General features: G+C 45.2%; 54 protein-coding genes (2 of these 54 cut by a window edge). 27 read left to right on the forward strand and 27 right to left on the reverse strand.

Annotated elements, in window-relative coordinates:
• From ACGTNI_RS11665 to ACGTNI_RS11685, 5 genes are all read right to left on the reverse strand, one after another.
• Nucleotides 1-331, reverse strand: the 5' end (the start) of a protein-coding gene (locus ACGTNI_RS11665) for a glutamate synthase subunit beta (RefSeq protein ID WP_085506489.1). 1,157 nt of this gene lie to the left of the window's left edge; 331 of the gene's 1,488 nt are visible here — the first part of the coding sequence; the start codon lies at nucleotides 329-331; its stop codon lies beyond the left edge, outside the window.
• Between the two features lie 18 nt (nucleotides 332-349).
• Nucleotides 350-4,939, reverse strand: coding sequence for a glutamate synthase large subunit (gene gltB / locus ACGTNI_RS11670; RefSeq protein WP_394462566.1), 4,590 nt, complete (start codon nucleotides 4,937-4,939; stop codon nucleotides 350-352).
• 624 nt (nucleotides 4,940-5,563) lie between these two features.
• Nucleotides 5,564-5,725 (reverse strand): hypothetical protein, encoded by a 162-nt coding sequence (locus tag ACGTNI_RS11675; RefSeq protein WP_176223950.1) that lies wholly within the window; start codon nucleotides 5,723-5,725, stop codon nucleotides 5,564-5,566.
• Nucleotides 5,726-5,907: 182 nt separating this feature from the next.
• On the reverse strand, nucleotides 5,908-7,236 hold the full coding sequence (locus ACGTNI_RS11680) for a S8 family peptidase (RefSeq protein ID WP_394462568.1): 1,329 nt from the start codon (nucleotides 7,234-7,236) through the stop codon (nucleotides 5,908-5,910).
• Nucleotides 7,237-7,650: 414 nt separating this feature from the next.
• Nucleotides 7,651-8,373 carry a 3-ketoacyl-ACP reductase gene (locus tag ACGTNI_RS11685; RefSeq protein ID WP_394462570.1) on the reverse strand — a complete coding sequence of 241 codons (723 nt, stop codon included), beginning with the start codon at nucleotides 8,371-8,373 and terminating at the stop codon, nucleotides 7,651-7,653.
• Nucleotides 8,374-8,494: 121 nt separating this feature from the next.
• Between ACGTNI_RS11685 and ACGTNI_RS11690 the strand changes: the two genes are divergently transcribed.
• The gene (locus ACGTNI_RS11690) at nucleotides 8,495-8,953 is read left to right on the forward strand and encodes a DinB family protein (RefSeq protein ID WP_394462571.1); all 459 of its coding nucleotides are present in this window, start codon (nucleotides 8,495-8,497) and stop codon (nucleotides 8,951-8,953) included.
• An 82-nt stretch (nucleotides 8,954-9,035) separates the two neighbouring features.
• On the opposite strand, the gene ACGTNI_RS11695 is transcribed toward ACGTNI_RS11690, so the two are convergent.
• The 3 genes from ACGTNI_RS11695 to cypC all read right to left on the reverse strand — a co-directional run bounded on the left by ACGTNI_RS11695 (nucleotide 9,036) and on the right by cypC (nucleotide 12,734).
• Nucleotides 9,036-10,526 carry a Na+/H+ antiporter NhaC family protein gene (locus ACGTNI_RS11695; RefSeq protein WP_394462573.1) on the reverse strand — a complete coding sequence of 497 codons (1,491 nt, stop codon included), beginning with the start codon at nucleotides 10,524-10,526 and terminating at the stop codon, nucleotides 9,036-9,038.
• A gap of 285 nt (nucleotides 10,527-10,811) precedes the next feature.
• Nucleotides 10,812-11,252 (reverse strand): cell wall hydrolase, encoded by a 441-nt coding sequence (locus ACGTNI_RS11700; protein WP_394462575.1) that lies wholly within the window; start codon nucleotides 11,250-11,252, stop codon nucleotides 10,812-10,814.
• Nucleotides 11,253-11,477: 225 nt separating this feature from the next.
• On the reverse strand, nucleotides 11,478-12,734 hold the full coding sequence (cypC, locus tag ACGTNI_RS11705; RefSeq protein ID WP_394462577.1) for a CYP152 family fatty-acid peroxygenase CypC: 1,257 nt from the start codon (nucleotides 12,732-12,734) through the stop codon (nucleotides 11,478-11,480).
• 138 nt (nucleotides 12,735-12,872) lie between these two features.
• Here cypC and ACGTNI_RS11710 point away from each other — a divergent pair, with 138 nt between their 5' ends.
• The gene (locus ACGTNI_RS11710; RefSeq protein ID WP_394462579.1) at nucleotides 12,873-13,262 is read left to right on the forward strand and encodes a DUF1259 domain-containing protein; all 390 of its coding nucleotides are present in this window, start codon (nucleotides 12,873-12,875) and stop codon (nucleotides 13,260-13,262) included.
• 36 nt (nucleotides 13,263-13,298) lie between these two features.
• Here the strand turns inward: ACGTNI_RS11710 and ACGTNI_RS11715 are convergent, their stop codons facing one another.
• On the reverse strand, nucleotides 13,299-14,660 hold the full coding sequence (locus ACGTNI_RS11715; RefSeq protein WP_394462581.1) for a YfcC family protein: 1,362 nt from the start codon (nucleotides 14,658-14,660) through the stop codon (nucleotides 13,299-13,301).
• A 249-nt stretch (nucleotides 14,661-14,909) separates the two neighbouring features.
• Between ACGTNI_RS11715 and ACGTNI_RS11720 the strand changes: the two genes are divergently transcribed.
• Nucleotides 14,910-16,115, forward strand: coding sequence for a M20 metallopeptidase family protein (locus ACGTNI_RS11720; protein ID WP_394462583.1), 1,206 nt, complete (start codon nucleotides 14,910-14,912; stop codon nucleotides 16,113-16,115).
• Nucleotides 16,116-16,154: 39 nt separating this feature from the next.
• Here the strand turns inward: ACGTNI_RS11720 and ACGTNI_RS11725 are convergent, their stop codons facing one another.
• Nucleotides 16,155-18,029, reverse strand: a complete 1,875-nt coding sequence (locus tag ACGTNI_RS11725; protein ID WP_394462585.1) for a Xaa-Pro dipeptidyl-peptidase — start codon at nucleotides 18,027-18,029, stop codon at nucleotides 16,155-16,157.
• 564 nt (nucleotides 18,030-18,593) lie between these two features.
• On the opposite strand from ACGTNI_RS11725, the gene ACGTNI_RS11730 reads away from it, so the two are divergent.
• The 3 genes from ACGTNI_RS11730 (at nucleotide 18,594) to ACGTNI_RS11740 (ending at nucleotide 21,237) form a co-directional block, all read left to right on the forward strand.
• Nucleotides 18,594-19,973: an alkaline phosphatase gene (locus ACGTNI_RS11730; RefSeq protein ID WP_394462587.1), complete on the forward strand. Its 1,380-nt coding sequence runs from the start codon at nucleotides 18,594-18,596 to the stop codon at nucleotides 19,971-19,973.
• Between the two features lie 67 nt (nucleotides 19,974-20,040).
• Nucleotides 20,041-20,700 carry a hypothetical protein gene (locus tag ACGTNI_RS11735; protein WP_394462589.1) on the forward strand — a complete coding sequence of 220 codons (660 nt, stop codon included), beginning with the start codon at nucleotides 20,041-20,043 and terminating at the stop codon, nucleotides 20,698-20,700.
• Nucleotides 20,701-20,841: 141 nt separating this feature from the next.
• Complete coding sequence (locus ACGTNI_RS11740; protein ID WP_394462591.1) at nucleotides 20,842-21,237, forward strand: hypothetical protein; 396 nt, start codon at nucleotides 20,842-20,844, stop codon at nucleotides 21,235-21,237.
• A gap of 19 nt (nucleotides 21,238-21,256) precedes the next feature.
• On the opposite strand, the gene ACGTNI_RS11745 is transcribed toward ACGTNI_RS11740, so the two are convergent.
• A complete protein-coding gene (locus ACGTNI_RS11745; RefSeq protein WP_394462593.1) occupies nucleotides 21,257-21,442 on the reverse strand; it encodes a hypothetical protein in 186 nt (61 codons plus the stop codon).
• A 13-nt stretch (nucleotides 21,443-21,455) separates the two neighbouring features.
• Complete coding sequence (locus tag ACGTNI_RS11750; RefSeq protein WP_394462595.1) at nucleotides 21,456-22,655, reverse strand: CynX/NimT family MFS transporter; 1,200 nt, start codon at nucleotides 22,653-22,655, stop codon at nucleotides 21,456-21,458.
• A gap of 156 nt (nucleotides 22,656-22,811) precedes the next feature.
• Between ACGTNI_RS11750 and ACGTNI_RS11755 the strand changes: the two genes are divergently transcribed.
• A complete protein-coding gene (locus ACGTNI_RS11755) occupies nucleotides 22,812-24,980 on the forward strand; it encodes an FUSC family protein (protein WP_394462597.1) in 2,169 nt (722 codons plus the stop codon).
• A 31-nt stretch (nucleotides 24,981-25,011) separates the two neighbouring features.
• On the opposite strand, the gene ACGTNI_RS11760 is transcribed toward ACGTNI_RS11755, so the two are convergent.
• From ACGTNI_RS11760 to ACGTNI_RS11775, 4 genes are all read right to left on the reverse strand, one after another.
• Nucleotides 25,012-25,665, reverse strand: coding sequence for a superoxide dismutase family protein (locus ACGTNI_RS11760; protein ID WP_394462599.1), 654 nt, complete (start codon nucleotides 25,663-25,665; stop codon nucleotides 25,012-25,014).
• Between the two features lie 235 nt (nucleotides 25,666-25,900).
• The gene (locus ACGTNI_RS11765) at nucleotides 25,901-26,860 is read right to left on the reverse strand and encodes a hypothetical protein (protein WP_394462601.1); all 960 of its coding nucleotides are present in this window, start codon (nucleotides 26,858-26,860) and stop codon (nucleotides 25,901-25,903) included.
• Nucleotides 26,861-26,917: 57 nt separating this feature from the next.
• Complete coding sequence (locus tag ACGTNI_RS11770; protein ID WP_394462603.1) at nucleotides 26,918-27,871, reverse strand: hypothetical protein; 954 nt, start codon at nucleotides 27,869-27,871, stop codon at nucleotides 26,918-26,920.
• A 124-nt stretch (nucleotides 27,872-27,995) separates the two neighbouring features.
• Nucleotides 27,996-29,213 (reverse strand): dicarboxylate/amino acid:cation symporter, encoded by a 1,218-nt coding sequence (locus tag ACGTNI_RS11775; RefSeq protein WP_394462677.1) that lies wholly within the window; start codon nucleotides 29,211-29,213, stop codon nucleotides 27,996-27,998.
• A 183-nt stretch (nucleotides 29,214-29,396) separates the two neighbouring features.
• On the opposite strand from ACGTNI_RS11775, the gene ACGTNI_RS11780 reads away from it, so the two are divergent.
• Nucleotides 29,397-29,576, forward strand: coding sequence for a small acid-soluble spore protein H (locus ACGTNI_RS11780; protein WP_394462679.1), 180 nt, complete (start codon nucleotides 29,397-29,399; stop codon nucleotides 29,574-29,576).
• A 41-nt stretch (nucleotides 29,577-29,617) separates the two neighbouring features.
• Here the strand turns inward: ACGTNI_RS11780 and ACGTNI_RS11785 are convergent, their stop codons facing one another.
• Nucleotides 29,618-29,854: a hypothetical protein gene (locus tag ACGTNI_RS11785; protein WP_394462605.1), complete on the reverse strand. Its 237-nt coding sequence runs from the start codon at nucleotides 29,852-29,854 to the stop codon at nucleotides 29,618-29,620.
• A 151-nt stretch (nucleotides 29,855-30,005) separates the two neighbouring features.
• Between ACGTNI_RS11785 and dcuS the strand changes: the two genes are divergently transcribed.
• The 6 genes from dcuS to ACGTNI_RS11815 all read left to right on the forward strand — a co-directional run bounded on the left by dcuS (nucleotide 30,006) and on the right by ACGTNI_RS11815 (nucleotide 36,517).
• On the forward strand, nucleotides 30,006-31,616 hold the full coding sequence (gene dcuS / locus ACGTNI_RS11790; RefSeq protein WP_394462607.1) for a DcuS/MalK family sensor histidine kinase: 1,611 nt from the start codon (nucleotides 30,006-30,008) through the stop codon (nucleotides 31,614-31,616).
• Nucleotides 31,609-32,325 carry a response regulator gene (locus tag ACGTNI_RS11795; RefSeq protein WP_394462609.1) on the forward strand — a complete coding sequence of 239 codons (717 nt, stop codon included), beginning with the start codon at nucleotides 31,609-31,611 and terminating at the stop codon, nucleotides 32,323-32,325. Before dcuS ends, ACGTNI_RS11795 begins: the two co-directional genes overlap by 8 nt.
• Nucleotides 32,326-32,605: 280 nt before the next feature.
• On the forward strand, nucleotides 32,606-33,934 hold the full coding sequence (locus ACGTNI_RS11800; protein ID WP_394462611.1) for a 2-hydroxycarboxylate transporter family protein: 1,329 nt from the start codon (nucleotides 32,606-32,608) through the stop codon (nucleotides 33,932-33,934).
• 112 nt (nucleotides 33,935-34,046) lie between these two features.
• Nucleotides 34,047-34,961: an AEC family transporter gene (locus ACGTNI_RS11805; protein WP_394462613.1), complete on the forward strand. Its 915-nt coding sequence runs from the start codon at nucleotides 34,047-34,049 to the stop codon at nucleotides 34,959-34,961.
• 47 nt (nucleotides 34,962-35,008) lie between these two features.
• Nucleotides 35,009-35,488, forward strand: a complete 480-nt coding sequence (locus ACGTNI_RS11810) for a PaaI family thioesterase (protein WP_394462615.1) — start codon at nucleotides 35,009-35,011, stop codon at nucleotides 35,486-35,488.
• A 222-nt stretch (nucleotides 35,489-35,710) separates the two neighbouring features.
• On the forward strand, nucleotides 35,711-36,517 hold the full coding sequence (locus ACGTNI_RS11815) for a C40 family peptidase (RefSeq protein ID WP_394462617.1): 807 nt from the start codon (nucleotides 35,711-35,713) through the stop codon (nucleotides 36,515-36,517).
• A gap of 67 nt (nucleotides 36,518-36,584) precedes the next feature.
• Here the strand turns inward: ACGTNI_RS11815 and ACGTNI_RS11820 are convergent, their stop codons facing one another.
• From ACGTNI_RS11820 to ACGTNI_RS11830, 3 genes are all read right to left on the reverse strand, one after another.
• Complete coding sequence (locus ACGTNI_RS11820) at nucleotides 36,585-37,127, reverse strand: GNAT family N-acetyltransferase (RefSeq protein ID WP_394462619.1); 543 nt, start codon at nucleotides 37,125-37,127, stop codon at nucleotides 36,585-36,587.
• A gap of 111 nt (nucleotides 37,128-37,238) precedes the next feature.
• On the reverse strand, nucleotides 37,239-38,333 hold the full coding sequence (locus ACGTNI_RS11825; RefSeq protein ID WP_394462621.1) for an NAD(P)-dependent alcohol dehydrogenase: 1,095 nt from the start codon (nucleotides 38,331-38,333) through the stop codon (nucleotides 37,239-37,241).
• Nucleotides 38,334-38,450: 117 nt separating this feature from the next.
• Complete coding sequence (locus ACGTNI_RS11830) at nucleotides 38,451-39,194, reverse strand: SDR family oxidoreductase (protein ID WP_394462623.1); 744 nt, start codon at nucleotides 39,192-39,194, stop codon at nucleotides 38,451-38,453.
• 183 nt (nucleotides 39,195-39,377) lie between these two features.
• On the opposite strand from ACGTNI_RS11830, the gene ACGTNI_RS11835 reads away from it, so the two are divergent.
• On the forward strand, nucleotides 39,378-39,962 hold the full coding sequence (locus ACGTNI_RS11835; RefSeq protein WP_394462625.1) for an LOG family protein: 585 nt from the start codon (nucleotides 39,378-39,380) through the stop codon (nucleotides 39,960-39,962).
• A gap of 49 nt (nucleotides 39,963-40,011) precedes the next feature.
• Here ACGTNI_RS11835 and ACGTNI_RS11840 read toward each other — a convergent pair whose 3' ends face one another.
• Nucleotides 40,012-41,223 (reverse strand): M14 family zinc carboxypeptidase, encoded by a 1,212-nt coding sequence (locus ACGTNI_RS11840; protein ID WP_394462627.1) that lies wholly within the window; start codon nucleotides 41,221-41,223, stop codon nucleotides 40,012-40,014.
• A gap of 192 nt (nucleotides 41,224-41,415) precedes the next feature.
• On the opposite strand from ACGTNI_RS11840, the gene ACGTNI_RS11845 reads away from it, so the two are divergent.
• Both ACGTNI_RS11845 and ACGTNI_RS11850 read left to right on the forward strand, forming a co-directional pair.
• Nucleotides 41,416-42,075: an NAD(P)-binding domain-containing protein gene (locus ACGTNI_RS11845; RefSeq protein ID WP_394462629.1), complete on the forward strand. Its 660-nt coding sequence runs from the start codon at nucleotides 41,416-41,418 to the stop codon at nucleotides 42,073-42,075.
• Between the two features lie 86 nt (nucleotides 42,076-42,161).
• On the forward strand, nucleotides 42,162-42,365 hold the full coding sequence (locus ACGTNI_RS11850; RefSeq protein ID WP_394462631.1) for a hypothetical protein: 204 nt from the start codon (nucleotides 42,162-42,164) through the stop codon (nucleotides 42,363-42,365).
• Between the two features lie 45 nt (nucleotides 42,366-42,410).
• On the opposite strand, the gene ACGTNI_RS11855 is transcribed toward ACGTNI_RS11850, so the two are convergent.
• From ACGTNI_RS11855 to ACGTNI_RS11865, 3 genes are read right to left on the reverse strand one after another with little or no spacing between them, the layout of a single operon-like run.
• Nucleotides 42,411-42,587 (reverse strand): hypothetical protein, encoded by a 177-nt coding sequence (locus ACGTNI_RS11855; RefSeq protein ID WP_394462633.1) that lies wholly within the window; start codon nucleotides 42,585-42,587, stop codon nucleotides 42,411-42,413.
• Between the two features lie 31 nt (nucleotides 42,588-42,618).
• Complete coding sequence (locus ACGTNI_RS11860; RefSeq protein ID WP_394462635.1) at nucleotides 42,619-43,572, reverse strand: endonuclease I family protein; 954 nt, start codon at nucleotides 43,570-43,572, stop codon at nucleotides 42,619-42,621.
• A 1-nt stretch (nucleotide 43,573) separates the two neighbouring features.
• Nucleotides 43,574-44,824, reverse strand: a complete 1,251-nt coding sequence (locus tag ACGTNI_RS11865; RefSeq protein ID WP_394462637.1) for a vWA domain-containing protein — start codon at nucleotides 44,822-44,824, stop codon at nucleotides 43,574-43,576.
• Between the two features lie 245 nt (nucleotides 44,825-45,069).
• Between ACGTNI_RS11865 and desA the strand changes: the two genes are divergently transcribed.
• The 4 genes from desA (at nucleotide 45,070) to ACGTNI_RS11885 (ending at nucleotide 49,505) form a co-directional block, all read left to right on the forward strand.
• Nucleotides 45,070-46,122: a Delta(5) desaturase DesA gene (desA, locus tag ACGTNI_RS11870; RefSeq protein WP_394462639.1), complete on the forward strand. Its 1,053-nt coding sequence runs from the start codon at nucleotides 45,070-45,072 to the stop codon at nucleotides 46,120-46,122.
• Between the two features lie 80 nt (nucleotides 46,123-46,202).
• The gene (locus ACGTNI_RS11875) at nucleotides 46,203-47,345 is read left to right on the forward strand and encodes a sensor histidine kinase (RefSeq protein WP_394462641.1); all 1,143 of its coding nucleotides are present in this window, start codon (nucleotides 46,203-46,205) and stop codon (nucleotides 47,343-47,345) included.
• The gene (locus ACGTNI_RS11880; RefSeq protein WP_394462643.1) at nucleotides 47,342-47,941 is read left to right on the forward strand and encodes a response regulator; all 600 of its coding nucleotides are present in this window, start codon (nucleotides 47,342-47,344) and stop codon (nucleotides 47,939-47,941) included. Before ACGTNI_RS11875 ends, ACGTNI_RS11880 begins: the two co-directional genes overlap by 4 nt.
• Nucleotides 47,942-48,293: 352 nt before the next feature.
• Nucleotides 48,294-49,505 (forward strand): C45 family autoproteolytic acyltransferase/hydrolase, encoded by a 1,212-nt coding sequence (locus tag ACGTNI_RS11885; RefSeq protein ID WP_394462645.1) that lies wholly within the window; start codon nucleotides 48,294-48,296, stop codon nucleotides 49,503-49,505.
• A 55-nt stretch (nucleotides 49,506-49,560) separates the two neighbouring features.
• Here ACGTNI_RS11885 and ACGTNI_RS11890 read toward each other — a convergent pair whose 3' ends face one another.
• From ACGTNI_RS11890 to ACGTNI_RS11900, 3 genes are all read right to left on the reverse strand, one after another.
• Nucleotides 49,561-50,313 (reverse strand): Rv1352/Rv1906c domain-containing protein, encoded by a 753-nt coding sequence (locus ACGTNI_RS11890; protein ID WP_394462647.1) that lies wholly within the window; start codon nucleotides 50,311-50,313, stop codon nucleotides 49,561-49,563.
• 139 nt (nucleotides 50,314-50,452) lie between these two features.
• Complete coding sequence (locus ACGTNI_RS11895; RefSeq protein ID WP_394462649.1) at nucleotides 50,453-51,451, reverse strand: helix-turn-helix transcriptional regulator; 999 nt, start codon at nucleotides 51,449-51,451, stop codon at nucleotides 50,453-50,455.
• Between the two features lie 96 nt (nucleotides 51,452-51,547).
• Nucleotides 51,548-51,730 (reverse strand): YjzC family protein, encoded by a 183-nt coding sequence (locus tag ACGTNI_RS11900; protein WP_394462651.1) that lies wholly within the window; start codon nucleotides 51,728-51,730, stop codon nucleotides 51,548-51,550.
• Between the two features lie 247 nt (nucleotides 51,731-51,977).
• On the opposite strand from ACGTNI_RS11900, the gene ACGTNI_RS11905 reads away from it, so the two are divergent.
• The 6 genes from ACGTNI_RS11905 to ACGTNI_RS11930 all read left to right on the forward strand — a co-directional run.
• Complete coding sequence (locus ACGTNI_RS11905) at nucleotides 51,978-52,715, forward strand: YqjF family protein (RefSeq protein WP_394462653.1); 738 nt, start codon at nucleotides 51,978-51,980, stop codon at nucleotides 52,713-52,715.
• 141 nt (nucleotides 52,716-52,856) lie between these two features.
• Nucleotides 52,857-54,440: a spore germination protein gene (locus tag ACGTNI_RS11910; RefSeq protein WP_394462655.1), complete on the forward strand. Its 1,584-nt coding sequence runs from the start codon at nucleotides 52,857-52,859 to the stop codon at nucleotides 54,438-54,440.
• Complete coding sequence (locus ACGTNI_RS11915; protein WP_394462657.1) at nucleotides 54,437-55,645, forward strand: Ger(x)C family spore germination protein; 1,209 nt, start codon at nucleotides 54,437-54,439, stop codon at nucleotides 55,643-55,645. Before ACGTNI_RS11910 ends, ACGTNI_RS11915 begins: the two co-directional genes overlap by 4 nt.
• 5 nt (nucleotides 55,646-55,650) lie before the next feature.
• Complete coding sequence (locus tag ACGTNI_RS11920) at nucleotides 55,651-55,878, forward strand: hypothetical protein (RefSeq protein WP_394462659.1); 228 nt, start codon at nucleotides 55,651-55,653, stop codon at nucleotides 55,876-55,878.
• An 18-nt stretch (nucleotides 55,879-55,896) separates the two neighbouring features.
• A complete protein-coding gene (locus ACGTNI_RS11925) occupies nucleotides 55,897-57,006 on the forward strand; it encodes a GerAB/ArcD/ProY family transporter (protein ID WP_394462661.1) in 1,110 nt (369 codons plus the stop codon).
• A gap of 16 nt (nucleotides 57,007-57,022) precedes the next feature.
• Nucleotides 57,023-57,671, forward strand: the 5' portion of a protein-coding gene (locus ACGTNI_RS11930; protein WP_394462663.1) for a GerAB/ArcD/ProY family transporter. The gene runs 452 nt beyond the window's last position; 649 of the gene's 1,101 nt are visible here — the first part of the coding sequence; the start codon lies at nucleotides 57,023-57,025; its stop codon lies beyond the right edge, outside the window.

Below are 57,671 nucleotides of genomic sequence, written 5' to 3' on the forward strand. Positions count from 1 at the left end.
CACAAGGTGCCGGGCAGGCGATCCCGGTGAACTCAGGGAAATTGTTGCGCTCATGCTCTTTTTTCAGTGCTTCCTGCCATTGACCACGGTATACGAGGTCATTCCATTCCGGAATCAGGTGGTTGACCGGACAGCCTGTTGTCTGTCCTTGAATTTCTGTGCCTGTATGACAGGTGGGAACGCCGCAGTCCATGCAGCGCGCCCCTTGAATTTGGACCTCTTCATCTTTCATCGGAGCTGTATAGTCCGACCAGTCTTTCGTACGTTCAGAAGGGTCACGCTCACGTTGTGATTGACGTTCGTATTCCATAAATCCTGTTGCCTTCCCCATCGTATCCCCCTCCTCTTATTATTTTACAAGCTCTTTGCTTCGTTTACTTTCTTCAAATGCTGTCATTTCAGCATCGAACTTACTCATACCAGTATCGAGCAGGCTCTTGATACGGTCTTCCATTTCACGATAAGCCGTAGGGATGACACGTACGAATTTAGGTGCGTAGGTATCCCAGTCATTCAAGATGCGATGTCCTTTGGGACTGTTGGTATATTCCACGTGCTTCGCGATCATCTTGTATAGCTCCGTGATTTCCTGCTGATCAGTCAAGCGCTCGAGATCTACAAGTTCCTGGTTGCATTTACTGTCAAACAGTCCTTGTTCCTCTTCCAGGATATAAGCGACACCGCCGGACATACCTGCTGCGAAGTTACGACCGGTTGCACCTAGAACGACGACTTTTCCGCCAGTCATATATTCGCAGCCATGATCACCGATTCCTTCGACAACGACATTTGCTCCACTATTACGGACACAGAAACGCTCTCCGGCGAGTCCGTTGATATACGCTTCCCCGGCAGTGGCGCCATAGAAAGAAACGTTTCCGACAATCGTGTTGTCTTCCGGAACAAATGTAGAGTCCTGGGAAGGATGGACGATGATTTTCCCGCCGGATAAACCTTTACCGACATAGTCATTGGCATCGCCAATCAAGGTCATCGTCATGCCTTTAGGAATAAACGCACCGAAACTCTGTCCGGCTGATCCTTTCAGGTTCAGGCGAATGGTGTCTTCCGGCAAGCCCTCCGCACCATGGCGACGGGTAATCTCGCTTCCAAGTATCGTACCGGTTACCCGGTTGATATTACGGATAGAATGGTTTACTTCTACCGGTTCTTTCGTTTCAATCGCTTTTTTACATAGTGGCATCAATTCTTGCATGTCCAGTTTCGAACCCAGTTCGTGATCCTGCTGTTGAACCTGGTAAGTTCCGCCGCCTACCGGTACCGCCGGCTGATAAAGAAGCGAAGTAAAGTCGATGCTTTTCGCTTTCCAATGATCGATCTCTTCTTTCGGTTCTAATACATCGGAACGACCGACCATTTCATTAATGGTGCGGAAGCCAAGCTCCGCCATTAATTCGCGTGCTTCCTGCGCAATAAAACGCATGAAGTTGGCAACATGGTCAGCATCCCCGGTGAATTTCTTACGGAGTTCCGGGTTTTGGGTCGCGACGCCGACTGGACAAGTATCCAGGTGACAGACACGCATCATGACACAGCCCAATACGACGAGCGGTGCCGTAGAGAAGCCGTATTCTTCTGCCCCTAACAAGGTAGCGTAGATAATATCGCGTCCAGTCATCATCTTACCGTCTGCTTCAACAGCAATACGGTCGCGCAGATTATTCAGAACGAGTGTCTGGTGAGTTTCGGCAAGTCCGATTTCCCAAGGCATACCAGCGTGCTTAATACTGGTCCGCGGAGCTGCACCGGTCCCTCCATCATATCCACTGATCAATACATGGTCGGCTCTACCTTTTGCTACACCGGCAGCGATCGTACCTACCCCATCGGCAGAAACAAGCTTGACGCTGATACGGGCTCTTGGGTTAGCGTTTTTCAAGTTGTGAATCAATTCAGCCAGGTCTTCGATGGAATAGATATCATGGTGCGGTGGTGGTGAAATCAATTCAACACCTGTGGTGGAACCACGCACTTCCGCAATCCACGGGTACACTTTCTTGCCAGGCAAGTGACCGCCTTCTCCAGGCTTGGCCCCTTGAGAAACTTTAATCTGCAGCTCATCAGCGTTCACCAGGTAATGACTGTTGACACCGAATCGTCCGGATGCAATCTGCTTGATGGCACTGCGGCGCAGGTCCCCATTTTCGTCCGGAGTGAATCGCTCAGGGTTTTCCCCGCCTTCCCCGGAGTTACTTCTTCCACCGATCTTGTTCATGGCAATCGCAAGTGCCTCATGGGCCTCTTGACTGATGGCACCAAATGACATGGCACCTGTTTTAAACCTTTTACAAATATCATCGACCGATTCGACTTCTTCGATTGGAATCGAACGCCGATTTTTAAACTTCAGCAAGCCACGGAGTGATTGCAGGTTGTTCCGCTCATCCGTAAGCAGCTGGGAATATTCTTTGAACAATTCATAGTTATTGGAACGGCATGCATGCTGCAATAAATGGATCGTGTGAGGATTATATTGATGATCCTCTCCATTTTCACGGTATTGGAACTCATCCCCCGCTTCCAATTGCTTAGAAGCTACACGATTATCACCATAGGCACGCTCATGACGCATCAATACTTCTTTTTCAATGACATCAAGACCAATCCCGCCAAGACGGGTAGACGTCCATGTGAAGTGCTTGTTTACAACTTCACTGCTGATACCGACGGCTTCAAAAATTTGAGCACCGCGGTAACTTTGGATTGTCGAGATCCCCATTTTCGAGAGTACTTTGACAACTCCATCGGTAACCGATTTGACATAGGAGTCAACTGCTTCATCAAACGTGATGCCCTGCAGGTCGCCTCGTTCAATCAAGTCATTGAGGGAATCGAACGCCAGGTAAGCGTTAATACCTTCTGCACCATAACCAAGCAATGTAGCAAAGTGATGAACTTCACGAGGCTCAGCCGACTCGATCAGCAGACTCACTTTGGTGCGTGTTCCCTGGCGGATTAAATGATGATGCAAGCCTGATACTGCAAGTAAGGCAGGAATAGCAGCTTTGTCACGGTTTACTCCGCGGTCCGATAAGATGATTAACGTGGTGCCATTTTCTACTTCCTTATCCGCTTTGGCAAACAGCTCCTCTAAAGCGGCTTCCATCGCTCCTTCTCCTTTTGCATCGAATAGGATGGACAACGTTGCTGCCTGGAATCCATCGACGTTCTGCTGACGAAGCGTCTCCAATTGACGGTTGGTCAAGGCAAACGTATCAAGACGGATATGTTTGCAGCTATTCGGCTTAGGATCGACCAGGTTTCCTTCTGCCCCAATCGTCGTACCTACTGCCGTTACGATTTCTTCACGGATCGCATCAATCGCAGGGTTGGTTACCTGGGCAAAAAGCTGTTTGAAATAGTTATAAAGAAGCTGAGGCTTTTTTGATAACACAGCGAGCGGGGAGTCGTACCCCATGGAACCGACCGGGTCCTTTCCGCCGGAAACCATCGGCTTCAGAATCTTACTCAATTCTTCAGTCGTATAACCGAAGGCGAGCTGGTGATCCAGCAGCTTTTCATCTTTTGTCAGCGGAGCTTCTTCCACCGGTTGTGGAAGATCATCGAGATCAAGCATATGCTTGTTGATCCACTCATCATATGGCTGCTCTTTGACTACCTGCCCTTTGATCTCCTCATCTGGAATGATTTTTCCTTTTTCCAAGTCGACAAGAAGCATCTTGCTTGGCTGTAAGCGATCTTTATATTCAATTTCATCGTCAAAGATATCCAGAGCGCCTACCTCCGAACCAAGGACGATCATGCCATTTTTCGTAACATAATATCTTGCTGGACGAAGGCCATTACGGTCAAGGCATGCCCCGATCTGGCTGCCGTTAGTGAAAACAAGCGCTGCCGGTCCATCCCACGGCTCCATAAGCGTGCTGTGGTACTCGTAGAAATCACGCTTATCTTTTTCAATGGACGTGTTATTCGGCCAAGGCTCCGGTACCATCATCATGGCTGTATGGGCCAGTGAACGTCCGGATAAATGCAAGAATTCAAAAGCATTATCGAACATAGACGAGTCACTGCCATTATCGTCAATGACCGGCAGGATTTTCTCTAAATCCTCTTCATTAAAGTATTCCGATTGGCATAACGTTTGACGCGCCCGCATCCAATTGACATTTCCTCGTATTGTATTGAATTCACCGTTATGAATGGTATAGCGGTTTGGATGGGATCTTTTCCAGCTTGGGAAAGTGTTCGTACTGAAGCGGGAGTGTACTAATGCCAATGCGGATATAAAATCAGGGTGGTTCAAGTCAATATAAAAAGAGTCTAACTGTTCAGGGATGAGCATCCCTTTATAAACGATCGTGCTTGTTGATAAGCTGCTGATATAAAAATCATCACAAGCTTCCATCTTGCCAATTTCATTTTCTGCACGTTTACGAATGATATATAGGCGTCGTTCAAATTCCATCCTGTCTGTGATTTGTTCCGATTGTGCTACAAACACCTGACGGATGAACGGCTTCGTTTTCTTGGCACTGTCACCGACAAAGGAATCGTTGACAGGCACCGTACGCCAGCCTAACAGTCCTTGGCCTTCCTCACGGATGATATCTTCGACAATTTCAATACATTGCAATCGTTTGTACTCATCTTGAGGAAGGAATATCATACCTACGCCATATTCCCCTTCTCCGGGAAGATCGATACTTTCCTTCTTACATTGTTTTAAAAAGAAACGGTGGGGTATCTGTGTTAGTATACCGGCTCCATCCCCCGAGTTGACGTCGGCTGACTGACCGCCGCGGTGTTCCAGGTTACACAGAATGGTAACCGCGTTTTGAACGATATCATGGGATTTTCTTCCGTTGATATTCGCGATCATACCGATTCCACAAGCCTCATGCTCATTGGCAGGATTGTAAAGACCTTGTGGAACTGGGTATCCGTGTTTTTCCATGATCATTCCTCCTCTATATAGTAGAAAAACCTGGTTTGTCACCAAGTGCTGGTGGCAAAAGCATTAGTCTTTCTTATAATTTATCCCTTTAACCAAGAAGAACTTGTTTAAAGGATTTAAAATTGTAGTGTTAATGAAAAAATTCAGTCTTTTCGAGTATGAAAATTAGTATACCATGAAATTGTCAGTCAATTACAGCGTTATACAATAACTGCAACTTTAGACCTATGCAATGTTACGAAAAAGACAACGCTTTCATGCGTTTCTTTTTGCTTATAAACCCTTTAATGACAAGGGTTTTCCGAGTTTTCATTCTTCGAAAAAATTTTTTTGTGTAAGTTATCCTAAAAAGTGTTAATTTTTACTCTGTATAAAAATAAGATAATCATAGTATTTATACAAAAAACTGTATATTTCAAGTAGATGGACAGCCTATTTATTAGAAATTGAGAATTTCCTTTACATACATAATCCCCTTGCATCCAGCAGCCGGGGATTATTTTCGTAAATAGGGATAGCGAGTCTTTTGCTCCACACTTTTTTTATATGGAAATACCATTAAAAAAGCAGTACCCCCCTTATATAGGAAGGTACTGCTTTTAAAGAATCTATATAATGAGCAGCTTACTGTTGTCCAAACTCCAGTACAGGCTGCTGATGGATAGGTTCCGTTTGTGGTGTTATGCGCTTGCGTTTCTTGATACGTGTAACCAAGGAATCAAACGCTGCATAAACAGAGAAAAAGCCAAAAACAGTAAGAGACAAAATTGATAGAGAGGTTACCATACTCGCTATCCCCTTTCATTAATCTTTATATATTAGTATTTACACCTATATAATATCAAATTTTATTATAAAGTAAATACATTTACGCAAATTCTTAAAAATACTGTCGTATTCTTGGCTATATTGTGAATAACTTTAAATTTACAGAAAAATCGCACCCCCGTTTCCGGGGAATGCAAGTGTTAATTTATGGCTTTTTCTCCATTGATATAGCCTGCCCCATATATATTTGGGTTCTTGTCCTTCCATAATAGATCAGCATTGCGCATCAAGCGGCCTTTGATCTCTTTTGGAGAATCTTCCGGGTGTCTCTGTTTCACCAGAGCGACGATACCAGCGCATATTGGTGTAGCCATCGATGTTCCGGAAAGCATAAAGTAGTGGTCCTCCACTCTGGCTGTTTTCTGTGCTTTATCCAGATAAGAACCAGGTGATCGTAACGAGACAATGTTAACTCCTGGTGCTAATATGTCCGGCTTTGTTACATCATAGATGGTTGGTCCTCTGCTGGAAAATTTCGCTACTTCATCGTCACTTCTAGTATCTGCTGTATTTTTATCGTCTAGGGCACCGACAGTGATTACCTGATCGCTTACTCCTGGGCTTGCAATCGTTTTTGGTTCAGGACCTTCATTTCCTGCTGCTACACAAACCACAATTCCTGCACCCCAGGCCGCCTCTACGATTTTCACCATGGGATCTTGATTTTCTGAACCGAAATTCTGTGCGGCTGCCCCTAAGGACATGCTGATGATATCGATCCGGTTATTCGGGTGTTCTTCGTTATACTTGATACACCATTCGACACCTTGCATGACTGTTTCCAGTGAGCCCGAACCGATTTTATCCAATACTTTGACACCGATAACGTCAGCTTCAGGGGCTGGTCCCCGATATTTACCATTAGAGGCTGCTCCATCACCGGCAGCGTCCCCTGCACAATGGGTACCATGGCCGTTGTCATCATATGGCTCGCTACGGTCGTTGATAAAGTCGACAAACCCTGTAATTCTACCGTTTAAATCTTGATGTGGATGAATTCCTGTATCAACAATCGCAATCGTTACACCCTTCCCTGTCAAACTTGCTCTATTACGTACGATGTTATGCGCGTTGGCTGCGGGGACAGCTACGTCAAGCAGTGCATTGACTTCGTGGTTAAGATATACTTTTTTAATATGATTACACTGGGTTAACAGGTCTTCCAGTCCTGACGGGGTAACTTGAGCGCTGCAGCACGATATTCTGCCAAAATCATGCTTAAACTTACAGCCCCTATGGCGTTCGAGTACTTCGTGGAGCTTGATACAGTCTGCTTCATAATAGTTTTCTTCAAACTCGACAACCAGGGAAAGCTTCTTTCTTTTCTTCACATAACCTTCAAACATACGGTGCAAAAAGCACGGTGTCCATTTGAATGGACGGTAGCCATTCAGGATTTCTTCCCGGAGTGGCTTTTCCAGTTTATCCGCATGCGTTCTTACCATTTGAACCATCGAATAACCAAACATTTTCCTTTTCCCTACCTTTCGTTGGAGTTCTTATAACCTATGAAGATAGGGAAGAAAGGGAAAGGTGATTGTCCATGATTCTAGTAAATTGGCTAATAACCTGTAATATGTAGATGTCACGAAACATTCCAGCAGTTGATTGGGGCGGAATCTGATCGCTTTCCGCGGACGAACTTGCGAGCCTCCTCGTTCGTACCTCACTGTGGGGTCTCGCCCGCTCGTTTTTCCGCAGGAGTCTCTCAGATTCCGTCCCAATCAACATCATTGCTAGATACTTTATAGATGTTTCAAGATGGACTTCATCCATAAAATGTTCCGTTTTTTCTATTTTATATTCCTGATGCCATAGCAACGGAAATCTTAAAAGTCACAAAAACCCCCTGAGATGGTAAGTCTCAGGGGGAAGTTGTGTGATTAGAATGGGTTGGTTGCCCATTGGGCGGATGTTTTGATAAAAATACGTGGATGGAGCTTCAACTGAGCGATAATATATTCAGCGATGTCTTCTGGCTGCATGAATTTTTGTTTTTCTTCTTCGGTAATATCGCCTTTACCAGTAAGTTCTGTAGCCACCATGCTAGGTGTCATGGCAAATACACGGATGTTATGTGGTCTTACCTCTTGCATCAAGGCTTCGCTCATACCCAGCAGACCGAACTTGGAAGCACTGTAAGCGGTCGATCCAGCGGTCCCCTTCAAGCCGGACATGGACGAAATGTTGACGATGTCTCCACCCTGTTTTTCAATCAGTTGCGGTAAAACGTTTCGGGTAACATGGTAGACACCATACAAATTGACATCAATGGTTTGCTTCCAGTCTTCCGGGTCCATTTCCAGGAAGTTCCCTTTTTTCATGATTGCTGCATTGTTGATAAGGATATCAAAAGTACCTAGTTGATCTGTCAAACTTTCTACCGCTTTTTCAACTTCTTCTTCTGAAGAAACATCGGTGACAGCATAGGCTGCTTGTACACCAAGTGTTTCTGCTTCGGCTGCTACTTCTTTCAATGCCGCTTCCGTTCGTGCAATCAACCCGACATTGGCGCCTTCTTTTGCTAAGGCAAGGGCAGTCTCTTTACCGATCCCTCTTCCTGCCCCAGTGACCAGAGCTACTTTACCTGTTAGTGATTGTGCCATCATTCATTCTCCTTTCTATAATTCTATCCATTCTAAGCGTATCAGAAAAAAGCATATCTGTTTATTTAGACGCCTCCCTTCTTATAAACTGAAAAAGTAATACCAATAGGGAGGAATCAAAATGGGAAAGAACGAACAGTTTAAGCAATACTTTTTATCTCACCGCATTGTGACGAATGAATTGATCGGAAAAATCAGTACAGAGCATGTCGATTATCAGCCAACCCCTACTTCTATGCCTGCACGCACATTAGCGCATCATATGCTGAAAAGTTTTTATCAGTTCACTTCTGCCGCCGCTCAGCAACAACCTAAAGAGCTATTTGAAAATGAAGAGGAAATTTCCTTGAACGAATTGGCAGAAGTGTATACAAAAGAATCGGAGAAACTAATCAAATCCATGTCAGATGAAGATTTTTCTGCCACCATTGACTTGACGGAAATGATTGGCACTAAGCTTCCAGCAGAGCAAGTATTGAACTTGGCTATGGATCATGAAATCCATCATAAAGGAAACTTATTCGTCTATGTCCGCGAAATGGGCCATACCAATCTTCCTATGTTTGTCAAACAAGGGTAAGGCCCATAGTATATTTACATAAAAGTAAACCCGAGCAATGAATGATCCACTGCTCGGGTTTCTTTTTGTCTTAGCCTCACGTTTATCTCGATTCTTCATAGTCTTTCGGCTTGATTTCTTCACCATTTTTTCCGCTATAACGTAAACCCCAGCCTGTCCATGCCGCAATCAGCATGACAAGCAAAAGTCCCCAGCCTTGGAAGACAAATGGAAACACTTCGGTAGGACTTACAACTGGAAGGAAATCATATTCCTGCGCAGCACCCTGGATGGTTGCCCAGGCAAGCAGCACACCACCACTCCAAGGGAATATATAGCCAAGGGACGAGGTCACGGTATCAAGAAAGTTCGCTCTTCTGTATGCATGGATGTTCATTTCTTTACCGATTTTTCTTACAAATGGCGCGGCAGCAATTTCTGCTGCGGTATTGATAGTGATAAAAACATTTAAGAAGGCGACGATTGCGAACATGGAAAGCTCCGCTCTGCGGACAACATTCTTAATGATATTCAAGAAAAAGTTTTTGATTACTTCCATGGTACCGGCCACTTCCATCAAGTGAGCGGCTGCCAAAATAAACAGTATCAGGATCGCCATATTAAAGTAACCACCGATCCCGCTCATCAGTGCCCCTTCAATGACTGCATCTCCCGACTCATCGCGATAGACATGGAGCACTTTAGTCAGGCTTGTCCCTGTCAGAAAAATGAACCCTATGGATGCAACAATTCCCCATGTCAGAGATGTCAGTAAGTGGTGGCCCGATAAGGCAAGATAAAGGACGAGAATAAATGGCAAAAGCATCAATAACCCGTTCGGGCCGACCTGACTTTGGAACTCCTGAAGAGCTGCCGCGCTTTCAGCTGAACCTCCGCCACCAAAAGTGACAAATAAAAGCAATGCCGGTATTGCAGCTGCAATCGAGTATTTGAACCTGGATCGGACTACGCCAGGTACGTCGGCGTCCTGCGTTGTTGCCGATACAATCGTCGTATCGGATACAGGCGCCAGGTTATCTCCAAACACGGCACCACTCAAAATCGCCGCTAATAAGATAACCGGATCAGCTCCAAGGATGACACCTGCCGGATACATTAAAATACCAAAAGTAGCCACAGTCCCATAACCCGTCCCGACTGCTGTCGCAAACAGAGCGGCAAGCAGGAACGTCAATCCGACGAACATACCGCCTTCTACACCAGTTTGAAACCCAAACCAGATCAGTCCATCGACTAACCCGCCGGCAGAAAGCAATGTCGCAAACATTCCAGCCCAGAACCAGGCAATGACCGCGATGACCCCGATCGGCTGCGCCATACCTGAGAACAGACTTTGAGCGTAATCCGACCATTTCGATTTTGTAAAAAATAGTCCGAGCGCAATCCCGATAACCATACCAAGGACCAGCGCTTCTTCCGTGACGAGCTTCGCCACGCTGAGCGAGATCGCCCAGATGATGAAAAACACCAATGGAATCGTCGCAGCAAAAACACCGCCGCGGAATTCCAGCTTCTTGATCGATTTTTCACCGACCGCTTCATTAATAGCTTCATCGTGTTGTTTTTTTCCCATAAAACACCCTCCAAGAAAAATTTTCACTGCATCAGTGTATCATATCTACGATTTTTGTAAACGTTTACAACAGGATGCAGAGCTCGGGGACAGGCTCCCATTTATACTTTCGAACCATACCTGGATTTTCTGGCAAGGGAAGGGCAATTATTATTAAATAAGTTTGCGGGAGGGCAGGGATTTCGATCATAAGAAACTTAAATAAACCCGGATTTATGATCCGGGCTTATCTTTATGCTTTTCATTCTGTTTTTCCAGAGCAAATTAAATATGCTCTGAGGAACCCTAACCCATATACACACTATCACACGTATTAGCCTGTGGTTCATAATAACAATGATTTTTAAATTGACCAGCAAAAGGCTGGCCGTACCAGGTTGGCGGGCACGGAGCATATGGATTGAAATACCAAAGAGAAAATTTCGCCGGGTGTTGCCTCCAATAATCTAAATTCTTTTTTGCTAATCGTTTCTCAACTGACCTCGCTCGGTTATAAAATACATTGCCCTTTTGGACAGCTTCAAAAGAATAATTTCCACCTTGCACCTGAAAAATGACATCATTAATGTTTCTTACATCTTTAAAATCTAAGCAATCCGCTATTGCGCGATTAACAATGACATTGCCGACGTACAACATTCCCTGCTTTCCTTCCCCTTCGGCTTCCGCTCTCATCATCCTTGCCATTAAGGCAACATCTGAATCTCTGTACTTCACTCTTGGCATTTTCTCACCCCAAAGATATTGTATGAAAAAAGCCAGTATTCAATGAGAGTTAATTTCAGATGAGCTGTTTCTCTGTATTTAAGGGCTGTTAAACCAGTTTCCCTGCTCCTTCTGGTCTGGTTTTTAACGAACCGATAAAGACTGTCTGCTCACGGTTTTCTTTTCCACTGGTCAAAAAAAATCGAGTGTAAAACCTTCCTGATTTCACACTCGATGTTATGCCATTTATTTTCTTTTGATTTCGCTTAAAATTATTCCTGACTCGGGGACAGATGGCATTCTTACCGTACTGTAGGTCAAATCCTGTTCGGGAACTTGATAGATGATGTCTTTTGTCAGAAAATCGAGGCTAGCCTTCATAACGCGTAATGTTGCCCATTCTCCCGGACAGCGATGGTTTTTGTAATAGTCGCCTCCTCCTTGCGGGATCAGGTCGAACAGGCCTCCATTCCATTCATGGAATCGTTCCGGGTAGAACTTATACGGTTCTTCCCAGAGACGCGGATCATGGTTGGTTCCGTAAATATCAAGCAATACGAGCCGGCCTTTTTCGAATTTTATATCATTCCAGATAAAACCCCTGCGCACCCGTGCTCCTAAAAACGGTCCGAACGGATAGTAACGGCGTACTTCCTGGGAAAACATCTCCAAAAAAGCATCATCCGCTTCTTGCAGTTTCCTGCGATATTCCGGGTGTTCATGCAACGCTAATGCGCTGAAAGCTATAAAGTTTGTAATCGCGACGATAGGACGCAGCACATTAATTAATTCGATGGCTGCCATTTGCGAGTCAAGATGCTCGCCGTCCAAATCACGGTGGAAGGCCATGGCATAAAGCGCTGTATCCTTTTCTGCTTCCAACTCGCCATCACGTACTTCATGGATTATCTTCTTAATCCACGCTTCGCCTCGTCTTCTGGCTTTTCTTCCTTGCCGGTGTCTCGGTCCGACCGCTCCGAAGGCATCAACCATATCCCAAAAGTCATCTGCCCGCTCTTTTACTTCTTCCTCTTCTAACGGAACGCCGGCCCAGCGGCAAGCAACACGGCAGAGCACTTCTTTCGCTTCCTGAAAAAGGACGGTTTCCTCTTCCTTTTCCCACAGGGAAAGTCTGGCCCACCATTCTTCTGTTGTCAGATCCGAAAGCTTCTGCAGCCTGTCCTCTGTCATCAGGGACATGAATAATTGTTTCCGGTGTTCATGGGCTTTTCCATCCATCCCTTGGATAGCATTCTCTCCAAACAGTGTCTTTTGAATCCGTTTTGGCGCGGCGTTTTTTCGGGTGAATTTATCTTTGTTATAAAAAAGTTCGGCGGCTTCTTCTCCACTCATACAGATCACTTTTTCTCCTAACAATCGTGTTTCAAAAACATCCGATCCATAGGTTTCACATCTGTTCTGAATGAAATGGTACCCTTCTTTTAGTAAAGCAAGGCTATTATCCAGTGTTTTTTCACGTGGGACTGGAGTTACTGCATTCATCGGAATAGATCGCTCCTTTTCCATCTTAAAATAGTTTTGTACTTATGTTCCCCAGAAACCTCTCAGCAAACCCGTTGCATATCGGAGGGATACCGAGAAGTTCAGCTACATATGTTGAAAAGTAAGGAGTTGATCACTATGAATAGTAAACAACTATGCCAACAGTTCGGAAGGATATTGGGAGGAGAAGCGAAGTTTGAGCATGGGGTTTGTTCGGTAGAGCTTGAACGCGACTTAAAGGTGAAGATTCAAGGTCGGCCAAGTAAAGCGGAGCTTCATGCTGAAATGATGTTTGAATCCCTTGACCAGAATGGCTGGGCGTTGAATATGGGGGAGACGGTGATTTTAGAAGAGGAGGTCTATCCATTTATTTCGATTCTGCAGAGAAATGGCATCCTGGTCAGCGCATTGCATAACCATTGGCTGTTTGCGGAGCCGACAATATTATATCTTCATTTTCAATCGGTAGAACCCCCATTGTCGTTCGCCCATAAGGTGGCAGAGGCGTTACGGGTGTTTCAGAAATAAACGGGCCATCCATTATGGATGACCCGTAAGTAAGTTTTATACTGGTCCCCACCCGATCATTACGGCAATGACCAGCATGACTATGGCAATAACCGTCCAAATAAGCAGCAGAGGCAGCATCCATTTTGCCCATTTCATCCATGAGACTCCTGCAACTGCTAAACTGGCCATCAACGGACCAGAGGTAGGGAAGATACTATTAGTAAAACCGTCACCAAATTGATAAGCCTGGACAGCAACCTGACGTGTAACCCCAATCATATCTGCCAGTGGGGAAAGGATTGGCATGGCTATCATGGCTTGCCCGGACCCGGATGGCACAAGAAAGTTCATGGCACCATTAGCTACAAACATACCTAAAGCTGCAAAGACAGGTGACAGCCCTTCCAATGGAACAGATAGTGCATGTACAAATGTATCAAGTATTGCTGCGTTTTCCATCACAATCAAAATAGCCCTTGCCACTCCAATAATCAAAGCACCATAGACAAGTTTTTGGCAGCCCTCTAAAAAAGTAACGGCAAGCTTGTTGTAATTCATACCAGCAATGACTCCAGAAACAAGACCAATGATAATAAAAAAGGCAGCCATGTGATCAATCGTCCATTCATATTGAATGGTCGCGAATATGAAAAACAGCAAAGAAATTCCTACAAAAGAAAGAATGATTTTATGACGACCTGTAAAAGGCGCACTCAAATTATCATTACTTGGTTCATCTGCTTCCAATACACCGATCAAGCTTTTGGATGGGTCGTTTAAAACTTTCTTAGCATATCCCCATGTATACAAAATGGTTGACCCTACAATGACCACAAACGCGATTAAACGTAATAACATTCCAGAGAAAAGCGGGATATCTGCAATCGACTGGGCAATCCCGACAGTATAAGGGTTCAGGAAACCGACGTTGAAACCGGCAAATGTAGCACCGAATGTGATGGCTACAGCAACAATCGCGTCTAATTTCAGTGCTCTTGCGATAATTACTCCAATGGCTACAAAAGGAATGACAGAGTTAGCTACAGCCCCGACTGCTCCGCCAAGGGCAAACAATACAGACACTACAGCAATCAACCAGAACTCTTTTCCTTGCGTCTTATTGACCGCTCGTAAAATACCTCCCTTGATGGCTCCGGAACGCTCAACTACTTCAAAAGCTCCACCGGCAAATAACACTAGAAAAATCAAACCGGCGGACTCTATCATTCCAGTCTGCAACGCTAAGAATATATCCATGAATCCAGTAGGGTTTCCTTCGACTGTTGTATATGTACCAGGGACGACTCGTTCTACTTCATCAACTACTTCTCTTTCAAAGGAGCCAGACGGCACGAGATAAGTGGCAATAACTGCTAATAATAGCACCAAAAACAAAATGACGTAGGTATCTGGCATCTCCCATTTTTTCTAGTTTTATTTTTTTCATGATGTTTTTCCATCTTCTTTTCAGGTTGTGCACTCATTTATATTAATACCCCATATTTTATTTTTATACAAAACTACCATTCTCCCCTCCCGCCAAAAACCTTATTTAATAATATTAATTGAGTTGATAACTTGAATGATGTTGTATATTATATAAGTTATAGTGAATAATTGCAAAGTGGTTTTTGTTATTATGGTAGATTATTAGGAGGCTTTCTCATGATTCAATCAATGTTACAATTACTAGATGAGCTATATCCCGAAATAGTGGAAATTCGCAGAGATTTACATATGCACCCTGAACTTTCACACCAGGAAAAGCGTACCCCTGCAAGAATTGCTGATTATTTAGAAGACTTAGGTTTGGAAGTGAAACGAGAGGTCGGTGGAAATGGGGTGGTCGGTTATTTACAAGGTGGTCATCCCGGGAAAACCATTGCACTAAGAGCAGATTTTGATGCTCTTCCCATGCAGGATGAAAAAGATGTACCTTATAAATCAAAAGTGGATGGCGTTAGTCATGCTTGCGGACATGATGTTCACACGGCAGCGCTGTTAGGAGTTGCAAAGGCTTTAAGTAAAATAAAAGATGAACTTGCTGGAACGATCGTCTTCATCCATCAGTTTGCAGAAGAAGTCAGTCCGGGTGGGGCAGAAGCAATGATTGCTGATGGCTGCCTTGACGAGGTTGATGCGATCTATGGAGCACACGTCTGGTCCGATAATCATACTGGTGAAATTCTTTTCAATGAAGGTTTTACAATGGCTGCAGCGGACACGTTTGAAATCGATATCCAGGGAAAAGGCGGGCACGGGGCTCTTCCACATCTGACGATTGATCCTGTCGTTGCAGCCAGCCAGCTGGTTGTAAATTTACAGCAAATCGCCAGCAGAAATGTAGATCCCTTAAAAGCAGCTGTCATCACTGTCGGCTCTTTTCATAGCGGAGAAGCACTAAATGTCATTCCTGATTCCGCTTCGGTAAAAGGTACGGTACGTACATATGATGAAAAAATTCGGAAAATGATTAAAGACAAAATACAAAAAACAGCAGAAGCGTTGGAAGTGCAGACTGGTGCTGCAATAAGTATCGACTACCATTTTGGCCATGCTTCTTTATACAATCACCCAGCGGAAACAGCTGCATTAAGGGTATTAGCAGTAGAAAATTTACCGGCGTTCAATGTTAAACAAATGCCACCGTTTATGGGAGCAGAGGATTTTGCCTATTACTTAAAAGAAGTCCCAGGTACGTTTTTCTTCGTTGGCGGAAAAAATGAAGAAATGAATGCCATCTATCCTCATCATCACCCTAAATTTGATGTGGATGAAAGCTCCATGACTACGATCGGCAAAGTCTTCCTGCTTGCTTTAATGAATCATGGAGTTATTTCTGAAGAGGAACAAAAAATAGTAGAAGTTTAACAGGAAAGGCTGGCCTCATCACGGCCAGCCTTTTTCAGATTAAAAACCCAGTTCTTTCTTCCCTCCGACAACCGGAAGTGTAACGGTACTTTGTCCAAGTGATACCTCAAACTCTACTGGCTCATCATAAGCGTTGATATACCTGCGGTCACTGCTTGCAATCACTACACCGATCCGGTGACCTGGTTTGAACACATAGTCTTCCGGATGCAAGTCAAATCGGAAATGATAGTTTTTGTCCGGCTTTAGCAACTCTTCGTAGGATAAAGACTTCCAGTTCTTCGCATCCATCCAGCCACGTGTAACAATTTCATATGGAGCTTCATGGGTAACGATTTCTGTTTGTTTATAGCAGGCGTCGTCGCCTTCTATTCTCGCGCCCCAGCAATCTTCTACATCGAGGGTGCGGATCCCTTCGCCGCGATTCGTGTGGTTGATCCGTTCATCGCTGCCATAGTCAACAATCAAGGCAGTCAGCCCGGCATCTTCCATATCGACATTCGAACGAATTTCTACCGATGGTGTGCCGCTGAACCTTACTTCCTCTTCCAATTCAGGAGATAAAAACATTAGACGGTTCTCGCTTTCTGTCAATTCATTCGCTGCCATATCACTTTCCGACTGACTCGGGTCGTTAATAAAGAACTGATCGAAGTTTCCCCGCACTGGCCCCGTGGTCAAGGTGCCAGGGGCTTCATCGTCAGCAGGAGCGAGCCTGATTTTTGTTTCCCTGGCCTCATCTGCCGGCCACGTTTCATATGTCTCCCATTCTTCTTTTCCTCGTTCGATATCGGCCATCGGTTCATCCATAATGCCGTTGTCAATATCAAGGAGCCAATGATCGAACCAGCGGTGCAGTGTATTCACCCATTCGTCTCTTCTGAAATCGAACGGATCGACGTGTCCGGTTTGGGTGAGCCATATTTTTCTTGGCACATCGTTTGCTGACAGCTCTTCCCACCATTGCATGAAATGCTTTGGTTTCACGTTAAAGTCATTCAATCCATGGATCAAAAATACACTAGCTTCTACATTGTCAGCCTCCGGGACATAGTTGCGCTCATCCCAGAATTGATTGTAATCCCCTGTTTCATCGTCAGCTTCCTGGACCATTTCTTCACGGACACCTGCACATGCTTCTCTTCGTTCCGAATTGACTACCGTATTAGCAAGACCAGAAGGACCATTCCTCCAATAAATCAAGCCGCCATAACGATAGTAGTCATACCAGCTGGAGATGGCGCCGATGGGTACAATCGTTTCGAGTCCTTCCACACCGGTGGAAGCTACTCCATTGGCAAGCGTGCCGTCATAGGATTTTCCAATCATGCCGACTTTCCCTGTCGTCCAGTCAGCAGTGACTTTTACCCCGTCTTCTGTATAAGCGGGCGCATTGCCATTCAGCCATTCCACCACAGCCTTGATACTCTCCGTCTCCTCTGGACCTCCTGTGTTCGGGCAGCCATCAGAATTATTTGTGCCTACCATATCAGGAAGCACGACTGCATACCCTCTTGGAACAAAATAGTTGTCATAGAATAACGGAAACTGTTCATTTACCCCGTCACCGTCCGTATCTTTTATTTCTGATTCATTACCGCGGCCAAGCCTTTCATAATAAGGGCTCGCATCCATGATTACCGGCACCTCTAATCCATCCTCTGTTTCACCTGGACGGATGATGTCTACAGCTATCCGATCCGGCTCTCCATTTCTATCTGTATCTAAATCGGATTCCACATAGACTGTTTCACGAATGGCATCTTCATAAGAGAAAACAGGCTCTGTCACACCATCCTGCAGTTGATGTGAAGACCCCTGTTCTTCCGCGCTTACCGGGACTGTGACTGCAAACAACGCAATGATGAATAGACTAATAGACAGCAGCCACCCCTTACCACTAGCTTTTATCATGTAATTCCTCCCTTAAAAAATAGAGAGGGTGCCCTGTATATATACACCCTCTCGAAAGTTGTTATCCGCCTTTTAGCTCTAGCAAAAAGCGTACCGGAAGGCTCAATCTTCACACTTATCTTCCTCCCTGATTTTAGCTAAAATGCTTACTTATGTAGGATTCATGGTGGGGGAACACGAAGGTCAGTCGTCGGAGCAACAATAATGCATAGGTAATAACTAGTAATCTATCCTCCTTTCTTATATTAGAGTTATCGTAATACCAAAATCTAGGAAAGGCAATGTTATCAGAATATTTTGATATCATAGGACTGATAAGCTAAAAAATGAAGGGTTATAGGCCTAGATACCTTTTGAATATTTCGTATCACGAAATATTATATATGGTTAATTAGAATCAGTTAAGTACTTCACATAACAAGGTCTAAAGAATCATCAATCTAGGCATTTGTGAAATTCATCGAAAATTACAAACCCTTAACATTCTCTCCATACTAGATTAATAGTTTCTCCGTAATATGAGTGCTGTACATCAATAACATAACGTAATGGGAGGAATCAGGTTTGTTTAACAAAAAGTTTTCAAAGAAATTGCTGCCCGTGGCTATCATGTCTACGGTTGTTTTTGGAAGTACGGCAGGAACATTAGGGAATGAAGCTGCAGCAAAACAAGACACAGGTAATAGCGAAATTAAAAATGTCATTTTCCTGATTGGTGATGGCATGGGCACTTCTTACACTTCAGCTTATCGATACTTAAAGGACGACCCTTCTACCCCTTACACGGAAAACACAGCATTCGATGAGGACTTGATCGGCATGCAGGAAACGTATTCATGGGATGAAGAGGAAAGCATCACAGACTCGGCTGCCGCTGCTACTTCGATGGCTGCCGGAATTAAGACATACAACAACGCTATCGCTGTCGACATGGAAAAGAATGAAGTGAAGACAGCTTTGGAACTGGCAAAGGAAAAAGGAAAATCGACCGGGCTTGTCGCCACCTCCCAGGTGAACCACGCAACACCGGCATCGTTCGGTGCACATAATGAATCCCGCCATAATTACAATGATATTGCCGATGATTATTTCGATGAAAAAGTGAATGGCGAACATAAAATTGATGTCATCCTTGGCGGTGGAACTTCTTATTTTGACCGGGAAGACCGCAATCTTACCGAAGAATTCCAGCAGGACGGTTTCAGCTATGTAGATTCACGTGAAGAAATGCTGAATGATGACAGTGAACAGGTACTTGGCTTATTCGCACCAAAAGGGATGGACAAGATGATTGACCGTACAGAAGACGTACCATCACTCAAAGAGATGACATCTTCGGCTTTAGACCGCTTAAGCAAAAACAAAGATGGATTTTTCCTTATGGTGGAAGGAAGCCAGATTGACTGGGCGGGTCATGATAATGATGTCGTAGCTGCAATGAGTGACATGCAGGATTTTGAAGAAGCTTACCAGGAAGCAATCGAATTTGCCAAAAAGGACAAGCACACGCTAGTGGTCACAACGGCTGACCATTCTACCGGCGGGATGGCTATGGGGCGTGATGGTGAGTATAAGTGGGATCCTGAACCGATCAAAGCCGCGAAGCGCACACCGGACTTCATGGCTGCTGAAATTGCAGATGGTGCAGATGTAGAAGAAACGCTCTCCAGCTATATCGATCTGGAATTGACACAGGAAGAGATCCAATCGGTTAAAGATGCGGCTGATAAAGGAGATACAACAGAGATTGATAATGCCATCGAGCACATTTTCGACGTTCGTTCCGGCACGGGTTGGACGACTGGGGGACATACTGGTGAGGATGTTATCGTATATGGCTACGGCCCACAATCCGACCAGTTCGCAGGTCTGCATGACAACCATGAAATCGGACAGAAAGTGATGGCAGTATTGGAAGGCAATCGAGGAACAGTGAAAAAATAAGAAAACGCCGCTGTCTCTAGGGCAGCGGCTATTTTTCTAACACGGTTTGAATAAGGAGGCAAGGAGCATGAAGCATCTGCTGATTGCAGGTTTCAGCGTGATTTTGTTAGCCGGCTGTTCAACAGATGGCAATAGTAATGAAAGCCATGCCGAAGCAAAGGACAGCACGGTACCATTTGACATCCCAGAAAAAACAACGTATACGAACAACCCACAGGCAAGCGACGACCGTGAGCTCCAACAAGCAGGCGATCACGTCGAGGATGAAAACGGCCAGCTGACACTCAAGGCCATCAAAGAAGGGCAAACTGTTGAAGAAATCGGGCCGATACAGCTTGTAATCGAAGATATAAAAGTGATGAACTACTCCCCGTCACCTGACCTGATCGACTATTTTCATGCATTCAGCCATAATGAAGCGAACTTCGACTATATCAAGTTTACCGTTGCCATTAAAAACACCAGCGATCAGCCAGTTAATTTTGCCCCGATAGATTTACTGGAAACGAACAAAGGCGAGAAAAAAGATTTCGATGACGATTTCTATCTGGAAAATCTCTATGGAGACTATGAACCTGGTGAAGTTAAGGTTGGAAATATGGGTTTTGTGCTGAATGAAACCAGTGTCGAAGAACTTGAGTCTATCACAATTAAAACGAGTGATGTCATGGATGGCGAACAGAAGTCTATCAATGACGGCGAGGAAATGACGATTACTTTTAAATGATTTTAGCGACAGTATAGACCATATCCCTTGAGGGTGTGGTCTTTTTTATATTATTTAAAGGAGTTTTGTAAGTTAATGTCAAATCAATGGTAGAGTATGGTGAACCAAGGAGCAGGCTATCATACAGAAAGGGGCATCTGGATGAAGAGGCCATTAGGGGTTACATTAATCAGCTATTTTTACATATTTGGTGCATTGGTTTTATTATTTACGGCTATCTTTTATCAGGCTGAAGCTCAACCTATTAGTATAGCAGAACGATTCGGAATACCAAACGCCCCTGAAAAAATCGTAAGAGTGACTGTTGCTTTGTTTTCCGCAGGAATGATTTATGGTTATATGAGGTTGAAAAAATGGGGGTTCTGGTTAATGGTATCCTACTCGATTCTTTTTGGACTAATTAGCCTGCTGCTTATCACGGACCAATCTCCCCAGCCCTACACCGGTAACTTTGTGTGGTCTATGATTGTTTTGATCTATACGGTTTATGTAAGAGATGTATTTTTAAATAAAAGCTTCCACTATAAAAAGAACTGACCAGCCTAAGCCAGGCTGGTCAGTTCTTCTCTTCAGAAAAAAATTTCTTCAAACCTAATCCGATAAACGTACCGATCAAACCGGCTATAGTTGTCCTTACCAAGCTTCCCCAATCGGTTGGCCCGTCTTGTAAAAAGCCCAACACAATCACAACCACGATCGCCCCAAACACGTAAGGCGAGCCTTTCTTTATTACTTCTATCAAAGGGTTTACCCCCCTACTCCTTTACGGGTGCAAATACCGTCTGGTTGCGCGCAGCTCCAAACCCTGCTGCTATCATGACAACCAATATTCCAATAAATATTACGATCGGTGTGATGACAGTTGCGGACACATCAAGTATCATTCCGATCAGGGTCGGACCGATGGCAGCCAAGGCATATCCAAATGATTGCGCCATTCCGGATAACGCCGCACTCTCACGGGCGTTGGCAGCACGGAGACCAAGAAGGGTGAGGGCAAGGCTGATACTGGACGCCTGCCCCATCCCCATCAGCATGACACTCCCGGTCAGCCAGCCAGTACTGGTGCTTACTAACATTCCGGTCAAGCCGGTAAGATACAGTACCCCTATCATCATGATCAGTCCCCGCTGGTTACGGAAGCGGTCAGCCAGCACGGGGGTCAGAAAGGTCATCGGCAGTCCGGCCAACTGCATCGTGGAAACCATCCATCCTGCTGCCGCAATCCCAAGTCCTTTTCCAGTCATGATCTCCGGCAGCCAGGTAATCAGGCTGTAAAATAAGAATGATTGAAGTCCCATAAAAATAGTCACCTGCCAGGCTATTTTCGATTTCCAGATCGGAGGGCCTGACAGCCCGGCGATGGTTTTATCCTCGTTTTTCACCGGACGGGATAGCTGGGGAACCCATAATATAGCAGCAATCAGGGCGAGCAGTACCCAGGCGAACAGCGCTTTTTCCCATCCAAGCCCCAATCCTTCAGCAAGCGGGATGCTAAGTCCTGAACCGACTGCAGAAAAAATGGACATCGAGGTGGTATAAACAGCTGTCATCAAGCCGATTCTTCCTGGATACCTGCCCTTGATGATTCCCGGAAGCAGCACATTGGAAATAGCAATCCCTATTCCAACGAGCGCAGTACCCGTATATAACGTCGGCGCAGCGGCAATGTAGCGAATCGAGATGCCAAGCATCAGCGTCACTAACCCTGCGAAAACCATCCGCTCATAACCAAAACGGTTTCCGAGCTGCGGAGCTAGAAAAGAAAATATCGCAAAGGAAATCAACGGCAGTGTGGTGATAAATCCGGCAGCCCCATAGGAAATCCCAAGATCGATTCGAATGGAACTGATGAGCGGACCGACACCCGTTATTGCCGGCCGCAAATTGAACGCCACAAAGATGACGCCTATGATGAAAAGAATCTTTTTCGTTTGTTGAGGGTGGTCTGTCATTATTATTTTCCTCTCGTGACGTGAATCTTTATTTATCATCCTACCATTTTCAAAATTATTGTAAATCGGGAAGACCTTTCAAATAAGTTGCCCGTAAACGGAAGGGAACGTAAAATAGAAAGAATATAATACATCGATGGAAGGGGTGATGAAGCGTTGAAGAAACTTTCACTCAAAGACTACTGGCTGGGAAGACTGCTCGCTTCTGACCCCGGGCGTAAACGGTTGAACCAGGCGGGCAAAGCAACCCTCAGTTTAATATCAGCGGTGTTTACCGTCATTTCCTTATATGGCATGGCTGCACAGGAAGCACTATCGCCCGCAATCGTAGCCGGCATGTGTGGAATGCTTGGAGTCATGGCAGTGATGGACGATACAAAACAGGAAAAACAAGTAACCACCGGGCTGCTTGTAATTTCTGCTATGGGCGGTGTGACATTCGGTGCACTGCTGGCGGAAAGTGTGTTTCTCGTCTCCTCACTTATGGTCGCTGTTGTTTTTTCCGCTTTTTATTTCACCCGTTTCGGAAGCAGGTACTTTTCCCTTGGCATGATCGCCTTCATGACAGTCTATATTTCATCTTTTTTAAAATTATCACCCGCTCAGTTCCCGTGGTTTTATATCGCAATTGTCATTGGAGTCAGCTACGCTTTTCTCTATAACTTCATTATTTTCAAAGATTCTGCACATATGCTGAAGAGAAGCATCCAGTCCTTTCATACTCAGGCAAACCTCACTTTCCAATTGCTGATCGATATGATCGAGGATCCGGAAGTAAAGGAATCCCGGGCGAAAAAACTTTATTATAACGTTGGGAAACTAAGAGAGTATGCCAGAAACGTTGCCACGGATTTGAACACCCATGATGTTAGCGAATTATGGCCAGGTCTTACAACATCACAAGTAAGACTTTATGTATTCGATGCCGCCATGTTTGTTGAAACCTTAGCGGATTCGCTTGCAGAACTGAAGCGGAACGATGCATTTGAAACGGAAGAAGTGAGGCAATTACTCGTGGAGGTCATCGTTGCACTTCGGAAAGCCGATGTGCTCTCCCCTGCCTACGAAAAAGAAAATTTGCATATCGCTCAACGAGCCACTGTGAAATTTCGTGATACGATCAATCAGCTATTTGAAGACCATGGCCCCCGTCCCAAGGGCAGGCTTTATTTATTGCGACGTATCGAGTCGATTGCTGATCATGTCACCAACGGGGCAATCGAAATTCAGCTTTCCTTGCAAACAGGAGATAACGGACAACACGCTGATGAGGAACAGAAGAATGAGGACGAAGAAACCTCAGAAGAGGAAAAGAAAGAAGGACTGAAACCTTCCACGAAGAAAGCACTCCAGGCCTTGGCAGGCGGAACCATCGCCGTTATTGTCGGTCATATCATTTCACCGATCCAGCCTTACTGGGTGATTTTGACGACATTCATCATCTTACTCGGGACAGAAACCGTTGGCCGCACCTACTTGAAAGGATTTCAGCGATCCGTCGGAACGGTTATCGGAGCGATTATCGGGTTCGGACTTGCCCGCCTTGTTTCCGACTATACTGCCCTTGAAGTGCTGCTGATCTTTATCGTCGTATTTTCCGCCTTCTACATTTTGACTGTTTCCTACACGGCAATGAGTATTTTCATTACGCTGCTTATTGCCTTCATGTACGACCTGTTATTAGGCGGAATCAGCTTTGCTTTATTAGGCGCTCGTGTTGTGGATACGATTGCCGGCGGAGCAATTGCGTTTATCGTATCGGCGGTACTCTTACCGACAAAAACCCATGACAAGGTAAACGAGACGTTCGCTGACTATCTGGATGAGTTAAAAGGGTATGTGATTCCTTATGTAAGAAGCTTTCATGAGCCGGTTAAGGTGAAGGACCTGGCAGAACAGGCGTTTACAATGGAAGAAAAAGTCCAGGCCATCAAAGACGAATCCCGCCCGATGCTGCAGCGGCCGGGCGCAATGAAGCGTTCTGAATTATCGCGGTGGATTACGATTTTCACAGCGATCAACTACTACGCCAAACATCTGGTGGCTTCTGCTTATCAGAAAAATTTTGTCTATCCGGAGGAACTGAAGGATGTTTTTCCGAAGATGGAGGAAAAGTTGGCACATAACCTTGAGGTTCTGTCCGCAAAAATTAAAGGCGAAGCGCATGCAGCCGAATTATATGACCTGCAGGAAGAGCGAGCCCAAATTGAGCGCCTCGCCCCTGGAAGCGAGCAGGGACATGGGGACCTCGTTCACCACCTTTATTATGTATGGCGCATTAACCAGTCGCTGTTAGTACTCGCAGTAAAATTAGGGTTGAAATAAAAAAGGACTCCGCTGGTGGAGTCCTTTTTCTTTATTCAAGCAGACCATCATTGATTTCTCCGCAGGCGATTCGTACGCCGGCATCACCAGATGGCTGGGATTCATTATCGTCAGGCTCCGCATGAATCACTAATGCTGTTCCTTCTTCTTTCAATAAGGAGTTGTCTTCCCCTTTTTTCATGGTTACATTTTCTGCCAATATTTCCTCCTGAATGGATCCGTCATCACCTACGTCGATGTTTGGAAGGTCTCCGGCATGCGGTCCATCTTCGCTATTGGTTCCATGACTCACACCTTCCGGGTTGAAGTGACCACCGGCCGATTCAAATTCAGGTGCCTCGCATGTGCCTGTTTCATGAATGTGGAAGCCATGTTCATCCGGTGGAAGTCCTGACGCATCCAGGCTGATCAGTACACCGTCTTCCTGCTGTTTCAACTTGGCGGTACCAATATTTTCATCATCGGGATCTTTTAGATCGACGGTGACCTCTTCGGTCTCGGCACCTTCTTCTTCCTTGCTCTCGCCGTCTTCGTTTTCCTGACTTTCTTCGCTGTTCTGCTCTTCGTTATTCTCTTCGGTTGTATCCTCGTTTCCACTGTTTTCGCCGCTTTCTTCGTTGCCGCCACAGGCAGCAAGTATGGCGATCATCAATACGGTAATCGCAAGCAACATCCAGCGCTTCATCGGCACATCGCTCCTTTTTTGTAAAAATTTCATGCTATGTATCTTTTTACGAAATAAGGAGCTGATAAACGTGATGGATGCAAAATTGGACTTTCATCCTAATGGAAGTGTGCAAGAAGTCGGGGGTTGGTGCTGTTTTTTTGCGGATAGATGGAGGGTTCTGACTTAACTCTCGAACATTCTTCCCTAACGCCCCAAAAAAAGAAGCCGGGGGAGTCCCCGGCTCACTTGCTGATTATTCTTCTCTAGCTTCTACAGAAACAGTCTCCGTTTCTTCATCTTCTTCTTTTTCGTCTTCTTCTTCAACTGCTTCTTCAGTTTCTTCGTCTACTTCCACTTCTTCTTCAGTATCTTCATCAGTTTCCACAGACTCTTCCTCTGTTGCTTCCTCTTCTAATGCCACAGCAAGGACTGCAGAATTTTCAGATGCATTCTCTTTCGCTGTTTCACTTGCGTTTGCAGATGCTTGAGCATTTACTTTGTTTTCTTCTGCTTTGTTTACTTCTTCTTGTTCTTCATCTTCTTCGGTTGCTTCTCCACTTTCTTCATCTGTTGCCGCTTCTTCTGTGGAATCTTCTTCCGTTGCTGTTTCTTCTTCAGCTGCTTCTTCTTCTATCACATCTTCGTCAACTTCCCCTGCTAGAACCGCGGAATTTTCAGATGCGTTTTCTTTTGCTGTTTCACTTGCATTTGCTGATGCTTGGGCGTTTGCTTTGTTTTCTTGTGCTTTGTTTACTTTTTCTTGTTCTTTGTCTGCTGCCTCGTCTTCATCTTCTTCCGTTGCTTCTTCACTTTCTTCGTCTAGTTCAACTTCTTCTGCAGCCTCTTCTTCTGTACCTTCTTCGGTTGTAACTTCAGCTTCTCCAGCCAATACCGCGGAGTTTTCAGATGCGTTTTCTTTTGCTGTCTCGCTTGCATTCGCGGAAGCTTGAGCGTTTGCTTTGTTTTCCTGAGATGTATTTACTTTTTCTTCGGCCTGAACCGTTTTTTCTTCTTCATCGGCTTTCACAGAAACTTCTGCTTTTCCTTTGGCTTTTGCTTCTGCTTTTTTCTCAGCTGCTGCTTCTTGTTTTTCCACCACTTTTACAGATATTTCTGCATTGGAAGATGCTGCGTCTGTGGACTGGACGCCAACGAATGCTCCGATTGTCAATGTTCCTGCAAATACTAGAGATTTAACCCATGTGTTTTTCATGTTTGAATCGCTCCTTAATTTTTATTAGTGATGTAGTTTATATCCTCTTATAAAAAATTAAGAAGCGTTTTTCGGTGGTTCTGCTGGCGGTGCATTCACCCATTGATCTGTGAGAAAATCAGATCGCATACCGATTGTTTGAGAATGGGCCGCAACAAGCAGGAAAGAACCTGGCAGATTTCCTTTAATCAAAGAGAATGAAGTTTGGCCGCCAAGGTCGCCTCCGCCCGAAGATACTGGTGATGGGAACGAAGCTGGCTTGGTCATATGTATCTGAGCGATCGGTTTTTCCCTCGGCTCTGGTTGTGGTGCCGGCTCTTCTTGTTCCTGTTTATTGCGTTCCTGATCGTCTGCTGGAACAGGAGCTTTCGAAGCCCCTTGATCAGCTGCTGAAGGCTCAACTTTTACGTTCGTTGGCTCGGCTTCAGCTTCTACTGGCTGCAATTCCTCTTTTCCATCAGCCTGATTATCTTTAGAGCTCTTTTGGGTATTCGTCTTTGTAGCTGGCTCTTCTTTAGTGGCTGAGGTCTTTTCTACCGGTCGGTTTGACCTCCCCTTATCTTCATACGGCTTATCTATAACCGCTTTTTTAACGGTTTCTTTTTTCTGTGCTGCTTCCCGTTTTACCTTATCAGCAGTTTCAGAGGCTTTGTCATTCGCCTGGGGTGGAAAGGATTTGTCAGCAGCATCTTCCGCATGTTTGTTCTTTCTATCATCCTTATAGATGTTACCTGTCGTCTCTTGAGAGGTTTGCTTGCCATGACTAGAAGCTGCTTCAGCAGTTTCAGAGGCTTGGCTCTCTTTCTCTGCTGCTTGTTCTTTGGCAGCCTGAGAAGTTTCTTCGCCTTTCTCTGCAGCCTCTTCAGCGACAGGGGTTGATGTTTCTTTATATTCATCAGCCTGTGGTGATGCCTGCTCAGGGGTTTTTCCGTTATTCGCAAACGTATCGGCTGGAAGGAAAAATACCGCCAGTACCATTAGAAATACATATAACAATGGTCTTTTGCGCATATGCTCACCTCCTTCCCTCTATTTACAAACATTCCTGAATTTTGTTATTTTTTCGTCCGTTTTCTGAAAATTGTGTTAGGATTTGTCAAATTATTCAACAAAAAAGACCGGCATCACCGGTCTTTTAACTTTCTTCTTTTTCGGTCTTACTAATGATAGACGTTCCGGCAAGGTCACCGGTTACATTCAATGCTGTCGCTCCCATGCCTACAAGGGCATCGACGGATGTGAGTAATGCGACGACTTCCATTGGCAGGCCGACTTGCGTGAACACGGTTGCTATCATGACAATCCCGGCACCTGGAACTCCAGCTGTCCCAATGGAGGCAAGTGTACCGACAATGACGATGGCCAGCATTTCTCCGAGTCCAAGTTCTGTACCAGTATAGTTGGCAGCAAATACAGCAGAAACGGCGATCCGGATCGCTGCGCCATCCATATTGATGGTTGCCCCGAGCGGAAGGCTGAAACCGTATAAGCTTTTGGAAATACCGAGGTTGTTAGCGGCATTCAGTGTCAACGGCAAAGTTCCAGAGCTGCTTTGGGTGACAAAAGCGGTAATCATCGGTGTCCGTGCCTGCGAAAAGAATTTTCCTGGACTTACTTTAAACAACAGCATTAGTACAATATAAATGACAACCTGCACGATGATCGCTATATAGAGCACACCAATCATGTTCCCGAGGGATAAAATCGTGTTCATTCCCTGATTGCCGACCGTTTGGGCGATGATGGCAAAAATACCGATGGGAACGTACTGCAAAATCACATGCATGATTTTGAATGTCGCTTCATTGAGTCCATCAGCCATTTTATAAACGTGCTCCCCGAGAGCCCCGTGCTCTGTAGACCCTCGTAATGCGGAAATCGCAATCCCGAATGCGATAGCGGTAAAAATGATGCCGAGCAGATTCATTTCATTGAACGCTGTTACGATATTTTCCGGTACGATATTGAGAAGCACACTCGCCACTCCTGGATGTTCTCCTGCATCGACTGTCTGGTCCGTCTGCTGTGTTACCCCTTCCCCGGGCTTCATGATGCCCGCTACTGTCAAACCTACAATCAGTGCAAGCGCAGATGTAGCGACGTAATAAAGAAATACTTTTCCGCCCATTCTGCTCAGGTTAGCGAGGCGCGTCTGGTTTACCCCTACAATTAAAGTAAATAAAATCAAAGGTATAATGATGAATTGCAATAATCGAAGCAATAAATCACCGAATGGTGCTAACACGCTCGTGCTTTCACCAAAAATAAACCCTGTGAGAATACCAAGAATAAGAGCAATTGTTATTTTAACGATCAGCGATACATCTCTGTATCGCTTCCAAAGTGTCTTAATATTTATCCCCCCTCAAGCATAATAAATCCTATTTTATTTCTCGGAATTTTATAATAATTTACTAAAACAGGAGATAAAAGTCAAAACAAAGGACTTCATGCCCATCCTTCATCCTTTTATAGTATAGCTACCTCTGTTAAAACAAATAGTATGATTATCACTGATTTCCGGGAGGTGATTACGATTAAAGCACAGCGCGCACAGGATATAGCTTTCTCCTCCGAGATGGTGAATGTAACCTATAACGGAGAAAGCGTCTACATCGAACACGTCGATGAAACAAGCGGAACAGCTACGATTCACCCGCTTAATAATCCAGAACAAAAGCAAAGCGTTCCGGTAGACAGTTTACAGGAACAGTAAGGATCAGAACCCGTCACCCCAAGGGTGGCGGGTTCTTTTTATTAGCTCCGGTCCGATTGTCTTCTCGCAAACTCATCTCGTTCTCCCCCGTCAGATAACTCCTCAGAAAACTCTGCTCTATCACCTGGATGTTCATTTAAATAACTATTTTCTCCCGGCGCAAAGGTATCGTTTTGCACACTGTAATCTTCCAGACCTGGGTGAGCCGTTTCAAGCTCTATTTCATTGTTGTCCCTTGTTTCGACTTCTAATTTACGCTTTTTCGTCTTATCATCCATGGTATCCTATCCTTTCGAGTTTAGCTTTTGTCTTTCCATGTTTATAATGGTACAAAAAGTGGTGTTTATGTATGCTTGGGGTAACCATGCCATTTCCGTTTCATCCAGCCCTAAACGTAGCCACTCCTTTACCAAATAGAGGTGACATCCATTGCCAAAGCCCCGGTTCAAGCTAAGCACGATGATTATATTATTTGTCTGCATCGTCGTATTGGTATCTTTATTAATCACGGATCTTCTTATCACCAATACGACAAGCGACAACATCGAAGCACAGTTAGAAGAAAAAGCTCAAATCGTCTCCCGTACGGTCGCAGAGTCTCGGGTGGTCAAAACCGGCCTGCAGGACAAAGCACAGGAAAATAATATTCAGGATTATGCGATGACGATCCAGGATGCTGCTGATGTTATGTTTGTGGTCGTCATGAATATGGACGGCATCCGGAAATCTCATCCAGAGCCGGACCGGATCGGCAATCATTTTGTCGGTGGTGACGAGAAACGCGTCCTTCAAGGAGAAGCATATACTTCCAGATCGACCGGAACGCTTGGAAAATCACTGCGTGCGTTTACTCCTATTTATGACGATGAACAAAATCAGATCGGAGCGGTAGCTGTCGGCATCTCTCTGCAGGCTGTGGAGGCGTCCATAAAGCAAAGCCAGAAACAGATTGTAATCGGAACGGTCATCGGCTTGATTGTCGGTATTATTGGCGCTTTCCTGCTTGCTAATTATATTAAGAAAAGCTTATTCGGTTTAGAGCCTCATGCTATTGCAAGGATTCATGAAGAAAGGAATCAAATGCTTCATTCCGTCCATGAAGGGATTATTGCCATCGACAAAGATGCTAATATCGTACTTGTAAACAGATCCGCACGCCGGATTTTTCAAAAGGCCGGACTGATGGTAAAAGAACCCATCGGAATGAAAATTAATGAATTTTTGCCTGGAACATTGCTGGCTGATATTCTAACCGATCCAGAGCCAGACCTTGACGAAGAGCAAGTAATCAATGGCGTATCGATCATCACCAACCGGGTTCCGATTGTCGTTAACGAGGAGATTGTTGGCGCAATCGCGACTTTCCGGGACAAAACAGAGGTCAACCAATTAGCCGAGCAGCTGACCGGGGTACAGATGTATGCCGATACACTTCGGGCGCAGTCCCATGAATTCATGAACCAGCTTCATGTCCTGCTTGGGATGATTAAATTAGAGGAATATGATCAGGTAAAAGGCTTCATCAGCAAACTGGTCGACCACCAGGCACATGAGGTAGGCAATGTCACTCGGTCGATTAAGGATCCAGCATTTGCCGGTTTTATCATCGGAAAAATCAGTTATGCCCGTGAATCGCATGTTAATTTTGCAATCCATAGTGAAACGACGATACCAAAGCCTTATGACCCATCGCTGACGCATGAGTTGATTACCATTCTCGGAAATGTCATTGATAATGCCATCGAAAGTGTCAGTCATTCGGAGCAAAAAGAGGTCAGTCTAGAGCTCTCTTATATCGATGAGCTTTTGACAATGACGGTCACCGATACCGGAGACGGGATAGATGAACATAAGCAAGAGGAAATTTTCCAAAAAGGAATTTCAAGTAAAAAAGGCCACCACCGCGGCTTTGGCCTCTATTTGGCAAAAAATAGTGTAGAGCAGCTGGAAGGGTCGATTGAAGTAGACTCCAGTCCCGGACAAGATACAACCTTTATCATCATAATTCCTTATGAATCAGGAGGTGACGGCAATGATTAAAGTGTTGGTCGTAGAAGATGATCCGATGGTAGCGGCACTGAACAAGCAATATGTTGAACAAATGGATGGCTTCACTCTCAGCGGAACAGCGGCAAACACGGATGAGGCCGTTGGACATATGGCTAAAGTTAAAGTCGATTTGATACTGCTAGATGTGTATATGCCAGGGTCGAATGGCATTGATTTTCTTAGGCAGATCCGGGAGCAAAATGAGGATGTGGATGTCATTCTGATTACAGCCGCTTCGGAAATGGAGCAGATTCAGCAGTCCTTACGGCTCGGGGCGATCGATTATTTAATCAAACCATTTGAGTTCGACCACTTCCAGGAGGCATTAACGCGGTACAAAAATAATTATTATAAACTCCATCATAAAAGCAGTGTCAGCCAACAGGAGCTGGACCGCCTGTTCCGGAAGAAAAGCCAGCCTGCCTCCAACCAGTCGAAGCCACAGGAACTGCCAAAGGGGCTTACGAAAAATACGTTGCAGACAATTAATGAGTCAATCCTTTTCTATGGGGGGCAAACTTTTTCCACCGAAGATATTGCAGAAGCAGCAAATATTTCACGGGTATCGGTAAGGAAATATTTAAAATTCCTCACAGATATCGGTTATTTGGAAGAAGACTTGATCTACGGCGTCGGCCGCCCGATTTATCAATATCAGCTGAATGAGGAAAGGCAGCACATTATTGCTTCTTATTTATAAAGCTTTCTACTAAAAAGGGAACTTCCTGATTAGAGAAGTTCCCTTTTTTACTTCCGTGAACAATATTTAAATAGACTAGCGATTGGTATCATTAATGGTTCAGGATTTAGCCGTTTTCGCCATGAAGCTAGTAAAGCAACCTGGCCGGTTGCTTTTTTTAATTACAATACTATCAATAGTTTCATAATGTGTGAAATTTGTGTGAACTTTCTTATTATTGAAACTAAGAAATTGAAAGCGTTTACGTTTTATTCATTTAATTTAAAAAGGAGTGATTGAGATGTCTCAGACAGCCAGAGAACTCGAATACGAACGACAGACGGACGCCCAAGTCACAGAAATGCATAGCGAAAAGAAGAAACTAACGATTTTTGAAATACCGGTACTATGGTTCGGGATTTTTGCAGCGATTACAATTTTAAGCATGTATACAGGCAACCTCCCCGGTGGTATGATCGGAAGCTTGCTTGTCATGATGGTATTTGGTGAATTATTAGGTTTCGTCGGGGACCGTACACCGATTGTCCGAACTTTTCTTGGCGGCGGTGCGATTATCGCCATCTTCGGCGCAGCGTTTATGGTCTATGCCGGATGGCTGCCGGAAGCATCGGTAACTTCCATGACGGAATTCATGAAGGACGGAGGCTTCCTTAACTTCTATATCGCCGCTTTGATCACTGGAAGTATTCTAGGTATGAACAAAAAGATTCTTGTAAAAGTAGGTTTACGCTACTTCCTGCCAATCTTCGGTGCTGTTATCGGTGCCATGGCGTTTGCCGGCCTGTTAGGTGCTTTGGTCGGATTCTCCATCAGGGATGCAGTGCTCGTCATTACGATGCCAATCATGGGCGGCGGCATGGGCGCTGGCGCTGTACCAATGAGTCAAATCTACTCTGAGATGCTCGGAAATGATCCAAGCTACTATATTTCCATGCTTGTGCCGGCGCTGGCGCTTGGTAACGTGTTCGCGATTGTGCTTGCCAGCATGCTTAACCTGCTTGGAAAAAAAGTGCCTTCTCTTACCGGGAACGGTCAGCTAATCCAGGGATTCAGTTATAAAGAGGAAAAACAAACCTATGATATTCAGAAAATGGGAATCGGACTGCTTGCGGCCATCACTTTCTTTGCTGTTGGTACCTTGCTCGGAGATTTCATCCCGCTTCATCCTTATGCGTTGATGATCATTATCGTCGCAATTGCGAAAATTGCTGATATCATTCCAAAAAATGTTCTCGAAGGTGCAAGCCAGTGGTATAAATTTGTTGCCAGCAACTGGACACTTGCCTTGCTGTTCGGTATCGGAATCGCCTACACGGATTTAAATACCGTAATTGAAGCAATGACCCTACAGTACATTTTGACCGTATTTGGTGTTGTGTTTGGTGCTATCATTGGAGCTGGACTGCTTGGTAAATTGGTCGGCTTCTATCCCATCGAAGCAGCGATTACAGCAGGACTTTGTATGGCTAACATGGGTGGTACGGGTGACGTTGCGGTCCTTTCCGCTTCCAGAAGAATGGAACTGATGCCGTTCGCACAAATCTCATCCCGTTTAGGTGGAGCTTTGATTCTGCTGTTAGCCGGTTTAATCATTCCGCTATTATCGTAATGGTTTCACACTCAACATAAACCTGTGTATCCATGGATGCCGGGGCTGTCTTTGAACTTTCAGAGGCAGCTCCTTTTGTGATTTTAAATTTCAAGTGAATGTGGTGAAGAATATGGACGTCATTCTAATTGTAATTCCAGCTTTTATTATTTTTGCTGTCGGTTTTATCGGGCAAAAGAAAATAGGCTTTGACCGAAAATCTATCTCCACGGCAGCTCTTTACCTAATGTACCCTTTTCTGGCATTTCGGACGTTTTATACGAATGAAGTAACCATCGATTACTTATATATTGTGATTTTTTGCGTATCGCTGATGCTCCTTCTGATTTTACTGGTCGTTGTCGTCTCAAAAATTCAAGCCCAATCAAAATCGAAGTCTTCCGCGTTAGTACTTGCCAGCGTGTTTATGAACAGCGGTAACTATGGTGTTCCTATCATTTTATTTGCTTACGGAGAAGCCGGTGTAGACTATGCCATCATCATGATGGTCGTCCAATCGTTATTAATGAACACGGTAGGTCTTTATTTTGCCGCCCGGGGAAGCAGTACGGCTGATCATAGTTTTAAAGATTCGCTCGTTAAAATTGCCCGGATGCCGATCAACTATGCGGTTATCCTGGGATTGATGACACAGGTATTCAGTGTAAGCATTCCAGAGTTCATTATGCAGTCTGTCAATTTCATTGCGGATGCTACAATTCCTACCATTATGATCGTGCTCGGCATGCAGCTCGCATCACTGACGAAGGGGACAGTAAAATGGGCTGACCTTTCGACTATATTTTCGATACGATTGATTGTCTCACCTGTTATCGCTTTATTATTGACGATGGTCATGGGATTAGATCCGATGCTCGCCAGTATCCTGATAATTTTAGCAGCGATGCCGACGGCGGCGAACACGACGATGTATTCCCTGCAGTTCAACACCGAACCACAGCTGGTTTCCTACAGTACACTGGTGACAACGGTTGCCAGTTTAATCACCGTGCCATTGATGCTCTGGCTCGTTGGTGCGGTATCCTAGCAATCTCCTTTTTCATGCTATACTAAAAGAAAAAGGAGGCGAATCGATTGGCAGAATACGTAGAGAATGCGATACAAGACGTTTATCCCGATGATTTTTCCTGGTGTTATGGATGCGGCAGGCTGAATAAGGAAGGACATCAGTTCCGCACGGGTTGGGATGGTGCTCAGACGGTGACGGTTTACACGCCACGTCCGGAACATACCGCTGTGCCTGGTTTTGTTTATGGCGGTTTGACCGCTTCCTTAATCGATTGTCACGGAACAGGGTCAGCTGCTTTAGCCTTACACCGTAAGAATGGGCATGAGCCTGGTGATGGGGCAGAAGCGCCGCGTTTTGTAACTGCTTCCTTGGAAGTGAAATTTATGAAACCGACACCTCAGGACGTTCCATTGAAAGCAGTGGGAACAGTAGAAGAAATTCATCCTAAAAAATTCAAGGTACATACAGAAGTGTACGCCGGTGATGTGCTTTGTTCTAGTGGAGAAGTAGTTGCCGCGCTGATGCCGGAATCATTTGGCAAGTAATAGATTTTCCCAGCCACTCTATTAATAGGGTGGCTTTCCTTTTGCAGGAACTTAAATACATAAATGGTGTCCTTACCTTATATTTCTTGTAAAACTATTATTATCTCAGCTTAATGTCAGTGAAACCTTTTTACAGTATTCATCTGTTAGACTAGGTATTGGCTTGGAAGCGACATGCTTCGACAAGCTGCAACAACACGAATACTCTCTAGGAGGAATTTCATGTACAACACAAAACTTTCAGTAAGGAAATATCTTGTCTCGTCCGCTTTGGTTACGTCACTGGCCTTCATTCCCGTTCTAAGTGAAGGGGCTTTTGCAAAAGCTGACCCTACCCAGGACGATTCCAATGTTTCTGAAACGCAGGTAGAAACGTCTTATATAGATAATGGGGACACTGGCCAGGAGGTAGAAGCACTGCAGGCGGATTTGGAGGCACTAGGTTATTATACATATAACCTGGACGGCATCTTCGGTCCGATAACAGAAGATGCAGTTAAAGACTTTCAGTCAGACCAGGGTCTTGCCGTAGACGGAATTGCCGGGCCGGATACGATGGCAGCGATTGACGGAACAGCAAATGTGGAAAGTGAAGAAACAGAAGCTCAGGAAGAAACGGTTTCTTTGAATGACGCTACCGAGGATTCATCTTCTGAAGAGGCAGCTTCCTCTTCTGATGTTGTGGCCATCGCAGAGAGTGTCATCGGTACCCCTTATGTATGGGGCGGAACTACTCCGGACGGCTTTGACAGCAGTGGGTTCATCCAGTATGTATTCGCACAAGTAGGCGTTGAGCTGGATAGAAAAGAAAGTGATATGTGGTTGAATAATGGTACTACCGTAGAATCTCCAAGTGTGGGCGACGTTATCTTCTTCGAAGGTACGTATGATACAGAAGGAGCTTCTCACAGCGGTATCTATATCGGCGACAACAAAATGATCCACGCAGGGTCTGACGGTGTAGAAGTAGCTGACATTACGATTGACTACTGGCAAGATCATTATCTAGGCGTAAAATCCTTCCAATAATAGTTGAAAGTTATTTACCCCGGGTCCTCCAGATATTGGAGGGCTCGGGGTATTATTTTTGGTTACATCATCTTTTCCATTTTTCTTTCAGCATGCCATAAACGACATGGTCGACATAATGGTCGTATAGCCATTCCGCCTGTCGGATTCTTCCCTCTTCCACGAACCCCAGACGCTCCGGAACTGCCCGGCTTTTCTTATTCTCATAAGCTGCCTTGATATCGACACGGTTCAAACTTAACTCCGTGAAGGCATAATCGGTCAGTGCTTTTGCGACCCTTGTCATGATGCCGTTTCCCTGATATGCTTCGCCGAGCCAATAGCCAATGTAAGCTACTTTGTTCGTCCAATCAATATTGTTGTAACCAACCGTACCTGCGATTTCTCCTTTATAGAGGATGAAAGTGGTCAGGCTTTTGTTTTCTATGTACCCTTTTCTGGCAATCTGGATGAAAGCCTTCGTATCTTCCACACGCTTTGTCATATCTACCCACCCGAGCCATTCCCGCAGATGGTCACGTGAATTATCCGTCAATTCAAACACACAATCAGCATCAGCAGCCTCCGGTAATTTCAGCGATATATCTTCATCGATTTTAAATGTAAACATGGGACTCCCCTCCCTATTTATGGTTAGATTCTATTCTAACACTTTTAACTAGAAGGGAACTTTTTCAAAATTAAAGACGCACCTGGTAATAAGTGCGTCTTGCTTCCTAAGTCAGCCATTGAATTTTACAATCGGCTTGACGGTTTTTCCTTCTTTAGATTCTTCGAAAGCCTGGTTGATTTCATCCATTTCATAAAATTTCACCAGCTTATCGAATGGGAATTTACCTTCTTTATAATACTCTACGAGTTGCGGGATAAATACCTGTGGGACAGAGTCGCCTTCAATGGCACCGACCAGGCCTTTCCCTTCAGCCATAATATCTTCAAACACATTGAATTCTGTTTCTTGCGTAACTCCAACAACAGCTGAGGTACCAAGAGGCTTTAAAGCCTGGACAGACTGAACGGCAAGAGCGGGAACACTGGTTGTCTCCACAGCATAGTTTGTTCCGCCGCTGGTGATGTTTTTAATTTCTTCAACCGTTTCTACTTCTTTCCCGTTGATCGTGTGAGTCGCTCCTAACTCTTTTGCCATTTCGAGTCTGCTATCGTGGACATCGATTGCTATAATTTTGGAACAGCCGATGATTTTGGCTGCCATAACGGCGCTTAGCCCTACAGCACCACATCCGTAGACAGCAATAGACTCGCCGAACTTTGGCTTCAGTTTATTCAATACTGTTCCTGCACCTGTTTGTATGCCACACCCCAACGGTCCGAGCAGCTCTAAATCCACCTCTTTATCCACTTTTACTACGTTTCTCTGATTAGCTACAGCATAAGTTCCGAAAGAGGATTGGCCAAAAAAGGTGGAAAGCTCTTTTCCATCTTGATGGAGTCGTTTGGTTTCATCGTTCATGATCCCCCCAAAATTGAGCTTGTTAAACTCCAAACAGTAAGCTGGATGGCCAGTATGGCAATTTTCACAATGCCCGCATGAAGAGAAAGATAACACTACATGGTCACCTGGTCCTACTGTTCTAACCCCATCTCCTACTTTCTCGACTATACCGGCGCCTTCATGACCAAGCACTGCCGGAAGTGGAACTGGAACATCCTGATCCCTCGCTACAGCGTCGGTATGGCAGACACCCGTTGCCACTATTTTAATTAACACCTCATCATGCTTAGGCTCATCCAATTGAACATCTTCTATTTTAAAATCCTCACCCTTATCATGGGTTACCGCTGCTTTTATGTCCATCGTATAACGCTCCCTTCCATTTAGCTCATGGTAATAATTTTCCCCCAAACGGAACCTAAAAAACCCCACCACTCAGGTTCCAATATCTGGAGGACCCGGGGTAGGGCTGTTCTTTTATTACATTTCCTGTTCGGTTGGGCGCACGACGATTTCGTTGATGGCTACTTCTGCTGGTTCTTCCAGCGCAAAACGAATTGTTCTTGCGATGCTGTCTGGCTGGATCGCCATGTCATAAAGGTCATCAACACCGGACTTCAGATCATCATCAGTAATCGTAGAGGTAAGCTCTGTAGAGACAGCCCCTGGTGAGATGATGGTTGCCCGGATGTTACTGTTTTTTGATTCTTCCATCCGCAACCCATCGGTAATCGCTCGGACCGCAAACTTGGTGGCGCTGTATACGGCACTGCCAGGGAAAACAACATGACCTGCGACAGAGGAAAGGTTGATAATATGTCCCTGTTTCCGTTCACGCATGTGTGGAAGTACAGCGTTAATTCCATATAATACACCACGAATATTTACATCGATCATTTTATCCCATTCGTCCACTTTTTGTTTATTCAATAGGGATAGAGGCATCAGCCCGGCATTGTTCACCAGTGCGTCAATTTGACCAAATTCTTCAAGCGCATGTTGGGCTAATTGTTCCATTTCCTCCGCACTGGTGACATCGGTAGCTTTGTAAGTGGCCTCTCCACCACCCTGATTGATCTTGTCTCTCAATTCCTGTAACCGTTCCTCACGTCGCGCGGCCAAGACCAACTTCGCGCCTTTCGAGGATAGTTCTTTGGCGGTTTCTTCACCAATTCCACTGGAAGCTCCAGTAATAATGACAACTTTATCTTGTAAATCAGGCATTCCAATGCCCTCCTTAAAATTATTTTTTTAACCTCCCTATTCCATTCCACTTTCAATAGCTGCTAAACTTAAGTAGTGAATCTCAAAATCAAAAATTGTTTTCATTTTTGAAAGGTTTACGGTTTTACAGCATAGAATTAGTGTAAGAATATTATAATATGTTGTTTACAGAGGAGGGAGCAAATGGACAAGATTGCTGTGTTTTGCGGAGCCAGCATGGGTGCATCCGATGTCTATGCACAAGGGGCCAAAGCTTTAGGTAAAGTAATGGCAAGACAAAACATCACCCTTGTCTACGGCGGATCAAGCGTCGGCATGATGGGGACCATTGCAGATGCCGTACTTGAAGAAAATGGACAGGCCATTGGAGTCATGCCAGGTTTTCTTGATGAAAAAGAACATACCCACCAGCACTTATCCGAACTGATCATGGTGGATTCGATGCATGAAAGAAAAGCGAAGATGGCAGAGCTTGCCGATGGGTTTATCGTAATGCCAGGCGGAGCGGGAACGATGGAAGAGTTTTTCGAAATCTTCACCTGGGCTCAGCTTGGACTTCATCGCAAACCATTCGGCCTCTATAATATCAACCAATATTATGAGCCGCTTGTTGCCTTGTTCAATCACATGGCCAAGGAGCGCTTCCTGGCAGAAGAGCACCGGACGATGACGTTAGTCGATGAGGACCCGGAAGGCCTGGTAAAGCAACTTTTACAATACAATGTTCCACGTGAAACAAAAACCTATATATCGGAAGAACAAACATAAAAAATACAGACCAGCAGGAATGCGGTCTGTATTTTTTATTGCTATCATATTAAAAGCCGTAGTCTTGATCGCGATCGGTCAGCGGAATATCATAATAACGATCGGCATCAATTTCATATACGTCTCCAGGTGCCACCTGATCGATGATACCATAAACACCGAGCTCAACAGCTTTTACCAGCTGTCCTCGTTTCTTTTGACCATAGCTTTGTGTCTGACCGGTTACTTCAAACAAGACGGCACCACTGCCGTTTAAGGCGAACGAACCGAGCGCAGTTCCTGGAAGGTTGAGATTCTGCGGGTAAAGGGTGATATTATCAAACGGTGAGTCACCTCGCTCCTGCAACGCATCGTAAACCGCCACATTCAACTGTTTAGAAAACTCAAAATCAAAGGTATCCGCGTACTCGCTATATTTTTCCCCTTCTTCGCTGTCCGGATGCGGGATAAAGTCCCCGGAGATGGAAAGTGTAACCTTATCATCGCTTCCTTCCACATAATATTCACCCTGGTGGTGAAGGTCAACGAAAACATCCACTTTACCGTGCTCTTCCATCAAGCCTTTGTAGACATCACGTACTGTTTGAGCTTCCGGTGTAATGTACCATCCTGGCTCGGAGGAATCAGCAGGAAAATCCTCAGCCTGTGGAACATAGTCCAAGTCAGGGTTGAAGTCACGGTTGACGTCAAAACCTGGCTGGGAGGCATAGTCCCAATACTGGTTCGTATAGGTATAATAGTTCCAGGAAGGCTGAGCATCTTCAAGCTGTGGAAACTCTTCCACAACATCTTCCCATGTCATATCATTCCCCCGGCGATTCAGTTCCGTTGCATCCGGGTTGACCATCGGCATCGCTACGATTGTAACCTCTTCTCGTAACTGCTTCATTTCCGGAGAATTACTGGAACCGATGTTTTGCAGCATGTTCAGCAACGCAGCCGTTCCTGTCTTTTCATTTCCATGGATTTCACTTTGGAGCAATAGAACTTTATCGCCTGTTCCAACAGTCGCCGTATAGATTTCACGGTTCTGGTTGGAATAACCAGCTACCTCTACATCGACGACACCCTGGCTGCTCTTTTCAATTTGAGCCAGTTTGTTGCTCAATTCCTCATGACTGATAAACCCATTGATGGAATATTCCTGGTTTATCGGTGTACCTGGATTCGTCCCGTGGGAATCGGCATAAACAGGAGCGGCGAGACCAGCTGTCAGAACGACGGAACTGCACAGCAATGCGAGTTTGTTCTTTTTCGTCAATGAAATTCCTCCTCATAAATTCAGAATATTCAACTTTATTCGTTCTTTTTCTACCAGTTCCTTTTGAAAAATGTAAAAACAGAACGTTCGGCTCACTAATTTAGGAATTATGGTTCATGTCTCAGACATGTGTTCTCAAAAGATTACGAGACTGTATAATAGAAAGATAGTATGGATAAAGGAGCTGATGTTATGGCGAAAAGCAGAATCGGACTGGCTGGAATCGGCAAATTGGGAAGGGCGATGATGAATCATTGGTATCGGCAGGAGGTCTCCCTTGGTATCTTTCATCCCGAGCAGCAGAAAGTAAAGAGTTTCATCAACGATTATCCGAACGGCTACCAGGTAAAAGCAATCAGCGAACTTGACATTGTACTTCTGGCACTGCCTGCGGATGCCATCATCCCTTTTCTCCATCATCATAAAAACACCGAAACGCTATTTATTAATATGGCAACATCCTTAATGACAGAGGATATTAAAAATGCATTTCCAGACGTGCACCTTGCAGGTCTGAAATTCATGGGACATGCCACTGACCTGCAAGAGCATGGAAATGGGCTGTTTATCAGTGAACAAACCCTGCCTGATTCTCTTATCGGTCTCTTCCAAAAAGTCGGAAGTATAGAAAATGATAATGAGGAGGTCGTGATCAACGTTAATAAACTGGCTACCTACCATGCTGTAAAAGCTGCTGTAGAAATAGAAGAACAATTCGAAAAAAAAGGACTCCCTGCTAAATATAAGGAAAGAGCATGGCGTTCGCTGGCTCCTGAAGTGATTCGCTCTTACAGCGAAGGAAAACTCGGGCACTTTGGACAGGAAGTTGTCAAAGAAGTGAAGGGTGAATAATAGAAGCATTGTTTCCTAGGAAACATTGGAAGGGTCAGGAATGTGCTACAATAACGCAGTAAGTGTTTATACAAGGAGTTAAAAGAATGAAAAACACAAAAGCTTTAGAAAGAAAAGCAACCGTACTCCAGACAGTTTCCCTTTTATTAGCCGTAATAGCCATCGTTCTGAAAGCCATCGGTGAAGGGAACGGCCTATTATTTACCGTCACGGTGGTTCTGGCAATAGTAGTGGCAGCCTGGTGGAGTTATACCAAATACAAAATGATTAAACCAGGTCAGCGTAAATGAAAACGCTCCGGGCAAAAAATTTGCCCGGAGTTTTTGCTCCTATTATTATTTACTATCGTTTTTCCAGTCTCTAACAAGGAAGTTAATGATTAAACCTCCTATGGTTCCTCCGATAAGCATAGCTATCAACCATCCCCAATCAAACTCCCCCGTCCATACCCCTTTTATTAGAAATGCAATAGAAAAACCGATCAGAATTCCTGCTAGAAGGTTAAGTCTCATTACCAGCCCCCTATTCCATGAAGCATCATCTTTAACTGAATTTCATCATTTCTTCAGGAAAGTCAATATAAGGGTTACGGTTACCCTGAATTTCCTGGATCGCCTGGTTGCGATGACGTTCGTATATGTCCGGTGGAAAGTTACTGTGCCAATCATACAACAGAGCAACGTCAATCGTTTTTCGATGGGCTGGTTCGATTTTGTCAGGGTAGCGAAGCAAAAAATAAAGCATCGCCCTGGCGACAGTACCTTTGGCGTATTCCGGTTCAAACAATTCATTTTCTGCTTTACCGCAGGATTTTTCAATACGTTCGGTTTCGATAGTTTCCGGGTCATAATTGTCAAAATCATGATAAGGATAGTTGCTTCTGATCGAGTTGCATAAGGGGTCGCACGTGAAGAGCTGGTGGATATCGCCACGCATGGGCTCTTTGGCATCATACCAGGATTGCGGGACGGTGTGCTCGCAATTAAATTTCAGCTGGTTGGCGATTTGTATCAATTGAGCTTTGGCCGCCTCATTACCTGATGATTGTTCCAGTGCCTGTTTACGCTTGATCGAAGTTTCATAGTCTTCCCGGATCACATCTTCCACCTCTCGCTGTTCCCCGGAATAAATGCTTTTCAGACCGCCACCTGGACGAAGGTCCACCCAGGGATAGACATATTCGCCAGGATCATATCTCACTGGATTGGTGTGTGTTTGTTCCAGCAGATTCTCAAGTTTTTTCAAGGTATCCGGATCAGCAAAATCGATGCACTGATAGTATGCTGTCCGATTCTGTCGATCCTTCTCTTCGTCGTAATAGGTTTTCTCATTTTTCCTGATGGCCTGTTTATTGGTCTTTACCCTGGTCAGAATTTTATGAAGCTGGTGCCGATCGGTCGTAACAGCTAACAAGGTTTCCTTCTGTTGATTGGTAAATGTCACCTGTTTCCCTCCTGACTGCTGGGACCGGTCGATCGGCCCCCAGAATAATCTCACCTTAATCCCGCTTTCTTCGCTTCATCTGCCGGTATTTCTCGGCATGGAGTTCCTTTCTTGTCTGCTTGGAATAATCGAAATCTGCAAGTTTCTCTTTCATAACTGCTGATTCTACTAATAGCTCCTCGTCTCCCAGTGCATTGGCCATATCTTCCATATGGGAGATGTTGCTATATAATAGATTCTTTCCTTCTTCGATATCTCCTTCATCGAATAATTGCAGAGCCTGCTCCAATGTTTGGGCAGACTTAGTTATTCGCACCTGTTTATCTACTTCATGATCACTGGATTGTGCCAATTTTTCGAGGTCTTTCGTATAGGTGACAGAGACAGGATGAACGAAGGATTGCGGTTTTGCTCTCTCCGTGACGTCCACGAATGAACCTGCGACTTGCATCAGCTCTGCCTCCCCTACCCTGCCTGGCGGGACAGCACACTCAATCAGCAGCGATTTCGTTTCCTTCGCATAGAGATCGCCCAGCTTGATTTCCACTCCACCGGCTGTTTCACGGGATTCGTAGCCGAGCACACTTTTGATGGTCACTCCCTCAGCGGGTTTTAGCGTCAGGGTTACATTTTGACCAACGACGGATAGCAGCCCCTCTAATTCTTTTGCAAAAATGTCCGGGATGGCTTCCACCTTGTCAATAAAATAAAAGTTACCCTTGCCTGCATCTGCAATTGTCTCCAATAATTCTTCGTCAAAGTGCTCGCTGACACCCATCGTGGTCGTAACGGCCCCGGCTGTGTGGTAGTCTTCTGTAATATATTTAAGCTGGTCGATATCCGTGATTCCGGCATTGGCTACGCCATCTGAGAGCAGCAGAACCCGGTTGACATAGTCGTCGACCGGCTGCTGGAGCACATTCTGACAACCCTGAATCAACCCTCCGCTCAAATTGGTTATCCCGCGTGTTTCCATTGCGTCAATGCTGTTTTTCAATGCATCTTTATGGGTGACTGGCTGCGCTTCAAAGACTGTTTCTACCTCCCCATCAAAGACGACCATATTCATCAAATCCTGGTCAGAAAGCTGATTGACAATGAACTTGCTTGCTTCTTTACAGTATTCCAGGGGTTTTCCTGTCATTGACCCGCTCCGGTCCAATACTACCGACAGATTAATCGGGGAACGGTTCAATTCTTTTACATCATCTGCGGTCAGCTCCAGCAAAAGGAACAAGGGATCTTTGCCGGTCGTCGGCACATACGGGTACTGAAGGGCGTGGGTGAAACTTACAGACTTGCTCATACTTAACACTCCTCTATTGTAAATGGTAATTATAGGATAGCACCGCACGAGTCCTCCACCCTATCTGAAAATTGTATAGGTACACCCCGGGGCCTCCAGATTTTGGAGGCCCCGGGGTGTACTATATGACATTTGTCATGTATGCTACCTGACGTTTATGTCTTACATCCATGACAGTATTTTTTTATGATAGGGATGGCGTATTTGAAAGCCATATTACTAAGTACGATTAAGGAGTTAATTCCATGACTGATCAAAAAAAACAAGCACAACTGAAAAAGAATGTATCTACTTTCGCTAAGCCAGACACCATGATTGGCGTCCGTCAGCTGATCAACACGATGGTACCACTTCTTCTGCTATGGTTTCTGGCTTATCAGAGCCTGACCGTGTCGGTATGGCTGACCCTTGGTCTTTCCGTGATTGCAGGCGGGTTTGTCGTACGATTGTTCATCATATTCCACGACTGTACCCACCAATCGTTTTTCAAAAGCAATAAAGCGAACCGGATTGTTGGGACGATTACAGGAATTTTGACGCTGTTTCCTTTTGAAAAATGGAAGCGGGAGCACGCGATTCACCACGCGACAAGTGGCAACCTTGATAAGCGGGGTACCGGAGATATCTGGGTTATGACTGTGGAAGAATATAAAAAAGCCGGAACGTGGGAGCGTCTGGCGTACCGTTTTTACCGTAATCCGCTCGTCATGTTCGGCCTTGGACCGCTTTACTTGTTCCTGATCACCAATCGGTTCAACCGTAAAGATGCCAAGAAAAAAGAACGCAGAAATACGTACTTGACCAACGTATCGGTAGTGGTTCTCTATTCACTATTGATTTGGGCAGTCGGCTGGCAGGCATTTTTGTTAATCCAGCTTCCCGTTCTATATGTAGCAGGAGCACTTGGCATTTGGTTATTTTACGTACAGCATCAATTCGAAGATTCCTACTTTGAAGAGGAAAGTGAGTGGGACTTCGTCAAAGCAGCTGTCGATGGAAGTTCTTATTATAAGCTTCCAAAGGTGTTAGAATGGATTTCCGGAAGCATAGGCTACCATCACGTCCACCACTTAAGTCCGAGAGTGCCTAACTATCATCTCGAAGAAGCGCATGAGTCAACACCGCCGCTTCAGAAGGCGACGACAATTACGATGGCTTCGAGTTTAGAATCGCTCCGCTTCCGCTTGTATGATGAAGAGAATAAGACCTTCGTAAGTTTCAAAGAAGTGAAACAACGCATGAAAAAACCGCAAGCTGCTAAACTGGCGACTAAGCAGCCGGGATTCCAGCAAAAATAATCTACAAACACCCATTCATACAGCATGGAATGGGTGTTTTCTTGTACAATAAAGATAATTACAACAACAAGGAGGCCACTATGCAGAACTGGTACCATATCATTCCGAAAAACACAGGACTCAGCATCTATGTCTGGATTATCTTCTGTGGTCTGCCATTCTTTTTCATTTTCCGGTCGTCTTCCGTTCTGGATATCGTGTTAGGCATACTCATGGTACTGCTATTTTTCCTTGCCTACCGATTATCCTTCATTTCCGATAACTGGATGGTCTATGTCTGGGTCAGTATCGAGATGGCGATCAGCATTGTGATGACGATCCTGTTCGGCTATATCTACTTCGCACTGTTTCTCGCATTTTTCATCGGGAATATCCGAAGTAAAGCAGGATTTCTAACTTTATATATTGTTCATCTCACCACAACTGTCGCTACGACGACGTTCGTTTTCATTATCAAAAATGAATCCCTGTTTCCTCACCTGCCGTTTATCATCATCAGTGTGCTTGGGGTGATTTTGCTTCCGTTTACGATATACTACCGGAATAAAAGAATCGCCCTCGAAGGACAACTGGAAGATGCCAACAAACGAATCTCCCAGCTGCGGGTGATTGAAGAACGGGAGCGGATTGCCCGGGATTTACATGATACTCTGGGGCAAAAGCTTTCGTTGATCGGCTTGAAAAGCGATTTAGCCGGGAAGCTGTTAGAGGCGAAGCCGGAAGCCGCAAAAAAAGAAATTCATGATATCAACCAGACGGCACGGACCGCCTTGAAGGAAGTGCGGGAAATGGTGGCGAATATGAAAGGTGCCAAGCTTGAAGAAGAAGTCATCCGCGTTCAGCAGTTACTGGAGGCGGCCCAAATCGAATTTGAGCTTGAGGGAGATACAAACCTGAAGCATGCCCCCCCATTAGTCGAAAACGTGCTGAGCATGAGTTTGAAGGAAGCATGCACGAATGTCGTCAAACACAGTCAAGCGACGGTCTGCCGCATCCATGTCCAGCAGTCGAAGGAAAAAACGAGGGTAAGCGTGGAAGATAACGGTACCGGCATTGCTAAGGAAAAAGCCGGCATGCACGGGCATGGCCTGCAAGGCATGAGAGAGCGCCTGGAATTTGTCAATGGAACCTTGGGCGTGTCCTCTCCACCAGGCGGTGGCACCAGCCTTTACATTGAGGTGCCGAACATTATCCAATCAACCAAACAGGAGGAATCGGTATGATTCGCATTGTCATAGCCGAAGATCAACGCATGCTGTTAGGAGCACTTGGTTCACTGCTTGACCTTGAAGAAGATATGGAAGTCATCGGCAGTGCCAGCAATGGAGAAGAAGCGTGCGAACTCGTGAAAAAACATGACCCTGATGTCTGTATCATGGATATTGAAATGCCAGTGAAAACCGGCCTGGATGCCGCCGAAGAACTTAAAGACCATCCGTGCAAAATCATCATCCTTACAACATTTGCACGAGCTGGTTATTTTGCCCGTGCCCAGAAAGCCGAGGTCAGCGGTTACTTGTTGAAAGACAGTCCAAGTGAAGAGCTTGCGGCTTCCATTCGGAAAATCATGGACGGCCAGCGCATCTATGCACCGGAGCTCGTAGACCTCGCTTACAGTGAGGACAACCCGCTGACCGAACGGGAAAAGCAAGTCATCCAGCTGATGGCTGATGGAAAAAACACGAAAGAAATCTCAAAGCAGCTGTACATCACTCCCGGTACCGTCCGTAATTACATCTCTGTAATTTTGGAAAAACTCGAAGTCGGCAACCGTATTGAGGCAATCTCCCGTTTTAAGGAAAAAGGCTGGTTCAAATAAAACTATATACAATGATCGCCATGTCTCCAGCAAGGGACATGGCATTTATACATAGGAGCCGGGATACTGGACAATACCCGCTCGTTACTAGACATCCGTCCTTTAATTTTTCAAAGCTTTATTCGACACTTTCGAGGATTTACTAGACAGTATTCAAATGTTACTAGACAGTGCCCCCTCCAATCTAGACACTCTTTCCCTTTACTGGACAGGCGAACCTCACTCTCCCTGAAAAAGTACTATCTTTATAGAACGATTGGTAGATTTTCTTCCAGAAGCCTTCCATCTCCCCTATTAATCACTAGAATAGATTATAAATCCACAGGAAGGGACTGGTAAGATGAAAGGCTTTATGAAAATGTTAGCGATAGCATTGGTACTTATGCTGGCAGCTTTTCCACTCGGCGGGAATGGAGCGGAGGCTAACGAAGATCCGACCATCTACCTGAAAGGAAATGCCAAGGAAATCGGACAGCAGTATGGGAAACTGGCAAAGGAGGAAATCCAGCAGAATATTATATTATTCAAGCAGACGGCTGCAACTATCCAGCTGGACATGGACTATGCTGAAACCGCAGCTGCCTACGAAGAATTTTTAAGCAAGAAAAACCCACAACAGATCGATCAGCTGAAAGCGATGGCAGAGAGTACGGATGTGAGCTATGATGACTTGCTTGCGTTTAATGCATTAGGGGAAGACGTCCTTGCAGAAGGTTGTACCACTGTCTTAGCCAGTGGCGATGCGACAAAATCAGGCAACGCTTTTTACCATAAAAACCGTGATGCCATGCGCGGTGCAGCGCAAGTGGTCGTTCAAGTGGAACCGGAGAATGGAGAGAAATTCATCGGCATCACAAGCGCAGGCTATACCGGCATCGCGATGGGAATCAATGAAAGTGGTGTTTCCGTCGGTAACAACGTTCTGGATACATGGGACCGTGGCCCAGGTTACGGGAACCTTGATGTCATCCGACTCGCGTTAGAAAATGCAGAAGATGCCGCAGACGCTGTCGCCTTTATCGAAGAAATTCAACGTTCATCAGGCTCTAACTATGGGATTGCCGATAGTGACAATGCGGCATTCGTCGAAGCGACTCATACAGCAACCGCTGTTCAATGGGTAGAAGATGACGTGATGGTACATACCAACCATTATATTCTGGATGGTATGGAACAATATGAAGCTTTGGATATGGATAACCTGGAAGATAACGACTGGAGCTGGTATGTATCGACTGAAGAACGGTTGAGTCGTGCCACTGACCTGATGGAACAAGCCACAGGAAAAATTGGCGCCCAGACATTGATTAAGTTATCCGAAGATCAGAATGGTCCGGACAGCACCTACTGGATCGACTCCCAGACCGAAATCAACGGGATCCCGATGGGTACTGTATCTACCGGCACGTTCGATGGGTCAAAAGAAAGAATGTGGGGACAGCTTGGCCAGCCGAGCGTTGCGCCTGCGATTCCATTTGATGTCGATCGCCCGCACATTCCGGATCCATTCCTTTCCGGTAAGCAAAGTGACCGATTGGAAGAAACAACAGCGGACCGAAACTAATTATGTAAGGGAGCTCCCCTCATTGGAGAAGCTCCCTTTTTTGATCATTTACCAATTATTCTACTTTGGTCCATTCACCGCCACTGACTTCAAAAGCAAAGTCATTAGGTGAAACCTCTACAATAGCACTTCCTCCAGTAGGGTTACCGTTAGATATGATGTCGTTCAATTCCAGACTTACGCCACTTAGTTTTGCCCAGTAGATGCCGTCCCCTTCAAGTTTGTACTTGCCCGGCTCAATATCTATACCAACTACATAGATCCCACTTGAAAATGACTTCTTGATTTCATGTCGCTCTTTTTCAACATCATCAAATAATCTCCAGCCGCCATTTCCAAAACTAACGGCCGCATCGGAACCTTTAATTTCCATATAATATGGTCCATCTGGATTAGCATTAGCAATGATATCGTCAAGTTCACCGCTGAACCCTGCTAACCTTTCAGCATAGATGCTGCCATCTGGATTGTAATATATCCCCGGTTCAATTTCGGTCCCAACTTCGTACATTCCACTGGAATACGTTTCTGGCTCAGGTTCAGAATTTTCTTCTTCTACTTCTTCCTCGGCTGCTGTTTCCTCTACTTCTGGCTCTTCGGATTCTTTTGTTTCAGACGATTCATTCTCTTCTTCCACAGATTCCTCGGCTTTTTCTTCGGCGCTTGCCTCTGTGGCAGGGTTTTCATCCACTTGTGCTTCCGTATCTCCTTCTTCTCCCCCACCGGCGACAGCAATTATGATAATAACGGCGACCACCCAAAACCACCAACGTTTGAAAATGCTTTTCTTTACTTTTTCTTTAGCCATTCCTGACACGCTCCTTTTCGTTAAGCTTTATGTTGTTTTACTGTAAATAAATCGTATCACCGCACAAGCAACAGACCCTCACAAAAAAACGAAAGGGTGAAAGAGCATAAAAAAAGAGCCTCTTCGTAAGAGACTCCTTCTAATGGTAAAGCTTATACATTTTCTCTGCTTCTTCTTTCATCTTCTCTTTCAGCTCTGGAGGATCGATCACTTCCGCGCTGCTCCCCCATGTCAGGAGCCAGCCGACGAGACCGTCGCTTAGAACTGCTTTTGTTTTCAACGTAAAATATCCGTCATTGCCTTCTTTGATTGGAACATTTTTTCCGAACCGGTCGATGATGACGTTGATCAGATGATCGGCGAATTTGATTTCGATCCATTGTTCGGTACCGGTGAACATATGAAAGAGCTGGTGAGTATACTGCGAAACATCAAAATCTTCCTGCTGTTCAAATACTTCGTCAGTGATCTGAAGCTTGACGATTCTGTCGACCCGGTAATGGCGAAGATCCTTATGCTCTGGCGACCATCCAATTAAATAGTAATAGTCGCGGTTCCATACTAAAGCATACGGGTGCAGGTGATAGGTTTTCCCGTTCCTGCTCAGGACAAATTCTTTTTTCACGTTGTAGCGGCCGTATTGAAATTTGATCGCTTTATGGTCATTGATGGCGTTATGCAAATTGTAAATGGCATATTTTATCTTGCTGGACTGGCTGTGTGCCGTCTCGTGGTCGATATGTATCTGGTTTTCCAGTTTGGCAGCAAGATTCTCACTTGTCAGCTGTTTAATTTTATCGATCAGCCGCTCTTTTTCCTTTTTTGTAATGAACCTTGCGGACACGACGGCGTCACTCAACAGGCGAAGCTCCTGAATTTCAAACAGCCGGTTCTGAAAGCTGTAATACTTCGGCTTGCCGTTCATTTCCTGGTTAACGATCAGATCGATGACGTTGGAGGCTTCGAACGTGTTGAGGTCTTCTTTGATCAAACGTTTATTAAAATCGTAGCTTTGGTCGAATTCTTTATGCAGATGATCGACAATTTCACTTAATGTCAATTCGTTTTCATCATCTGTATATTTTTCAAGTACGTTTTTCAAGACCAATACGCGCTCACGAGTTGTCAGGTTACTCATAGATAGTCCCCCCTGTTAAATCTATCTACATTTTACCATTAACTGCTAAATAATAAAGCAGCCTTCCTGAAATCCAGGAGGCTGCCTGACTATAGATTATGAGGTTTTCGTCCAATAAGCTGCTTCGCCTGTTTCTGTAGAAGGAGGGAACTGTTCGCCTTTTTCTAATTTAATAGCTGTATCATCTTTGCTGGCGTCCCCGCCATTCACGAGACTTTCTACTTTGTACGTGCCGCCTTCTGGTGCTTTTTCGCCTGTTTTGTGCTTGTTATTAGCCATGTTGATCATACCTCCTGAATTGTTTTTTTGTAGGGTGTTATTCTTTTCATTGCACCTTGTCCATAATGATAAACGTGATTTGGCAAATTTGGGCAAAAAGGATGATATAAAACGTGTGACGGTACATTAACGGGAAAAGTCGCTCATTTAAAACGATGCAAGCGCTCCACAACACTGCTTCCCTCTGTTTGATACTCTTCATTATTTGGGTAGTGGATAGAAATGCTTTCCAGAAAGGAAGATAGGCATGTATCAGAATATTTTACGTCAGACGAGCCATCGCGAAACTCCTCTCCCTGGCCGGCCGTGGCTGCTGACTCAAAAGTGGGATCATCTGCTTTTTATGCATGTACCTGTTCTGAAACAAGCAATCAAACCGTTGCTTCCGCCGCAATTGGAGCTAGATACGTATGACGGCGAGGCATGGATCAGTATTGTCCCGTTTGAAGTGACTGGGATGCATGCCAGGTGGGCACCGGAAATTCCTTTTTTGAGTTCTTATTTAGAGCTGAATGTCCGGACGTATGTGAAATACCAGGGGCATCCTGGTGTCTACTTTTTCAGTTTAGACGCGAACCTGCTGACGATTGTTCTTGGAGCAAAAACTTTCTCCCTGCCTTACTATTACGCGGATATGGAAATGAAAGAAACTAACGGTCATTACACTTACCGGAGCATACGAAAAAAAGCAGCATCAGGAGATTTCGAAGTAAGCTACCACCCTGTCTCAAAGACTTACTCGCCTGAACATGGCAGCCTTTCCCATTGGCTGATGGAACGCTACGTATTTTGGCAAAAGAAGGGGAACGGGTTAATACAAGGCGACGTCCATCACCTCCCCTGGGAAGTCCAGGACGCTTCCGCTGACATCGATACGGAAACCCTCACCTCTTTCCTGCCTCCGCCTTCCTTCTCTGGCGAAACCTTTTATCATTATGCTGATTCACGGCGAGTCCTTCTCTGGCCGTTGAAAAAGGTAACCTGATGCCCTCGTTTGCAGGGCATTTTTTATGCGCTTTTCTATCAATTTACAGGATATGGTTATTAATAGCTGAAAGTATAGGTTTATAAAAAAATGGTAAGGATGGTGATAGAAAAACTAGAAAATATATAGGGGTTGCTTATCATGTCAAGATTTTTCCGTCGTAAACGTCAAAACCCCAAAGAGAACAAGTCTACCAACCAACTGGATCAATCGCTTCAAACGAACATAGATACCGTTACACAGAAGATCGGCGACAGTACGGACATGGTTATCCGACACTTTAAAGCCGGTCAGACTGGGTCCATGGACATCGCTGTTCTATACACGTCCGGTCTCGTAGATGAAGCAATGGTTCATGACTTTGTGCTGGACACGTTGATGGTGCAGATCAGACAGACACCTTTAAATACGATAGAAAAAGAAGACTTTCAGATTATTAAAGACTTTGCGATGACAGGCGGCAATATTACGGATATAGACACAACGGAAAAGCTGTTTGACCACGCGTTATCCGGGGATACCATTGTGATGCTGGATGGCTCAAGGCAGGCGATGGCAATCGATACGAGGGACTGGGATGCAAGGTCGGTCGAAGAGCCATCGACCCAGTCGGTCGTGCGCGGGCCGAAGGAAGGTTTTACGGAGACCCTCCGGACGAATACAGCTCTCTTGCGGAGAAGAATCAAAGATCCGAACTTGTGGATTCATACCAAACCGATCGGAACTAAAAGCAAGACAGATGTGGCGGTCGTTTACCTGCATGGAGTGGCTGATGAAAAAGTCGTCACGGAAGTAACTAACCGTTTAAACAAAATAGATATCGATGCCATTTTAGATAGCGGCTATGTAGAGGAATTGATCCAGGATGAAACGTATACCCCATTTCCAACGGTATACAACAGTGAACGTCCTGATACAATTGCAGCGGGCCTCCTGGAAGGCAGAATTGCCATCATTGTTGATGGATCGCCATTCGTCCTGCTTGTACCGGCCTTATTCGTGAATTTTTTTCAGGCAGCAGAAGATTATTTCCAGCGGGCAGACTTCTCAACGCTGATCCGCTTGATTCGTTATTTGGCGTTTTTTCTTGCCATGCTTACGCCATCTGTTTATATTGCGTTGACTACTTATCACCAGGAAATGATTCCAACCTCACTCCTGGTCAGCTTATCGGCACAACGGGAAGGTGTGCCGTTTCCGGCTTTCGTCGAGGCACTGCTGATGGAAATTACCTTTGAAATATTAAGGGAAGCCGGGGTGCGACTGCCTAAGGCCGTCGGCTCAGCGATTTCGATTGTCGGAGCGCTGGTGCTTGGACAGGCGGCAGTTGAAGCTGGCATTGTATCGTCAGCCATGGTCATAGTTGTATCGTTGACAGCGATTTCAAGTTTTGTGTCTCCAAGCTTTAACTTTGCCATTTCAATCCGGATGCTCCGTTTTGGATTTATGATTCTGGCAGCTACACTCGGTCTGTTCGGGATTTTGCTCGGATTAATAATTTTAACGCTTCACCTTTCGAGCCTGCGTTCTTTCGGTGTGCCCTATTTGTCTCCAATGGCACCGTTCATTGTTCCAGACCAAAAAGATGCCATTCTAAGGTTTCCACGCTGGAAACTCACAACAAGACCGCGCCTCGTCAGCCAGCAGAACATTATCCGGGAGAATGGGGAAGCCCCGAAACCGCCGAAACGATCCCGTCGGCAAAAAAGGAAGAAACAAGAATGAAACGGACAACTTTACTGAAGCTGGCAATGTTAAGTTTATGTGTGCTATTGCTTTCCGGCTGCTGGAGTAAGCGGGAACTGAATGAAATTGGAATTGTGACGGCCATCGGAATCGATCTCCAGGACGACAATCAGTATAAAGTGACGGTCCAGGTGATCAATCCGAGTGAAGTTTCATCGAAGGAAATGACAACGCGAACGGCAGTTTCCACGTATACAGCTGTCGGTAATTCTATTTTTGAAACGGTCAGAAGACTGATTACTAAAACACCGCGTCAGGTCTATATGGCGCATGTCCGAGAGATTGTTTTTGGGGAAGAAATGGCCAGAGCAGGTATCGGAAAAGCACTGGACTTCCTGTCCCGTGATCACGAAATGAGGACCGATTTCCATTTGACCGTCGCACAAGGGATGGAAGCAGAGGATTTACTGAAAGTATTGACGCCGCTGGAAAGAATCCCGGCAGAAAAAGCTTTCTCCTCCATTAAAGGCGGAGAAAAGTATTGGGCTCCTGTTCAATCGGTAAAAATCAGTGATGTGCTCAATGCCATGCTGTCAGAGGGCGATAATCCTGTGCTTACTGGTATGCAGGTCGTTGGTAGTCCCGAAGAAGGAAACCAACTGGACAACGTTGAACAAGTCGCTTCACCGACAAGTATCGAAGTCAGCAGGCTGGCGGTTTTTCAAAAAGAGCACCTGGCGGGCTGGCTGACAGAGGAACAAAGCAAGGGTTATAGCTATATTGTCGATAAGGTTCATAGCTCTGCGGAATTCGTACCATGTAAAGATGCTTCCCAGGGCGGGATTACATTAGAAGTTTTTAACGCTGATAGCACGTTAGAAGCAGCCATTCACACAGGAAAACCGAAAGTCTCCATTTCTATTAAAATCGATGCCGGGATCGCGGAGGTTGAATGCCCGCTGCGTCTTTCAGAAACAGCCGTCATCCATCAAGTGGAAAATCAATTTGAAAAGCGAATCACCTCGATGATAAACGGGACGGTAGATGTACTGCAGCAAGACCTGAAGAGTGACATCCTCGGCTTTGGAGAACTGATTCACCGCAAAGATAAAGCCTATTGGAAATCAATCAGAAAAGATTGGGTAGATATCTTCCCGGAAGTAGAAACAGAAGTGAATGTAACCGTCCATATTAAACGGACTGGAACGATTGTGGATGCCTACCAGAAGGACATGGAGGAGTAACAGCTATGGAAGCGATTTTTTTAACCACACTCGCCGTCTGGGCGGGAGCGGGAATAAGGAAATTACGTAAACAGAAGTTATGGAAGGATATGATCGTCTACGCCTGTTTATGGGCGACCTCGGCTGCCATCCTTACATTATACCGGCTTAACATTCCTGTCCCGAATCCTCTGGACGGCCTTGCTTACATTTACAAGCCGCTTGGTCATTTATGGAAACAATGGTTCGCTTGATAGATTGGAGGGAAGATAATGGAGCTCAATGAAAAGGTAACATTACGGCAGTTCAATCTTTTGATGATTCTGTTCATCATCGGCACTTCCATCCTTCTTTCCCCGGCGAGCCTGTCCACTTATGCCGGAAATGATGCCTGGATGAGCGCTATTCTATCCGTCGGGATCGGTATGGTTATTGTCATTGTGTTCTGGATGATCAGCCGGCAGTTTCCGGGAAGTAACCTTGTCGATATCAGTGAAGAAGTGTTAGGAAAATGGATCGGTAAAAGTGTCTCGCTGTTGTTTGCCGGTTTTTCCCTGCTATCGGCAGCCACCGTTTTATGGGTGATCGGTAACTTCCTAGTTACACAAATTATGCCGGAAACGCCGATGGCCTTCCTGCACTTTTTGCTTATGTTAGCGGTCATCTATGGGGTGTTGCTTGGAATTGAGGTGATCTGCCGAACAGCGGAAATATTTTTTCCTTACATTGTCATCTTACTGATGATTATTTTCCTTTTCAGCATTCCATCGGTTCAGCTTGATCGTATCCAGCCCTGGCTGGACAACGGTTTCAAACCGGTGCTGGAAGGGGCACTGTTTGATCTCAGTGTCTCGATGCTCCCATTAATCGTCTTATTTATGGTATACCCGAAGCTGGTCACGGATAAGAAGCGAGTGCTTCGCAAAGTACTGGCCAGCTATTTAATTGCCGGGGCTTTTATCATTGCGATCACGTTCGTTACCACCACGGTGCTTGGTGTCAAAATTACGGCCAACCAGGCATATCCCACATATGTGGTCGCCAAAAGTCTGAATGTCGAGGGTTTGATTCAACGGGCAGAAGTGGTCATTGCGGTGTCCTGGCTGCTGACCATCTTTTTTAAACTGTCGCTATACTTTTACGCCTCTGTCACTGTATTGGCACAAACATTGAACCTGAAGACGTACCGTACGATAACGGTACCGATGGGGATGCTGACAGTCGCTTTATCGTTAATTGTTTATCCGAGTACGACATACGCCAATGAATGGAATGAAACGACCTGGCTATGGTTTGCCTTAACATTTGGCATCGCCTACCCGTTGTTACTATCGTTGATTGGCAGGATACGGGGGATGACTACTGGAAAAAAGCAGTCCTGAGAGAGGAGGTTGCAGAATGGGGACTGAAAAAATCAGCGGACTTCAATTTTTTATTATGATTCTGTTATTAGAACTCGGCAGTGCTGTTGTACTTGGCTTCACATTTGAAGCTGGCAGCAGTTCCTGGCTTGTGATTCTGTTAAGCATGAGCGCAGGAGTTGTTTTGTATGGCTTGTTTACGCACTTATCCAATTACTATCCGACCCTGACCTTGGCAGAAGCTGCCCGTAAAATCACCGGGCCGATAATCGGCCGACTGATCGCTCTGATCTATATCGGCTACTTTTTTTATATCGCTGCCCGGGTACTGGGTGACTTCAGCAACTTAATCCAGATGACAATTCTGCGACTGACCCCACTGGTTGTGGTTGCAGGTGTATTTGTACTGATGGTCACGATTGCCTCTTACCTGGGGGTGGAAGTGATTGCGAGAACAGCAGAAACATTCTTTCCCTGGGTCATTTTTTTTGGAGCCTTGTTTTTATTATTTGTCTATATCGATGGTCTGCCTGATTTCAGAAAGCTCCAGCCCCTGTTAGACGAAGGCTGGAAACCGGTTCTGACGACCGTCTTTCCTCAGGGATTAACATTCCCCTTTGGAGAATTGATCGTTTTCATGATGTTTTTCCCTTATCTGGCTGATTCTTCTAAACGGACGGCTATTG

This window comes from Thalassobacillus sp. B23F22_16, assembly GCF_043496955.1.
GTDB classification, from domain to species: Bacteria; Bacillota; Bacilli; order Bacillales; family Halobacillaceae; genus Thalassobacillus; species Thalassobacillus devorans_A.

What these genes read in the sequence shown, in the direction of transcription:
- gltB (WP_394462566.1), bottom strand. Translation starts at nt 4,939, where the DNA reads ATGGAAAAACACGGATACCCAGTTCCACAAGGTCTTTACAATCCTGCC.
- ACGTNI_RS11675 (WP_176223950.1), bottom strand. Translation starts at nt 5,725, where the DNA reads ATGGTAACCTCTCTATCAATTTTGTCTCTTACTGTTTTTGGCTTTTTC.
- ACGTNI_RS11680 (WP_394462568.1), bottom strand. Translation starts at nt 7,236, where the DNA reads ATGTTTGGTTATTCGATGGTTCAAATGGTAAGAACGCATGCGGATAAA.
- ACGTNI_RS11685 (WP_394462570.1), bottom strand. Translation starts at nt 8,373, where the DNA reads ATGGCACAATCACTAACAGGTAAAGTAGCTCTGGTCACTGGGGCAGGA.
- ACGTNI_RS11690 (WP_394462571.1), top strand. Translation starts at nt 8,495, where the DNA reads ATGGGAAAGAACGAACAGTTTAAGCAATACTTTTTATCTCACCGCATT.
- ACGTNI_RS11695 (WP_394462573.1), bottom strand. Translation starts at nt 10,526, where the DNA reads ATGGGAAAAAAACAACACGATGAAGCTATTAATGAAGCGGTCGGTGAA.
- ACGTNI_RS11700 (WP_394462575.1), bottom strand. Translation starts at nt 11,252, where the DNA reads ATGCCAAGAGTGAAGTACAGAGATTCAGATGTTGCCTTAATGGCAAGG.
- cypC (WP_394462577.1), bottom strand. Translation starts at nt 12,734, where the DNA reads ATGAATGCAGTAACTCCAGTCCCACGTGAAAAAACACTGGATAATAGC.
- ACGTNI_RS11710 (WP_394462579.1), top strand. Translation starts at nt 12,873, where the DNA reads ATGAATAGTAAACAACTATGCCAACAGTTCGGAAGGATATTGGGAGGA.
- ACGTNI_RS11715 (WP_394462581.1), bottom strand. Translation starts at nt 14,660, where the DNA reads ATGCCAGATACCTACGTCATTTTGTTTTTGGTGCTATTATTAGCAGTT.
- ACGTNI_RS11720 (WP_394462583.1), top strand. Translation starts at nt 14,910, where the DNA reads ATGATTCAATCAATGTTACAATTACTAGATGAGCTATATCCCGAAATA.
- ACGTNI_RS11725 (WP_394462585.1), bottom strand. Translation starts at nt 18,029, where the DNA reads ATGATAAAAGCTAGTGGTAAGGGGTGGCTGCTGTCTATTAGTCTATTC.
- ACGTNI_RS11735 (WP_394462589.1), top strand. Translation starts at nt 20,041, where the DNA reads ATGAAGCATCTGCTGATTGCAGGTTTCAGCGTGATTTTGTTAGCCGGC.
- ACGTNI_RS11740 (WP_394462591.1), top strand. Translation starts at nt 20,842, where the DNA reads ATGAAGAGGCCATTAGGGGTTACATTAATCAGCTATTTTTACATATTT.
- ACGTNI_RS11750 (WP_394462595.1), bottom strand. Translation starts at nt 22,655, where the DNA reads ATGACAGACCACCCTCAACAAACGAAAAAGATTCTTTTCATCATAGGC.
- ACGTNI_RS11760 (WP_394462599.1), bottom strand. Translation starts at nt 25,665, where the DNA reads ATGAAGCGCTGGATGTTGCTTGCGATTACCGTATTGATGATCGCCATA.
- ACGTNI_RS11765 (WP_394462601.1), bottom strand. Translation starts at nt 26,860, where the DNA reads ATGAAAAACACATGGGTTAAATCTCTAGTATTTGCAGGAACATTGACA.
- ACGTNI_RS11770 (WP_394462603.1), bottom strand. Translation starts at nt 27,871, where the DNA reads ATGCGCAAAAGACCATTGTTATATGTATTTCTAATGGTACTGGCGGTA.
- ACGTNI_RS11785 (WP_394462605.1), bottom strand. Translation starts at nt 29,854, where the DNA reads ATGGATGATAAGACGAAAAAGCGTAAATTAGAAGTCGAAACAAGGGAC.
- ACGTNI_RS11795 (WP_394462609.1), top strand. Translation starts at nt 31,609, where the DNA reads ATGATTAAAGTGTTGGTCGTAGAAGATGATCCGATGGTAGCGGCACTG.
- ACGTNI_RS11800 (WP_394462611.1), top strand. Translation starts at nt 32,606, where the DNA reads ATGTCTCAGACAGCCAGAGAACTCGAATACGAACGACAGACGGACGCC.
- ACGTNI_RS11805 (WP_394462613.1), top strand. Translation starts at nt 34,047, where the DNA reads ATGGACGTCATTCTAATTGTAATTCCAGCTTTTATTATTTTTGCTGTC.
- ACGTNI_RS11815 (WP_394462617.1), top strand. Translation starts at nt 35,711, where the DNA reads ATGTACAACACAAAACTTTCAGTAAGGAAATATCTTGTCTCGTCCGCT.
- ACGTNI_RS11820 (WP_394462619.1), bottom strand. Translation starts at nt 37,127, where the DNA reads ATGTTTACATTTAAAATCGATGAAGATATATCGCTGAAATTACCGGAG.
- ACGTNI_RS11825 (WP_394462621.1), bottom strand. Translation starts at nt 38,333, where the DNA reads ATGGACATAAAAGCAGCGGTAACCCATGATAAGGGTGAGGATTTTAAA.
- ACGTNI_RS11830 (WP_394462623.1), bottom strand. Translation starts at nt 39,194, where the DNA reads ATGCCTGATTTACAAGATAAAGTTGTCATTATTACTGGAGCTTCCAGT.
- ACGTNI_RS11835 (WP_394462625.1), top strand. Translation starts at nt 39,378, where the DNA reads ATGGACAAGATTGCTGTGTTTTGCGGAGCCAGCATGGGTGCATCCGAT.
- ACGTNI_RS11845 (WP_394462629.1), top strand. Translation starts at nt 41,416, where the DNA reads ATGGCGAAAAGCAGAATCGGACTGGCTGGAATCGGCAAATTGGGAAGG.
- ACGTNI_RS11850 (WP_394462631.1), top strand. Translation starts at nt 42,162, where the DNA reads ATGAAAAACACAAAAGCTTTAGAAAGAAAAGCAACCGTACTCCAGACA.
- ACGTNI_RS11855 (WP_394462633.1), bottom strand. Translation starts at nt 42,587, where the DNA reads ATGAGACTTAACCTTCTAGCAGGAATTCTGATCGGTTTTTCTATTGCA.
- ACGTNI_RS11865 (WP_394462637.1), bottom strand. Translation starts at nt 44,824, where the DNA reads ATGAGCAAGTCTGTAAGTTTCACCCACGCCCTTCAGTACCCGTATGTG.
- desA (WP_394462639.1), top strand. Translation starts at nt 45,070, where the DNA reads ATGACTGATCAAAAAAAACAAGCACAACTGAAAAAGAATGTATCTACT.
- ACGTNI_RS11875 (WP_394462641.1), top strand. Translation starts at nt 46,203, where the DNA reads ATGCAGAACTGGTACCATATCATTCCGAAAAACACAGGACTCAGCATC.
- ACGTNI_RS11880 (WP_394462643.1), top strand. Translation starts at nt 47,342, where the DNA reads ATGATTCGCATTGTCATAGCCGAAGATCAACGCATGCTGTTAGGAGCA.
- ACGTNI_RS11885 (WP_394462645.1), top strand. Translation starts at nt 48,294, where the DNA reads ATGAAAATGTTAGCGATAGCATTGGTACTTATGCTGGCAGCTTTTCCA.
- ACGTNI_RS11890 (WP_394462647.1), bottom strand. Translation starts at nt 50,313, where the DNA reads ATGGCTAAAGAAAAAGTAAAGAAAAGCATTTTCAAACGTTGGTGGTTT.
- ACGTNI_RS11895 (WP_394462649.1), bottom strand. Translation starts at nt 51,451, where the DNA reads ATGAGTAACCTGACAACTCGTGAGCGCGTATTGGTCTTGAAAAACGTA.
- ACGTNI_RS11900 (WP_394462651.1), bottom strand. Translation starts at nt 51,730, where the DNA reads ATGGCTAATAACAAGCACAAAACAGGCGAAAAAGCACCAGAAGGCGGC.
- ACGTNI_RS11905 (WP_394462653.1), top strand. Translation starts at nt 51,978, where the DNA reads ATGTATCAGAATATTTTACGTCAGACGAGCCATCGCGAAACTCCTCTC.
- ACGTNI_RS11910 (WP_394462655.1), top strand. Translation starts at nt 52,857, where the DNA reads ATGTCAAGATTTTTCCGTCGTAAACGTCAAAACCCCAAAGAGAACAAG.
- ACGTNI_RS11915 (WP_394462657.1), top strand. Translation starts at nt 54,437, where the DNA reads ATGAAACGGACAACTTTACTGAAGCTGGCAATGTTAAGTTTATGTGTG.
- ACGTNI_RS11920 (WP_394462659.1), top strand. Translation starts at nt 55,651, where the DNA reads ATGGAAGCGATTTTTTTAACCACACTCGCCGTCTGGGCGGGAGCGGGA.
- ACGTNI_RS11925 (WP_394462661.1), top strand. Translation starts at nt 55,897, where the DNA reads ATGGAGCTCAATGAAAAGGTAACATTACGGCAGTTCAATCTTTTGATG.